The organism is Photobacterium sp. J15, from assembly GCF_963870815.1.
Classification (GTDB): Bacteria; Pseudomonadota; Gammaproteobacteria; order Enterobacterales; family Vibrionaceae; genus Photobacterium; species Photobacterium marinum.
Genome location: NZ_CAWMUI010000001.1, coordinates 574,832 through 632,502, shown reverse-complemented (window position 1 = coordinate 632,502; position 57,671 = coordinate 574,832). Strand labels below are relative to the sequence as shown.

Here is a 57,671-nt window from a genome sequence, read left to right as displayed (position 1 = left end):
ATCCTCACGGACGTTCAGACCTTCTAACTTAGCTACCATACCCTGACCATGGCGTTTCCACGATTCAACGCGAAACTCCTTCCACTCACCCTTAACTTTAATAAGCCAAGGCTGATAGGAAAAAATGCTTTCGGCTTCTTCTGTGTAGGAAAAAACTTTGAGCCACCCCTTGATACCATAGGAGGCACCCAGTTTACCGACAACAATGTAGTCTTGGTTTTGTGTACTCATCGTTTCTCGTCTACCAGACATGCTAATTAAGCCGCTTTAGCAGCGTCTTTGATTAGCTTAGCTGCGCGGTCAGACACAGTTGCGCCTTCACCAACCCAGTGGTTTACACGGTCTAGGTCTAGACGTAGGCGCTCTTCCTGACCCTTAGCTAGCGGGTTGAAGAAACCAACTTTCTCGATGTTACGACCGTCGCGTGCAGCGCGAGAGTCAGCAACAACGATGTGATAAAATGGACGCTTCTTAGCGCCGTGACGTGCCAAACGAATGGTTACCATATCGTCCTCTTTGCATTACTGTAAAATTAAATTGGCCCCGATCTTAGCAAACGGGGCCCGTGCCAAATTAAGCTCGGGAATTTTACTCCTAAAACTGACGAATGCAACCGCTTTAGCTAATTTTTCGCCAGTATTAAGAAATTAACGCCCGAGCTTTAATCATCTTTTTAACGACCTGGGAACATACCGCCGCCAGGCATCATGCCTTTCATGTTACGCATCATATTCTTCATGCCGCCCTTCTGCATTTTCTTCATCATCTTCTGCATCTGGGTAAACTGTTTCAGCAGACGGTTTACGTCCTGTACCTGAGTACCGGAACCCATCGCGATACGTTTCTTGCGCGAGCCTTTGATCAACTCAGGGCGCTCACGTTCTTTCGGCGTCATTGAGTTAATGATAGCTTCCATCTGAACGAACATCTTGTCGTCCACCTGGTCTTTGACGTTGTCTGGCAGCTGGGACATACCCGGTAGCTTGTCCAGCATACCCATCATGCCGCCCATGTTCTTCATCTGCTGAAGCTGACCACGGAAGTCTTCCAGGTCGAAGCCTTTCTTCTCTTTGAATTTCTTCGCCAGTTTCTCGGCTTTTTCTTTGTCGACGTTACGCTCAAGATCTTCGATCAGAGACAGTACGTCACCCATACCAAGAATACGGGAAGCAACACGATCCGGGTGGAACGGTTCTAGTGCGTCAGTCTTTTCACCCACACCCAGGAACTTAATTGGCTTACCGGTAATGTGACGAACAGACAGCGCAGCACCACCACGGGCATCACCGTCAACTTTGGTCAGGATCACACCGGTCAGTGCCAGAGCCTCATCAAAAGCCTTCGCAGTATTCGCCGCATCCTGACCTGTCATGGCATCAACCACGAACAGAGTTTCAACCGGGTTGATCGCGTTATGAACGTCCTTAATCTCGTCCATCATTTCGCTGTCGACGTGTAGTCGACCCGCGGTATCGACAATCACCACGTCATAGAATTTCAGCTTACCGTGATCAACGGCAGCTGTGGCAATGTCGACCGGCTTCTGATCCGGTGTAGACGGGAAGAAATCAATACCGATATCTGAAGCCAAAGTTTCCAGCTGTTTGATCGCCGCCGGACGGTAAACGTCGGCAGACACCACCAGCACCTTCTTCTTATGGCGCTCTTTCAGCAGCTTACCCAGCTTACCCACACTAGTGGTTTTACCGGCACCTTGCAGACCGGCCATCAGAAGAACAGCTGGCGGCTGGCTGGCGAGGTTCAGGTCTTCATTCGACTCACCCATCACCAGTTCAAGCTCAGCCTGAACAATCTTGATAAATTCCTGGCCCGGCGTCAGGCTTTTCGATACTTCAGTACCGACAGCGCGCTCTTTAACACGCTTAACAAAATCGCGGACAACGGGAAGCGCAACATCCGCCTCGAGTAACGCCATACGTACTTCACGCAGCGTATCCTTGATGTTGTCGTCCGTCAGACGACCACGGCCGCTGACATTCTTAAGCGTTCGCGATAAACGCTCCGTTAAATTTTCGAACATGTGCTACTCGCTCGTTACGCAACTAAAACTGTATGATCTGGCTAGTATAACGCATTCCTTACCCAGCTTTCATGCTATCACTGCCACTTTGACGCTCAGTTCTATAATGAACTGAGTAACCGCTTGTATTCTGATAACCATTACATTGGCGGCATCTCATTGAGCAAGGTATAATTGCGAACCCTAACCATCTTAAATAGCTAAGTTTACTATGGATATGTTGATAGCCTTAATGGCTGCTTGCTTATATTTTCTTGCTCTCGGACTGGTCGTGCCAGGTCTGACTAACAGTAATGGGATAAAAACCAAACCTGTTTTCTTCTGTGCACTAGCAGCGATTGCGTTACATATCCTGCTGTTGAAAGATTCAATTCTCATCGGACCGGGCCAGAACCTCAGCATTATGAATGTGGCTTCTCTGATGAGCCTAATCATTGCCTCTCTCACCACCCTGGCTATGCTCAAGATGCGGGTCTGGTTCCTGCTACCGGTCGTATACAGTTTCGCCGCCATTAACTTGTGCGCGGCAACCCTGCTACCCGGCGCTTTCATCACCCACCTGGAATCACATCCTCAAGTGCTGCTGCATATATCCCTGGCGCTGTTCTCTTATTCAACGCTGATGATTGCCACCTTGTATGCCATTCAGCTGGCATGGCTGGATCATAAGCTGAAAAATAAGAAGAGCCTGGCGATTAATCCGAATATCCCTCCTTTAATGATGGTCGAAAGACAACTTTTCAAGATCATTTTGGTGGGTAATTCACTGCTGACTGTTACGCTGATCACCGGTTTCATCTTTATCCAGGACATGCTGGCCCAGGGCAAACTGCACAAAGCAGTACTGTCATTGATGGCATGGTGCGTCTACAGCGTCCTGCTTTGGGGACACTACCAGAAAGGCTGGCGCGGCCGCCGTGTGGTCTGGTTCAGCCTGGTCGGTGCCTTCCTGCTGACCCTGGCTTATTTTGGCAGCCGCTTTGTGAAAGAAATCATTATCGGAGCATAAATTTATGCTGATTTTAGTAGAAAGTTAGCATTGACACCCACCCTCTCTGGGTACACATTACTTGTAACAGAAACGTTAAGGATAGCTTTTTGGACGATATCTCCACGGGAGTCTTATTCTCCATCCTGATATTACTACTTCTCATTTCCGGATATTTTTCCGGTTCTGAAACCGGCATGATGGCCCTCAATCGCTACAAACTGAGGCATCTTGCTAACCAGGGACACCGCGGGGCTAAACGAGTAGAAAAGCTGCTGTCCCGTCCCGATCGCCTGATCGGCCTGATCCTAATCGGCAACAACCTGGTCAACATCTTAGCTTCAGCCATCGCGACTATCTTAGGGATGCGCCTGTACGGCGATCTTGGTGTTGCGATTGCAACCGGTGCCTTGACGCTGGTCGTGCTGGTATTTGCCGAAGTCACCCCGAAAACACTGGCGGCGCTATACCCAGAAAAGGTGTCCTACGCCAGCAGTATCCTGCTTCAGTTACTGATGCGAATCCTGTATCCGCTGGTCTGGCTGGTTAACGGCATTACTAACGGTTTCCTTCGCCTGATGGGCCTTAAAGTCAGCAATATGGATGACTCCAAACTGAGCTCCGACGAACTGCGTACAGTGGTTAATGAGGCCGGCGGCCTGATCCCACGTCGCCACCAGGACATGTTGCTGTCCATTCTTGATCTGGAGAACGTCACGGTTGAAGACGTGATGATCCCGCGTAGTGACATCGCTGCTATCAACATCAACGATGACTGGAAATCAATAGTCAAACAGCTCAGCCATTCGGCACACGGTCGGATTGTCCTATTCCGTGACAATATCGATGAAGTTGTCGGTATGCTGCGGGTGCGTGAAGCCTACCGCCTGATGATGGACAAGAACGACTTCAGTAAAGAAAACCTGCTGCGCGCCGCTGATGAGGTTTACTTCATTCCGGAAGGCACACCACTGAACATCCAGTTGCTGAAATTCCAGCGCAATAAGGAACGCATCGGCCTGATTGTCGATGAGTACGGTGATATCCAGGGCCTGATCACCCTGGAAGATATTCTGGAAGAGATTGTCGGTGAATTTACCACTTCAATGGCACCCACTCTGGCCGAGGAAATTACCCCGCAGGAAGACGGCAGCCTGATGATTGAGGGCAGTGCCAATATCCGCGACCTCAACAAGAGTCTGAACTGGAGTTTGCCGACTGACGGACCTCGTACCCTGAACGGCCTGATCCTGGAGCACCTGGAAGATATTCCGGACAGCCAGCTCAGTATTGAGGTCGGCGGCCATCAGATGGAGATCATCGAAGTCTCTGAGAATATGATTAAGCTGGTTAAAGTGCTGCCCGGTCAACTGCAAAAGACAGGCTGACTTATACCTTTGTCAGAATGAAAGAAGCCGGCAACTTGCCGGCTTCTTATTATTGATTTTGAACGCGCTTATTTAACTTTCAGCTCTTGTAACATGGATTCGGGCAACGCCAGCTCATCGTTCTTATTGACGTCGATCCCCTGATCCAACACCTTGCGGGCAATGTCTTTTGCTTCGTCAAGGGAATGCATACCGAAAGTACCGCACTGGTATTCGTTAAGTTCCGGAATCCTGTCCTGTGATTCCACTCTCAACACATCTTCCATCGCTTCTTTCCACCCCTGCGCCACTTGCTGCTCGCTAGGCGAACCAATCAGGCTCATGTAGAAACCGGTCCGGCAGCCCATCGGGGATATATCGATGATCTCGACATTATCTGAGTTAAGGTGCTGGCGCATAAAGCCGGCATAGAGGTGCTCTAAGGTATGAATCCCGCGCTCGCTGAGAATATCAATATTCGGACGGCAAAAACGCAGATCGAACACTGTAATGGTATCCCCTTTCGGGGTCTGCATGGTTTTCGCTATCCGGACAGCCGGCGCATGCATCCGGGTGTGATCAACGGTAAAACTATCAAGTAATGGCATTGCTTCCTTCTCCTTTGCCTACGTAATCACGACAGATAACCATAGCCTAGATCAAAACGGCCACCAGCTGCGATTATCTTCCAATTCCTGCCGACACTGTTTTAGTTGCCAACCATATGCCTTTGCCTGCTTGTCTACCTTACGTGACACCGCAATCAGCGATGGCTTAGACTTGTAGGTACCACGCTTAAAGCCGCCCCGTCCCTCATGGTAAGCCAGGTACTGATTGTAGGCATCCCACTTGGAAACGCCCAACTGGCGCTGAGTTTCAGAGGTGTACCAACCGACAAACATCAGCGAATCGGCAAAATCAGTACGCGAGCCACCGTTACCAGTCGCCTTCTGGTAGTCGGCCCATGCCGGATCCTGAGCCTGGGCATAACCGTATGCGCTGCTGACCCGTCCCCAGGGAATAAAGCCTAAAATATAGTCTTTCGGTGGCCGGGCATCATGGCGAAAGCTGCTTTCCTGTTTGATAAATGCCATCGCTACCTGTACCGGGGTCCCCCATTCGTCCTGCATATCCACAGCATACTCATACCAATCCGGTTTTTCACGGAAGATATTACAGAGGTTGGACTGATCTTTTGGGGGAGGTGTAGCACAGCCTGACAGGGTAATAACAAGGCCGGAGAAAAGGGCTTGGCGGATAATTGTTCGCATATATTCCCTCAAATTTGGAACCAAACCGAAAGCAGGTGGTCAGATTATATGATTGGCAGTAACACTGCCGTCATCCCTGCGAAATTGTTTTATGGGGCAGCAAGGTAGCTGCCCATTTTTTTGCCTGAATTTTATTCAGCACTCAGGCTATTTCAAATCAGCAAAGTAGTCATCCAGAAATTGTTCGAATGACACCTCGTCACCCAACTCAATCTGCTGCTGCCTTTCTTTTGATGCTTCAGCTTCCTGTTCAAATTCCTGCTGAGAATAAAAAGTCAGCTGTCGCTGTTGGAAAGCATTGGCATGGGCATCAGCCAGAGAGCGTCCCACCTTACCGATACCTTGCTGCTGCTTGATTTCAGCCAGCAAACGTCCGGACAGCGTCAACGCAGGATCTTCAATCCAGTTTTTCAGACGGGAAAGCGTCTGCTGATAATTCTGGTTACCGGCAGCGGCATCCATTACTTCAGCTACCTGATCCAACTCAGCAAAGACACGCAAGCTCCAGTCGCGCACAGACAAACGTTCACCGCCGCAGCCGATCTTCAGTTGCAAATCCGGATTACGACCATCAAGAACCACACGGTTCCAGTTATCTCGCCAGCATTCCAGCTCAGCATCATCCATAGAAGCCGATGGTGACAGAACGGCCCAGGTCAGGAACAGATCCAGGAAGCGAACCTGATCTTCATTAATCCCGATCGGGCTGAACGGGTTGACGTCCAGCGAGCGAACTTCGATGTATTCCACGCCACCACGAGCCAGAGCTTCCGACGGCTTTTCACTGCCTTTAGCGACACGCTTAGGACGGATCGGTGCGTAAAGCTCATTTTCAATTTGCAGCACATTGTCATTCAGCTGACGGTACTGACCATCTACCTTGACGCCAATTTTGGCAAATTCTTCTGATGGAGTACGGATCGCCCTGCGCAGCCCGTCGAGGTACTGCTCCAGGCTGTTAAAGCCGATTTTCAGCGAACTTTGTTCGTGGTTGGTATAACCCAAATCACTCAGGCGTAAAGCCGTTGCATTCGGCAGATAGTAAGTACCGTTACCGACTTCCTCAAAATTCAGGGATGTATTGGTCTTATCAACAAAAGAGCTACATAGCGCCGGTGATGCACCAAACAGGTAAGGGATCAACCAGCCAAAGCGGTAGTAGTTACGGATCAGGGCAAAGTAGGCATCCGACACCGAGTCCTGACGAGCCAGCTCATCCTGCTCACCAAACAACTGATCCCAGAAAGCATCCGGGAATGAGAAATTAAAGTGAACGCCGGAAATCACCTGCATCACACTGCCGTAACGATGTTTAAGACCTTCACGATACAGGGTTTTCATTCGACCGCTGTTAGACGAACCGTATTGAGCCAGGGTAATGTCATCTTCTCTGCCAACAAAACACGGCATCGACATCGGCCAGAGAGTTTCCTGATCCAGTTTGCTGTAAGTGAACTGATGAATATCACTGAGCTGCGACAACAAATGGTCTACGTTTTGAGATACCGGAGTAATAAACTCCAACAGCGACTCGGCAAAGTCGGTGGTTACCCATTTATTGGTCAGTGCCGAACCTAATCCAGCCGGATGAGGCTCTGCAGACAACTCTCCCTGAGGGGTAATACGTAGCGCTTCTCGCTCCAGGCCGCGCCCAATCTGAGTTAGTGCTTCAGGGTTGGCAGAAACCTGCTGCAACCTTTGTGAAAAATCCATCAAGGTGATTCTCAATCATTAACATCTAAGTGGGGTAGAGTAATCATTATTGTTTCTGATTACCATGATTATTACTGCGAAACAGTTTTACAGCCTGTAAACAATCTAGCCCAATTCAGAGGGATACAAGTAACAGACCGCTTCAATAAAACAGCCGGCATATTCGATGCCGGCTGTGACTTCATAATCCAAGCAGTTACTGCTGTAACTGCAGGGTTTTAATCGGAATTCCCAGAGTTTCAAACTGCGGGGTTAAGGACTTGGCATCCCCCACCACAATGATCTGGTAATCTTCCGGATTGAACCACTTCGCCGCCAGCTCATTCAGACGCTGCTTGCTGATTGATGCAACAATGCCGTTACGGGTCTCAACAAAATTTTCCGGCAACGAGTATGTCAGGATCTGTCCCAGCAACTGCGCTTTCTTACCCGGCGTTTCATAGTTAAGGGCATCTTTCTGACCGACAGCCAGGCGCATAAATTCGACTTCTTTATCAGTCACGCCTTCCGTGCTCATTTTCTCAAGCTCGGCCAGGAATTCTTTCACCGATGCTAGGCTGGCATCTGCCCTCACCTGTGCATAAAACACCGACTGACCAACTTCTTTACCACCCATCTGGTAGCCACCAGCACCATAGGTGTAACCTTTGTCTTCACGCAGGTTGAGGTTGATGCGGCTGTTAAAGTTACCGGCCAGGTTAAAGTTCGACAGCTGGGTTTCAAACAGTTCCCCGGTCGCATCATAAGGCAGCCCCTGACGAACCAGACGGATCATTGTCTGCGGAGCCCCCGGCTTATCGACCATCCATAGCGTTTGCTTAGGAAGCTCAGGCAATGATGGGGTGGTGTATTGCGGTTTTGGATCCCCCTGCCATTTCGCCAGGAAGTCCAACTGCTCAGTCAGCTTGTCTGCTGTAATATCACCGACAACCACAATGTCCGCCCCGTTCGGCGTGTAGTAACGCTGGTAGAAAGCCTTCACATCACCAAGAGTAATGTCATTCAGCGAGGCTGTTGTACCTTCCGGTGGCAGGCTGAAAGACGTGCCGCCATACAGCACTTCTCTTGATGCCTGACTGGCTAGCCATCCCGGCCGCTGATGCTCGTAAATCACCCCTTCCAGCGCCTGCTTCTTGATGCGCTCAAAGTCGGCTTCAGTAAACGCCGGCGCAAACAAACGCTCTTCCAAAATAGCCAATGTTTCAGTCAGGTTTTTCTCCAACGTAGTCACAGAGACAACCGTACCGTACAGGCCGGCATTAAAGCCAATCGAGCTACCCAGGTTATCGAGACGGGAAGCAATTTCTTCAGCAGAAGAGTTCTTGGTCGCTTCCATCATCATGGAGGCAGTCAGTTTCGCCAGCCCCATCTTTCCTTCAGGTTCAAAACGACGACCTGCCGGGATCAGCATTTGCAGCTCCACCGTTGGTGTCTCGCGGTACTTGGTACCCAACACCTTAATACCATTGGCCAATTCGAACTGATACAGCTCCGGCATTACCGCTTCTACCGGCTTTGACGGCTCCGGCATCACCGAGCGATCAAAGTTATCAACCGGCTCTCGCAGCAGAAGCTGATCGTCAGCCATTTTCTGGTGCTCAGGAATGATCCGCTCCGGTGGCGTAAAGTTTGGTTTTGCCGCCTGCAAGGAGGTCTTGCCTTTCGGAACCACACTCAGCGTGACACTCGGATTACCGTTGATATAGTGCATGTAAGCTTGTTCCATGCTCTCCGGTGTTACCGAACGCAGGTTTTTCAGCTCGACTCCCAAGTACCCAGGATCATCAAAAAACGTTTCATAAGCAGCCAGCTGTGACACCTTGCCGCTGACGCTTTGCAGGCCAAAGATAGCTCCGGCTTCAACCGTCCCCTTCAGCTCATTAAGCTCCTTGGTGCTTACACCGCGCTGCTCCAGTCCATCCAGAACATTTTTCACTTTGCTGCGTAGTGTCTTCAGGTTGCCTTTATCGCCACTTTGTCCCATCACATACACATACATGGTACAAGCCAGCTCAGCACAGTCATGGAAAGCACCGGCATCTACTACATCACCTGTTTTGACCAGATTCTGATACATCAGGCTGTTCTTACCGCCACCAATCACGCGCGCCAGCATATCCAGCGACGCTTCATCTTCGGCACCGTTGTACGATGTCGGCCAGGCCATCAGCAGCATCGGCAACTGAATCTTATCTTCCAGGGTCAGGTAACGATCGGCATCTAGGGTCACCGGTTTCTTAGCCGGTTTCGCCACTTCCGGACCTCGTGGAATTGAGCCGAAATACTTGTTCACCCAGGCTAAGGTCTGCTCAGCATCAATATCACCGCCGATAGTCAGGGTGGCATTGTTAGGGCCGTACCAACGCAGGAAGAAAGCCTTCAAATCGTTGACATCGACACGATCCAAATCTTCGACATAACCTATGGTCTGCCATGAATACGGGTGAGTCGGCGGGAACAGGGCTTCGCCCATACGCTCATATACCAAACCATACGGACGGTTTTCGTAACGCTGTGCACGCTCGTTCTTCACCGTTGAGCGCTGAATTTCAAATTTGCGCTGCGACACGGCTCCAAGCAGGAAGCCCATTCGGTCCGACTCCAGCCACAGCATCTTTTCCAACTGATTGGCTGGTACCGTCTCAAAGTAGTTAGTACGGTCGCGGTTAGTGGTTCCGTTCAGGGTACCGCCCGCTTCAGTGATCAGGCGGAAATGCTCCTGATCACCGACATTCTCCGAGCCCTGGAACATCATATGTTCAAAGAAGTGAGCAAAGCCGGATTTACCCAGCTCTTCACGGGCGGAGCCAACATGATAGGTCACATCGACATGCACCAGAGGATCCGAATTATCCTCATGCAACACCACCGTCAGTCCATTTGACAAGGTATATTTTGAATACGGAATGACAGGGACATCCGAATTTTGTTTTGTCACCTGTTCAACAAATGTTACCCCTTCAGGTAACTTAGGCGCATTGGTCTCTTTCGTATCCGAAACAAGGCTGCCACACCCTGCCAACGAAAAGAGTGCCACCCCTAGAATCCACTTTTGCACGTAAGCATTCCTTATAAAAAACCTTGTACGATCAATGCCAGCACACTGTAGCGTGCGGCCTTACCCGCCATGATGATGAAAAAACTCAGCCAGTGATGCATACGCAACCACCCAGCCGCCAGACACAAAGGATCACCGATAACGGGTAACCAGCTGAAAAACAATGAAACAAAACCGTATTTTTTCAGCCATTGCAAAGCTTTATGACCATGCTTTTCATCAGAAGTTTTATCGGGCAACAATCTTCCAAGCCAGTAATTGGTCATCCCGCCTAATGTATTGCCCAACGTCGCGACTAACACCACCATCCAAACCAGGTTGTCACCCAACTTGAGGGTCGCAATTAAATTTGCCTCTGAGCCCCCGGGCAGGAGGGTGGCACTCAGAAAACCAGTGGTAAACAACATCCATAATGCTGATTCACCGTTAAATAACTCTAGCATTCAAACAACTTGTCATTATTAAGAAACCGTAGCACCCATCAGGTATACAGCATCAAATATCAACAGCCAGTACCACTTTACCGCGGGTATGTCCGGACTCGATCTGTCGATGAGCCTCAGCCCCGTCGCTAAGCCCATATTGAGCCGCGATATAAAGCTGCAGCGTACCGGCTTCCAGCATCGCCATCATGGCATCATTTTGCTCAACCGATGGAGTCACCAGCATCCCTTCCGCTTCCAGACCTAGTTCACGGGCCCGCTCACAAACTGCCTCTGCGGTGATAGTTGGAACAGTAATTACCCGGCCGCCCTCACGGACACAATCAAGGGCTGCGATACCTATCTCTCCGCCCATCAAATCGATCAGCACATCCACTTTCCCGGTTTGCTCAGCAAGTGGTGCTAAGCGATAATCCAGAGCAATCGCACCGAGCTGTGACACAAAATCGACATTATCCGCCGAGCAACTGGCCAGCACACTGGCACCACGGGCAACAGCAAGTTGAATCGCGACATGACCAACACCACCAGCTCCGGCCAGAATTAAGACCTGATCACCGTCAGAAACTTTCGCTTTATCCAGTGCCTGCCACGCAGTCTGCCCCGCCAGCGGCAGGGCAGCCGCTTCAATAAGAGAGACATTATCAGGCTCGACACGACTTAAGGCTCCGGCATCCACCAGAATGAATTCACTGTAACCACCTCCTTGTAAAGGGAAACCGACAAAACCGGAGACCAAATCTCCCGGGCTGACTGAAGTTACTTCCGGCCCCCGTGCCACCACCTCACCGGAAATATCATAACCCGGCACCCAAGGCAGCTTATCCTGGTTTTGCTGAGCAGCCCAGCCTAACCCGGCTCGGGTCTTGGCATCGATAGGATTAACGCCGGCATAGGCAACTTTGACCAACACTTGGTTGGCTGACGGCAGTGGGATTTCAACAGTTTGCATCGCCAATACTGACGGCTCACCAAACTGGGTTATAGCCAGTTGCTTACACTCGTTCATGTCCTGTTCCTTAATCTGTCTCAACTTGCCGACCATACTACCTGATACTCAGAAGCAGAGTAACCGCTCCGCATTAACCGTCACAATTGGTGGCACTGATCTCTAAAAAGTCTCTTAAACAATTTCAAAAAGTGTCATGCGACGACAAAAAAGACGGGCAGCCAATGGCTACCCGTCCCGCTGTTAACTCATAACCTTAGCCGACCAGTGCCAGCAGGATACCCGCCGCCACGGCTGAACCAAGTACTCCGGCCACATTCGGCCCCATCGCATGCATCAAAAGGAAGTTATGCGGGTTAGCTTCAAGGCCAACCTTATTAACCACCCTCGCCGCCATGGGTACAGCCGAAACACCGGCTGCACCGATCAACGGATTAATATCCTCTTTACTGAAACGGTTGAGCATCTTCGCCATGAGTACGCCACCTCCGGTCCCGACACTAAATGCCACGGCCCCCAGAACCAGAATCCCCAGTGTCTCAAACTGCAGGAACTTATCAGCTTCCAGCTTAGAACCCACCCCAAGGCCGAGCATGATGGTCACAATATTGATCAGCTCATTCTGAACTGTATTGGAAAGGCGATCCACCACACCGGACTCTCGCATCAAATTACCAAGGCAGAACATCCCGACCAGCGGTGTCGCCGATGGCAGAAACAGAATCGTCATCAACAGCACCGCCAACGGAAACAGGACCTTTTCTGCCTTGCTGACATGGCGCAACTGCTGCATCTGAATCGTCCGTTCCTCGGCTGTCGTCAGTGCTTTCATGATCGGCGGCTGGATAATCGGTACCAGAGCCATATAGCTATAAGCGGCAACCGCAATTGCACCCAGCAAATCCGGTGACAGGCGACTTGCCAAGAAAATCGCGGTCGGACCGTCAGCGCCACCGATGATAGCAATAGACGATGCATCTGCCAGAGTAAAGTCGATGCCCGGCACCAGGTTCAGCAAGATTGCCCCGAACAAAGTGAAGAAGATCCCGAACTGAGCCGCGGCCCCCAACAGTAATGTCTTGGGGTTAGCAATCAGAGCACCGAAATCGGTCATCGCCCCGACTCCCATAAAGATCAGCAGCGGAAAGACCCCGGTTTCAATACCAACATGGTAAATATAAAAGAGCAGCCCGCCCGGCTCAGTAAATCCGGCATTGGGAATATTAGCCAGAATGGCGCCGAACCCCATCGGCAACAGCAGTAAAGGCTCAAATCCCTTATGGATCGCCAGAAATAACAGACCGGCACCCACCAGGATCATAACCAACTGACCGAACTCAAAGTTCGCGATCCCGGTATCCAGCCAGAGTTTTAATAAACCGTCCATGGAACTTCTTCCTTATGCCAGGCTCAGGATCGGCGATCCCACAACCACTGTATCACCTTCCTTGACATGCAATTCCTGCACGACACCACCGCGAGACGCTCTGACTTCGGTCTCCATCTTCATCGCTTCAAGCACAACCAGTACTTCCCCTTCCGCAACCACATTGCCAGGCTGAACATTAACCCTGAAGATATTTCCGGCCAGCGGCGAAGAAATCCGTTCCACTTCTCCGGACGATTCAGGCTCCGGCGCTGCAGCCGGAGAGCTGGCTTTAGGCGTTGCCGGTGTAACCGAAGACAACTCACCGGCCGGGCCAACTTCCACGTCATAAACCTGACCGTTCACTTTCACGCTATAAGCTTCAACGCCACCGACTGCTGTAGCCGCCGTCACAGCGGGGGCTGTTTCAGGCTCTGAACCGGGAACTGGCTCAAAGGCATCTGGGTTGTTACGATTTTTAAGGAAATTCAGGCCAACCTGAGGAAAAAGCGCATATGTCAGCACATCATCAACCCGCTCATCAGCCAGAGTAATGCCATCTGCTTTGGCCTTTTCCTCCAGATCTGTTGTCAGTTTGCCGAGTTCAGCCTCAAGCAAATCAGCCGGACGACAAGTCACAGGCTCGGCACCGTCGAGTACCCGGGCTTGTAATTCGGCATTGACCGGCGCCGGAGCCTGACCATACTCCCCTTTCAACACCCCGGCCGTTTCCTTACTGATACTTTTATAACGCTCTCCGGTCAGCACATTTAATACCGCCTGAGTGCCAACAATCTGAGAAGTCGGAGTAACCAACGGAATAAAACCGAGATCTTCACGTACCCGAGGGATCTCCTCCAGTACTTCATCAAAACGATCCGCCGCGCCCTGCTCTTTCAGCTGACTTTCCATATTCGTCAGCATCCCGCCAGGCACCTGGGCCAGCAAAATGCGGGCATCCACCCCTTTGAGGCTGCCTTCAAATTTGGCGTATTTCTTCCGGACATCACGGAAATAAGCGGCGATCGGTTCCAGTTGCTGCAGGTTCAGCCCGGTATCACGCTCCGTGCCCTCCAACATAGCAACCACGGTTTCAGTCGGGGTATGACCGTAAGTCTGGCTCATTGATGAAATGGCGGTATCGAGAATATCCAGTCCGGCTTCAACAGCTTTAACCGCAGTTGCGGTAGACAGGCCGGTAGTCGCATGGCAGTGCAGTGCCAAGGGTACATCACAGGATGCCTTGATCCGTTTCACCAGCTCTTCTGCTTCATAGGGCTTGAGCAGACCAGACATATCTTTAATACAAATAGAATGACAGCCGAGATCTTCAAGCCGCTTGGCTAAGTCGGTCCAGGTATCGAGGGTATGCACAGGACTGGTGGTATAAGAGATTGTGCCCTGAGCGTGGGCGCCGACATCAATGGTTGCCTTCACGGCCTTCTCAAAGTTCCGGACATCGTTCATCGCATCAAAGATGCGGAACACATCCATTCCGTTGGCGTGAGCACGCTCGACAAATTTTTCGACCACATCATCGGCGTAATGACGATAGCCCAAAAGGTTCTGCCCCCGCAGCAACATCTGCATCGGCGTTTTCGGCATCGCTTTTTTCAGCTCCCGGAGACGCTCCCACGGATCTTCGCCCAGATAGCGGATACAAGCATCAAAAGTAGCGCCGCCCCAGGTCTCAAGTGACCAATAACCAATATTATCCAGCTGCTCGGCGATCGGCAGCATATCTTCAATGCGTAAACGGGTCGCAAAGAGAGACTGATGGGCATCGCGTAATACAACATCAGTAATAGCTAGAGACTTGGACATACTCACAAACTCCTTTTAGTTAATGTCCTGAAAACAACAAATCGTCAGGCTTTACGCTGGCGGTACTGCTGTACTGCCGCACTGATTGCCGCAATGACTTCAGGCTGCACCCCACTATGATCAGGGGGAACTGTTGAAGATGGCCGGGGATGAAAATCCGGCTCAGGATCTTTCGGTGAAACCTTAGCTAACAGTTGGACTAAAAAGATCAGGGTGCTGAGAAACACAAAGACCACGACCATACCGGTAACCATGATTGTCGCTGCTTCCCACAGCAAACTGCCTAAATCAGCCATGATTGATTCCTTTCATTACTATTGTGACTGGCGAGTTAACAGTTAACACAGCAAATAAAACCGCATTACATTTGTTAACCTTTCGTCAAAATACCAGCTAACACGCCTAACTTTTCACCAATTCCGAGTAAAAATGTGAACTGGAGCCGGAAAATTTCACAACTAACTGATCCGGCATTAATGCAACCGGGTTAATTGCAATGCGAAATATTCACCATCACAACCTGGCAGCAATCACTGTAGATCGACGAGATCAGCAACATCAGCCATGAGAAAGGATAAGTTTAGTCTGGGGAAAGTGGCTTCTCAGCAACAAGACAAGATTGAAATAAACAAGATAAATAGCAGGCAGGATATAAACGGCAGAAACAAAAAAAGCCCAGCCGAAGCTGAGCTTTTAAATAATGGCGCGTCCGGGAGGATTCGAACCTCCGACCGCCTGGTTCGTAGCCAGGTACTCTATCCAGCTGAGCTACGGACGCGCAGGCTGTATTTCAATAAACCAGTAATATCCTGAATTATCAAAACACTTAAAGAATGGCGCGCTCGGGAGGATTCGAACCTCCGACCGCCTGGTTCGTAGCCAGGTACTCTATCCAGCTGAGCTACGAGCGCGCAGAAATCTTTTTGTGTGACACCGTATTGTATCCAATACCATGTCTTAAATAATGGCGCGTCCGGGAGGATTCGAACCTCCGACCGCCTGGTTCGTAGCCAGGTACTCTATCCAGCTGAGCTACGGACGCGCAGGCTATATTTCAATAAACCAGTAATATCCTGAATTATCAAAACACTTAAAGAATGGCGCGCTCGGGAGGATTCGAACCTCCGACCGCCTGGTTCGTAGCCAGGTACTCTATCCAGCTGAGCTACGAGCGCGCAGAAATCTCTTTGTGTGACACCGTATTGTATCCAATACCATGTCTTAAATAATGGCGCGTCCGGGAGGATTCGAACCTCCGACCGCCTGGTTCGTAGCCAGGTACTCTATCCAGCTGAGCTACGGACGCGCAGGCTGTATTTCAATAAACCAGTAATATTCTGAATTATCAAAACACTTAAAGAATGGCGCGCTCGGGAGGATTCGAACCTCCGACCGCCTGGTTCGTAGCCAGGTACTCTATCCAGCTGAGCTACGAGCGCGCAGAAATCTTTTTGTGTGACACCGTATTGTATCCAATACCATGTCTTAAATAATGGCGCGTCCGGGAGGATTCGAACCTCCGACCGCCTGGTTCGTAGCCAGGTACTCTATCCAGCTGAGCTACGGACGCGCAGGCTTTCTGATTCAAAGAATTAAGATGACTTAGTTCAGAGAAGAGAAATAAATGGCGGTGAAGGAGGGATTCGAACCCTCGATACGGCTACAAACCGTATACTCCCTTAGCAGGGGAGCGCCTTCAGCCTCTCGGCCACCTCACCACGCAAATTAATGGCGCGCTCGGGAGGATTCGAACCTCCGACCGCCTGGTTCGTAGCCAGGTACTCTATCCAGCTGAGCTACGAGCGCACACTTAATTCGGTTGTATTACACCGTATCTATTCAGATACCACGTATTTAAATAATGGCGCGTCCGGGAGGATTCGAACCTCCGACCGCCTGGTTCGTAGCCAGGTACTCTATCCAGCTGAGCTACGGACGCGCAGGCTTTCTTGCTGCATTCCTGAATTTCAGGAACGAGAAAGAATGGCGGTGAAGGAGGGATTCGAACCCTCGATACGGCTACAAACCGTATACTCCCTTAGCAGGGGAGCGCCTTCAGCCTCTCGGCCACCTCACCACACAAATTAATGGCGCGCTCGGGAGGATTCGAACCTCCGACCGCCTGGTTCGTAGCCAGGTACTCTATCCAGCTGAGCTACGAGCGCACACTAATATTTTTTAGCAACACCGCCGATAAAAGGCCATGTTGTGAAATGATGGCGCGTCCGGGAGGATTCGAACCTCCGACCGCCTGGTTCGTAGCCAGGTACTCTATCCAGCTGAGCTACGGACGCGCTGATATCATTGCAAGAAATGGCGGTGAAGGAGGGATTCGAACCCTCGATACGGCTACAAACCGTATACTCCCTTAGCAGGGGAGCGCCTTCAGCCTCTCGGCCACCTCACCGTCTTGCGGGGGCTCATATTACTGCCAGCCAAAAATAAGTCAAACACTTTATCATGAAAAAACGACATTCGCCGCGCGTATGCGCACTTAATAGCCAACAAGGTAATTAATCCGACGCAACAGTCGTTCTATCTTACTTATTTTTAAGAAAATGACGTAAAAGAGCATTATTCCAAACTGGATAAGAATCTAATCTATCAGCAAGAAATATTCAGTTTGGTATTGTTTGTGCCACAGAATTTCAGGGCACAAAAAAGGCCAGCAAAAACGGCCGACCTTCTTCGAATTAGTAGTTACCAGAACCTTGAGTACCGGTTTCTTTTTCCGCTTGAATGCGCATGTAAATTTCTTCACGGTGTACAGATACTTCTTTTGGCGCGTTCACACCAATGCGAACCTGGTTACCTTTAACGCCCAGAACAGTCACGGTTACTTCATCACCGATCATTAGCGTTTCACCTACGCGACGTGTCAAAATTAGCATTTGGGTGCTCCTTGAGTAATCTCAGCTTTATAAGAGTTTAACGTTCATTATCCAAAAAGATTTACGCTACCCATAATAAATAACGTAAACGGTCACTGCTCAAGAAACAGCGAGAAGTGGTCGATTATCCAGACTTTCCGGCTCAACCACAAACCTTTTGTGGACGATATTGACAGCTAATTGATGATCTTCTTCATTAATCAATAAAGTCAGACAACGAGAAGACCGTTTATTTTGACGAACCAGAACACCGGCCTCAGCCAGTTCAGCACAAATTACATCGGCCTTACCCGACATATCATCCCCGACAACAGACAGGGTTGAAACGGCGGCTACCTGGTGCATCTTTTTATCCAGCACGAGTTTAAGTCGCGCCAAATCGTCATTTGCTGTAACAAACTGCGTTGAACCTGCATTCACTACCGAACACCAGCCAGTTATCCCGAACAGGTTTAACTGAGCCTGTAAATCCGATAATGGCATGTCAGTTTCAAGCAGGGTTTGCTGATTCTTAATTGCTATCCCTACGATATCTGATACAGCAGAGCTGTCGAAACTGACCAGAGTCCCCTCTCCTTCTTCAAATGAAGAAAGAACCCTCAAAGGGACACGATGTTGCTGTGCATATTCAACTGACTGTAATTGTAGCACTTTCGCACCGTTTCGTGCCATCGACGTCATATCATCAAAATGAACAACATCAAGACGACGCGCTTCCGGTACTAAGCGCGGATCAGTGGTATAGACACCATCAACATCAGTAAAGATCTGGCATTCGTCAGCATCCAGTGCGCCGGCGATAGCAACAGCCGTGGTGTCAGAGCCACCACGGCCAAGGGTCGTAATATTATTTTCACTATCACGACCCTGGAACCCGGCCACGACAACAATGTTGCCCTGGTCGAGTAGTGTTGTCAGATTTTCTGTTTCTACCTGAATGATGCTGGCATTATTAAATGCATTATCCGTTCGGATAGTAACTTGATCTGCCGTTAAGGAAGTCGCATTAAACCCACGTTTATTCAATGCCATAGCAAGCAACGCGATAGTTACCTGCTCCCCCGTTGATAAAAGTACATCCAGCTCACGCCGGGTCGGCACTTCATCAACCTGTTTAGCCAAACCAAGCAAGCGATTCGTTTCACCAGCCATGGCAGAAACGACCACTACTATTTGATGACCTTGCTGACGCGCCTTTATCACACGTTCAGCGACTGCTTCAATGCGCTCGATACTACCTACCGAAGTACCACCAAATTTCTGCACTAATAGTGCCACTTCACCTCTCCAGTATCTTACAGTTTATCTGCCAACCAAGGGGTAACGGACTCAAGTGCCGCAGGCAGAGCTGCTGCATCTGTACCACCCGCTTGAGCCATGTCCGGACGACCGCCGCCTTTACCGCCAACCTGCTGAGCAACCATGTTAACCAGTTCACCGGCTTTCACTTTGCCAATCAGATCTTTAGTTACACCGGCAATCAGACCAACTTTGTCACCGCTGACATTGCCCAGCACAACGATACCGCTACCCAATTGATTTTTCAGTTCATCAACCATTCCACGCAGTGCTTTGTTGTCTGCACCGTCAAGTTTAGAGATCAGCACTTTCACGCCATTGATCTCTTGCGCCTGATTGATAAGGCCAGCACTTTCCTGCGCAGCCAGCTTGTCTTTCAGTTGCTGGATTTCTTTTTCCAGTTGCTTGCTATGAGCAACCAGAGCGCTAACTTTCGTTGCAACAGAAGCAGCATCCGATTTAACCAGGCTTGCAGTTTCTGCCAGCAGGGCTTCTTGGGCGTGCAGCGCTTCAATAGCTGCCGAACCGGTTACCGCTTCGATACGACGGATACCTGCTGCGATACCACCTTCAGATACGATCTTGAACAGGCCGATATCACCAGTATTCTTGGCATGAATACCACCACAAAGCTCGGTAGAGAATTCACCCATGCTCAATACGCGAACTTCATCATCATATTTCTCACCGAACAGTGCCATAGCACCTTTCGCTTTCGCTGATTCGATATCCATGATGTTAGTTTCGATTGAGTGGTTCAGGCGGATCTGGTCGTTCACCACACGCTCAACTTCGCGAATTTCTTCAGGTTTCACCGCTTCAAGGTGAGAGAAGTCAAAACGCAGAGAGTCAGGCTTAACCAAGGAACCTTTCTGAGCTACGTGCTCACCCAGCAGGTTACGCAGTGCAGCGTGCAGTAGGTGAGTCGCCGAGTGGTTCAAGCTAACAGACGCGCGACGCTCAGCATCAACAGTTGCCGTCAGCTTATCGCCCACTTTCAGGGTACCTTCAACCAGCGAACCTTTGTGGCCAATAGCCGCACCAAATTTCTGAGTATCAGCTACATCGAATTTCACGCCTGCTGCAGTCATTACACCAGTGTCACCGCACTGACCGCCAGACTCAGCGTAGAAAGGAGTGTTGTTCAGAACGACCAGCGCTTCTTCGCCGGCGTTAATGCTGTCAACTGCCTCACCGTCACGGAACAGAGCAACAACGTCGCCTTCGCCTTCTGTTGCTGAGTAGCCGCAGAAATCAGTGTCCGCTTCAACTTTGATTGCTTCGTTGTAGTCAACACCGAACTGACCCGCTTCACGAGCACGCTGGCGCTGAGCTTCCATTGCATCGTTGAAGCCTTCTTCATCGATAGAGAAACCGCGCTCACGAGCAACGTCGTTAGTCAGATCAGCAGGGAAACCGTAAGTATCGTAAAGTTTAAATACGGTTTCACCGTCAAGCACTTTTCCGTCAAGGTTATCAAGCGCTTCGTTCAGAATTGTCATACCGCGGTCAAGCGTACGGCCGAAGTTGTCTTCTTCGATCTTCAGCACTTTCTCAACCATTTCCTGCTGCTTCTTCAGTTCAACACCGGCAGTACCCATGATCTCAGCCAGAGGGCCTACTAGTTTGTAGAAGAAAGCACCTTTCGCACCCAGCTTGTTACCGTGGCGAACTGCACGACGGATGATACGGCGCAGTACATAACCACGGCCTTCGTTTGATGGCATCACACCATCAACAATCAGGTATGCACATGAACGGATGTGGTCAGCAACAACGCGTAGAGACTGGTTAGACAGATCGTCGTAACCGATAACCGCAGCAGCTTCTTTAATCAGAGTCTGGAAGATATCAATCTCATAGTTTGAGTGAACGCCCTGCATGATCGCAGCAATACGTTCGATACCCATACCAGTATCCACAGAAGGCTTAGGTAGCGGTTCCATAGTACCGTCAGCCTGACGGTTGAATTGCATAAATACGTTGTTCCAGATCTCGATGAAGCGGTCACCGTCTTCTTCCGGAGTACCAGGGCGGCCACCCCAGATATGCTCACCGTGATCAAAGAAAATTTCAGTACATGGACCACAAGGGCCAGTGTCACCCATTTGCCAGAAGTTATCTGACTCATAAGGTTTACCGCCTTTCTTGTCGCCGATACGTACGATACGGTCAGCAGGAATACCTACTTCTTTGTTCCAGATATCGAATGCTTCGTCATCTGTCTCATACACGGTTACTAGCAGGCGGTCCTGAGGAAGCTTCAGTACGTCTGTTAGGAATTCCCATGCGTAGTTGATAGCATCGTGTTTGAAGTAGTCACCGAAACTGAAGTTACCCAGCATCTCAAAGAATGTGTGGTGACGGGCTGTGAAGCCTACGTTTTCAAGGTCATTGTGCTTACCACCCGCACGTACACAGCGCTGAGCCGTTGTCGCTCGAGTGTAGCTGCGCTTTTCCAGACCTAAAAATGTATCTTTAAATTGGTTCATACCTGCGTTGGTAAACAACAGTGTTGGGTCGTTAGCAGGTACAAGAGAAGAGCTTTCTACGATCTGGTGACCTTTGCTCTCAAAAAACGCAAGATACGCACGGCGAATCTCATCAGTGCTCATGTACATTGGCAAATCCTGAATAATTGCTTTTTATAAAACCAAAAATATCGCCCTGAGGCGATAAGATGCCCTATTCCCTTAGGAGCTTAGCGTCTTTGCCGGCTCGTATGGCAATAGGTTTAAACGAACAAAATAAAGTCTTTGGGGACTATTGTAAAACAACGGCGGGGGATACGGGAAATGTTATGTTAAAAATTAACGCAATTTGTATTTTCGTTCAGTGCGTAAGCAGGCTGATGACAGCTCTGTGGTCAGAAAACCAGCACATCACTGTCGTATAAAAACTCAGTTTTTCAATATTCGTCTTCCGCATTCAACGCATACTTGATTTGTTCAAAGTCAAAACCACGGTACTGCATGAAACGAAAACGGCGGGCTTTTTCTTTCGGTGTGTCCATCTCGCTGTTGCCAAATTTTCGTAAAGCAACAGCACGGGCTTGCTCAAACCAGTCGATTTCTGTCTCTTCCATTGTTTGGCTGACAACTGTGTCATGGATCCCTTTCATCTTCATTTCCTGTCGGATCCTGAGTGCTCCCCAACCTTTGGCAACCCCGTTTCGCATCAACATAGCGGCAAATCGGGCATCATCCAGCCAGTTATAATCCTGACAGAAAGCAATGGCTTCTGATACATCCTGCTCACTGTAGCCTCGCGCTTTCAGCTTCTTGAACAGCTCTTTTTCTGCATGATCTCGCCGTGACAGGTAACCAATCGCCGCCTCTTTGGCGCTTTGCTTCGGCGCTTGCTTTCTCATAAGTTGTACCTCGATATACAAAACGGGCCTGGTACACTCTGGTACCGGGCCCGTTCAGCTGCCTTGCCCGAAAGCAAGGCAGTATTATTCTTCAGTTCAGGAAGTCCGGAAGCGAATTAAAACGCCTGATCTTCTTCTGCATCCGCAGCTTCGACAGCCTCTTCAGCAGCAGGAGCTGTCGTTGGTGACAAAAGCAGCTCACGCAGTTTCTTCTCCAGCTCTTCAGCTATTTCAGAGTGCTCGCCCAGGTACTTACAAGCATTCGCTTTACCCTGGCCGATCTTATCGCCCTGGTAGCTGTACCATGCACCGGCTTTTTCTACCATCTTGTGCTTCACACCCAGATCAACCAGCTCACCTAGACGGTTAAAGCCCTGACCGTAAAGGATTTGAGTTTCAGCCTGTTTGAACGGTGCTGCAACCTTATTCTTCACAACCTTAATACGGGTTTCGTTACCCACCACTTCATCGCCATCTTTGATTGCACCTGTACGGCGGATATCAAGACGAACAGAAGCGTAGAACTTAAGTGCGTTACCACCAGTAGTGGTTTCTGGGTTACCGAACATCACACCAATCTTCATACGGATCTGGTTGATGAAGATACACATACAGTTCGATGCTTTCAGGTTACCGGTGATCTTACGCATCGCCTGTGAAAGCATACGCGCCTGCAGACCCATGTGGCTGTCACCCATTTCACCTTCAATTTCCGCTTTCGGCGTCAGGGCGGCAACGGAGTCAACCACCATAATGTCGACAGCACCAGAACGAGCCAGCGCATCGGCAATTTCCAGCGCCTGCTCACCTGTATCCGGCTGAGATACCAGTAGGTTGTCGATATCAACGCCCAGCTTCTGAGCATAGATTGGGTCAAGAGCGTGCTCGGCATCAATAAATGCACATGTCTTACCCTGCTTCTGAGCGGCCGCGATAACTTCAAGCGTCAGTGTCGTTTTACCTGATGATTCCGGACCATAGATTTCAACGATACGACCCATTGGTAAACCACCGGCGCCAAGTGCGATATCAAGCGACAGGGAGCCCGTAGATACGGTTTCAATATCCATAGTACGGTTATCGCCCAACTTCATGATGGAACCTTTACCGAACTGCTTTTCAATCTGGCCTAACGCTGCGGCAAGAGCCTTCTGTTTGTTGTCGTCCATTCGACTCTCCAACGGATGCTTAAAATTAATAACGAAGGTTATCTGTGTATGAAGCTTAGTATACTGTCTATTCATACAGTGTCTAGCACTGTATGAAAATTTTTTTGTTCCTTTTATACCTCAGCAACGGGCAATCTTTGCTCAGCCCAATTGCCGCAGGCGCTGCAACATACCAGAGAGTGATTTTTCAATGGCCTGTTGTCTTACCGCATTGCGATCACCATCAAAAAAACAGGTCTCGACCTGCATCCAACCTTGCTTATCTGCCCAGGCAAAGCAGACCATACCGACCGGCTTAGCTTCAGTTCCACCACCCGGTCCGGCAATGCCGCTAATCGCGACACTAATGTCAGCCAGCGAATGCTTCAGCGCTCCGGCGGCCATTTCCCTGACAACCTCTTCGCTGACTGCACCATGCTGTTCGAGCGTGAGCGCAGAAACTCCCAGCATCTGCTGTTTGGCTTCATTGCTGTAAGTAATAAACGCCCGGTCAAACCAGCCGGAACTACCCGCGATATCGGTGATGGCCGCTGAAACCCCGCCACCAGTACAAGATTCAGCAGTAGTCGCAACCCATCCCTGAAGGGAAAGCGCTTCCCCCAACACCTGTGCTAATTGCATCAACTTAACGTCCTTCATGCCGTTTATTTTTGCTGTTGCTACCTTACTCCGACCTCCAGAGTTCGGCAACTCAATACCAACACCAACCGATGGTAAAAAACACAATTGCCCCTTTGCCGACCTGCTCGATTCACGTATCCTAAGCCTCCGGAAATTTAACCGGTTTTATACCAATCGGAACAAGCAAGCAGGCGATATCGTGACAGTGAAAGGTTTAGAAAAGCACACCCCCATGATGCAACAGTATTTGAAGATCAAGGCTGAAAATCCTGATGTTCTTCTGTTCTACCGGATGGGCGACTTCTACGAGCTATTTTATGATGATGCAAAAAATGCCTCTCAGTTACTGGATATCTCCCTGACTAAACGCGGCTCTTCCAACGGTCAGCCAATCCCGATGGCCGGGGTACCGTACCATGCTGTTGAGGGTTACCTGGCCAAGTTAGTTCAACAGGGGGTTTCAGTCGCCATCTGTGAACAGGTTGGCGATCCGGCCACCAGCAAAGGTCCGGTTGAGCGAAAAGTAGTGCGTATTGTCACGCCTGGTACTGTCAGTGATGAGGCGCTGCTTAATGAGCGTCATGACAACCTGATCGCTGCCATTTACCAGAACAACAACGGCTTTGGTTACGCTACTCTGGATATCACCTCAGGCCGCTTTATGCTGACTGAGCCGGAAACCGAAGAAGCGATGCAGGCTGAGCTACAGCGTACCAGCCCGGCGGAACTACTGTATCCGGAAGATTTTGCCCTACCGGGTCTGGTTCAACCGTTTAACGGCACCCGTCGCCGCCCGGTATGGGAATTTGATCTAGAGACTGCTCGTCAGCAGCTGACCATGCAGTTCGGCACCCGTGATCTGGTCGGTTTCGGCGTTGAAAATGCCGAGCGTGGCCTGTGTGCCGCCGGCTGCTTGCTGCAATACGTAAAAGATACCCAGCGCACTGCCCTGCCGCATATTCGCGCAATCACCAAAGACAGCAAAGATGATGCAGTGATCCTGGATGCGGCAACCCGTCGTAACCTGGAACTGACCCAGAACCTTGCCGGCGGCTTTGATAACACGCTGGCATCTGTGCTGGACTACACGGCAACACCAATGGGCAGTCGCCTGCTCAAACGCTGGCTACATCAACCAATCCGTGACGCCAAACAACTGAACAACCGCCTTGATGCCATTGCAGCATTCAAAGATACCGGTATGTTTGTCGATGTGGCCGGTGTACTGCGTAACATGGGAGACCTGGAACGTATCCTGGCCCGCCTGGCTTTGCGCTCAGCCCGTCCACGTGACTTGGCCCGAATGCGTACCGCCCTGCAACACCTGCCTGAAATGGCGGAACTACTGACTGAATTCAACCAGCCACGCATTCATGAGCTGGGACAGTTTGCAGCTCCGATGGACGATATCTGCGAGCTACTGGAGCGCGCAATTATCGAAAACCCGCCGGTAGTTATCAGAGACGGCGGTGTTCTGGCTCCGGGTTACAATGCCGAGCTGGATGAGTGGCGCGATCTAGCCGATGGTGCGACCCGCTACTTGGAAGAGCTGGAAGAGCGCGAGCGTGAACGCCATGATATCGACACCCTGAAAGTCGGCTTTAATCAGGTTCACGGTTTCTATATCCAGGTCAGTCGCGGTCAGAGCCATCTTGTTCCGAGCCACTACGTTCGCCGCCAGACCCTGAAAAACGCCGAGCGTTACATTATCCCTGAGCTGAAAGAGCACGAAGACAAAGTGCTGAACTCCAAATCTAAAGCTCTGGCTCTGGAGAAAAAGCTTTGGGATGAGCTGTTCGACCAACTGCTACCGCACCTTGAGCAGCTACAGAATGTCGCGGCAGCACTGTCAGAACTTGATGTACTAGCGAACCTGGCCGAGCGCGCTGATACCCTGAACTACTGCCGCCCTGAGCTGACGCCTGAAGCTGGTATCGAAATCAGTGCCGGCCGTCACCCGGTTGTTGAGCAGGTACTAAGCGAGCCGTTCATCGCCAACCCGATCTCCCTACACAAAGATCGTCGTATGTTGGTGATCACCGGCCCGAACATGGGTGGTAAATCGACCTATATGCGTCAAACCGCACTGATTGCCCTAATGGCCCATGTCGGCTCTTTTGTCCCGGCAGACTCTGTGAAGCTCGGCCCATTGGATCGCATCTTTACCCGTATCGGTGCTTCAGATGATCTGGCTTCCGGGCGTTCAACCTTCATGGTGGAAATGACCGAAACAGCGAACATCCTGCACAACGCTACAGAAAACAGCCTGGTGCTGATGGATGAGATCGGACGCGGTACGAGTACCTATGACGGCCTGTCTCTGGCCTGGGCAAGTGCTGAATGGCTGGCAGAGAAAATTGCAGCCATGACCCTGTTTGCCACTCACTATTTCGAGCTGACTGAACTGCCGTCATTAATCGATGGCCTGGCTAACGTTCACCTGGATGCTGTAGAGCACGGTGATGAAATTGCCTTTATGCACGCCGTTCAGGAAGGTGCAGCCAGCAAGTCTTACGGCCTGGCGGTAGCCAGCCTGGCTGGTGTACCAAAGTCAGTGATCAAGCGCGCTAAGATCAAGCTTCAACAGCTAGAGGCCAGCGGCCACCAGCAGGCAACAACACCTGCCAGCGTAGTACCGAAAACCGAACAACAGCTGAGTCTGATCCCTGAGCCAAGTGAAGTGGAAGAGGCATTAGCGAATATCAACCCTGACGATATGACTCCACGTCAGGCTCTGGAAGAGCTATACCGCCTGAAAGCACTCCTGTAATAGGAGTAAAACACCGGAACGAGAAAAGGACGCATGACGCGTCCTTTTTTATTCTGTCGTTCTGTAAGCCGGAAACAGGTGTGTTTCTCAACAGTTATCAGCTTACAGGTTTTGTCTACATATCCTGATTAAACAGAGACTCTATATTCAGCCCCTGATGGGTCAGCATATCGCGCAAACGGCGTAGCCCTTCCACCTGGATCTGACGTACACGTTCACGGGTCAGGCCAATTTCACGTCCGACATCTTCCAGTGTCGAAGCTTCATAGCCCAATAAGCCAAAACGGCGCGCCAGTACTTCACGCTGTTTCGGATTGAGTTCCTGAAGCCAGGTGACAATTGATGTCTTGATGTCATCATCCTGAGTTGAGGTTTCCGGCCCTCCACTCTTTTCATCCGGAATAATATCCAGCAACGCCTTTTCCGAATCGCCCCCAATCGGGTTATCCACTGAGCCGACACGCTCATTCAAGCGCAGCATACGGTTAACGTCTTCAACGGATTTATCGAGTTTCAGGGCAATATCTTCAGCAGTTGGTTCATGATCCAACTTCTGCGCCAGTTCACGTGCAGTCCTCAGATAGACATTCAACTCTTTAACGACATGGATTGGCAGGCGGATTGTGCGGGTTTGGTTCATGATGGCACGTTCAATAGTCTGACGGATCCACCAAGTTGCGTAAGTAGAAAAACGAAAGCCGCGTTCAGGGTCAAACTTTTCGACGGCGCGGATCAGACCAAGATTACCTTCTTCAACCAGATCCAACAGAGCCAGTCCACGATTACTGTAACGACGGGAAATTTTTACTACCAGACGCAGGTTACTTTCGATCATACGCTTACGGGCAACTTCGTCACCACGCAAAGCACGGCGGGCATACAGGACTTCCTCTTCCGCTGTAAGGAGTGGAGAAAAACCAATCTCCCCGAGGTAAAGCTGTGTCGCATCCAGAGCTTTCTGTGTTGCTCCGTATTGCGACATATCGACATCATCATTACTACTGGTTTCTTCAGAAGAAGCGGCATTGTTCTCGATCTCTGCCGAGTCAACTTCCATATCTTCATCAAAATCAAAGTTTTCTATGTCTGTAGCAGTATTGCTTCTACTCATAGCGCCTCCCAGATGGCGAGTTAGCAAGACATTACAACTTCACTATGCCATGTTGTCTATTTCGGCAAATACCGTAATGGATTCACAGACTTGCCTTTGTAACGGATCTCAAAATGCAGACGTACACTACTGGTGCCGGAGCTTCCCATTGACGCAATTTTCTGCCCCGCTTTCACCGTCTGCTGTTCTTTTACCAATACTTTTTCGTTGTGAGCATAAGCGCTGAGATAATCTTCGCTATGCTTAATGATCACAAGGTTCCCATAACCACGTAACGCATTTCCTGCATAGACGACCACCCCTCCCGCAGATGCATTTACGGTTTGTCCTCTTCGACCGGCAATATCGATCCCTTTGTTACCGTTTTCTGCACTGGAGAATTTAGCGATGATCCGTCCCTTTGTTGGCCATGTCCAGCCGGAGACCTTGTTGTTAGCACCATACATCTTTTTTGTAACAGGCTTGTTACTTTTTGTGTTTTGAGCGTACTCTTTTGTGCGTTTTGGATCAACACTTTTCTTGGCTGTTTTTTGCACAGGCTTAGCCGGTTTCGGCTTGGCTTTGGGTTTGGCTTTCGGGGCCGGTTTCGGAACTGCTTTTGGCGGGTTTGCCTTAACAACTGTTTTTACTGGGGGTTTAACAATCGGCACCGTTCCGGCTTTACCATAGGCAGGCGCAATATACTTCGGCTTCCACAACTGAAGCTTTTGTCCCGGAAAGATCGTGTAAGGGTGAGAAAGTTTGTTAGCCGCGACGATATCTTTGATATCGCGACCCGTTACATATGAAATAAAGTACAGGGTGTCGCCTTTCTGTACCTCATAGTAGCTACCGCGATAACTGCCCCGCTTGATGCTGTCATAGTCCTTACCGACACTGGTTACCGGTGCCGGAGTGTGGCTGGAACAAGCCGACAGCAACAGACATACCGCTACTGCTGTCATTCGTCTTAACGCTTTTCTCACCACCACACTCATCGGGATTTACGCCAGCTCTCCTGCCACCAGAGGGACAAAACGCACAGCTTCAATATCCTGGGATAAATACTGATCACCATTACGCACAATGCATTTCAGCACCTGATACTCCTCTCCGACAGGAATAATCAAACGACCACCGTCAGCCAGCTGAGCAAGCAGTTCAGAAGGAATTTCTCCTGCTGCTGCTGTCACGATAATGGCATCAAACGGCGCTTTGCTTGCCCATCCCTGCCAACCGTCACCATGCTTGGTGGAGATATTATGCAAATCAAGTTGCTTGAGGCGGCGCTTAGCCTGCCACTGCAATGTTTTAATCCGCTCCACTGAGAAAACATGATCGACAATATGAGCCAGGACCGCTGTCTGGTAACCAGAACCAGTACCAACTTCCAGCACTCGTGATTCAGGGCGCAGCTCAAGCAGCTCCGTCATTTTAGCCACGATATAAGGCTGCGAGATCGTCTGCCCGCTGCCAATCGGCAAAGCATTATTTTCATATGCCTTATGAGATAAGGCCTCATCAATAAACAGTTCTCGGGGTACCGCTAACATCGCTTGTAATACTTTTTCGTCGCGAATACCCAACTGATGTAAGAAAGTTACTAAGCGATGCCGTTCTTCCGCATAACGCATCCTTATTCTGTCTCCATTTGTTTAACCCACTGCTCAACACCACCCATGGCATCATGTGCGGTCAGATCAACCTGCAATGGGGTTATTGAAACATGGTTATGCTCTATTGCATAAAAATCTGTTCCCGGCCCAGCATCCTGACATGCGCCAGGAGGACCCAACCAGTATATCGTTTTACCCCGGGGATCTGTCGCCTTCTCCATTTTCTCAGCCCGGTGGCGGGCACCAAGGCGGGTAACCTGCCACTGCTGCAGCTCAGAGTAAGGTAAATCCGGAACATTGATATTCAATAACTTGTTGGTTGGAAGCGGGTTGTCTGCCAGTTGCTCAACCACCTCCCGGATAACCTGCGCTGCCGTATCAAAATGCTTTGATCCTACCAATGATACCGCAATCGCCGGTACGCCGAGAAAATGTCCTTCTGTCGCCGCCGCTACTGTACCAGAATACAACACATCATCACCAAGGTTAGCACCATGGTTGATACCAGCAATAACAATGTCCGGACGGTAATCCAGCCATTCATTCAGGGCAAAATGGACACAATCCGTTGGCGTACCTTCCACTGAAATCCGATGATTCCCTTCCTCACGAATACGCAACGGATAGTCCAGTGTCAGAGAGTTCGAAGCACCGGAGCGATTACGGTCCGGTGCAACAACTGTAACTTCGGCAATCTCTGCCAATGCCACAGCCAGCGTGTTTATCCCTTCGGCAAAAATACCGTCGTCATTACTGATCAGAATTCGCATGGTCGCCATCCTCTAGCTCACGCTCAATCATTAATTCACGTACAACCGCCGTTGCAAAGCAACCTGCCGGCAAGGCAAAAGATACCACAACATCATCACCTTCCTGCAACCATTCCATCTGCTGTGGTTTTAGCAGTAAAGAACGGCGCTCATGACGCATCCGGTTATCGCGAATCAGTTTCAGCAGCAGAGGTTCCTGCTCAACAACTGCCATTTCCATTGCTTCGGCATCAGCTGTTGTCGGCAGTGCGTTATCACCCATCATCGGAGCAGTAATAGCCAGCTCACCACAGGTTACTTTCGCTTCAAGCTCCGGCGTCACCGACTCGGCAACACAATGCTCATTCTCACCTAACAACCAGTCACCTGCCATCACAGTATTTACCAGCCCCTGTTCGATACGGGATGACAACACCATGTTAAACAACCAGGAACGTGCAGCAGACAGATAGAAACTACGCTTGCTCTTGTCTCTAACCCGAAACTCATCATTACCCCAGGCACGGGCTTTCACGACATTGTTTCCATGGTGGCCAAAACGCTGCTCACCGAAATAGTTAGGCACACCCTGCAGCTTGATTTGCTCCAAGCGGTCAATAACATCTTGCGGCTTATCCAGTTCACTCAGGCGCAGCTGGAACCAGTTGCCGATAAGATCACCCGGACGCAATTTCTTGTCGTGGCGCGCAGTTTCCAGCACTTCGACACCGGGATGTTCCGCAACAAACTGAGTCAGATCCGGATCCGGTTTACCCGGCAGGTGTACGCTCAGCCACTGCTCGGTCACCGCATGGCGGTCTTTAAGGCCAGCCCAGCTCACATCGCGGGATTTCACCCCACACGCTTTAGCCAGCTCATTAACGACATATTTGGTGTTTTCACCCGTTTTACGGATTTTCACCATAAAATGCTCGCCAGTACCGGCAAAATCAAAACCCAAATTTTCGTTAACGACAAAATGTTCAGGCTGGACTTTGATTCGCCCCTGGCACTCTGGTTTACCGTATAACCAGTTAAAGTTGTCCATTACATCAGACATAGATACACCGTATGTTGGCAGCAATATAAACTGCAAAACCCAGTACCGCAGATCATAGTTCGCGATACCGGGAAAAATTCATTATTGTTTATTGATAAGGACCACTGCCTCACAGGCAATGCCTTCTTTACGACCGGTAAAGCCCAGTCGTTCCGAGGTAGTCGCTTTGACATTGATGTTTTCAATATCGGTTTCCAAATCCTCGGCAATAGCCTGGCACATCGCATCAATATGAGGTGCCATTTTCGGAGCCTGAGCAATGATGGTGACATCCAAGTTACCCAGACGATAGCCTTTAGCCTTCACTTTACTATAGACATCACGCAACAAGAAACGGCTGTCGGCACCTTCCCACTCGGCGTCGGTATCCGGGAAGTGGCGACCGATATCACCAGCACCAATAGCACCGAGCAGGGCATCACAAACAGCATGCAGCGCCACATCACCGTCGGAGTGAGCAATCAGTCCTTGCTCATATGGAATGGCCACACCACCAATAATTACCGGGCCTTCACCACCGAATTTGTGTACATCAAAACCGTGTCCGATTCGCATCATGGCTGTTCCTTTGTTAATTGTTGTAGATAAAACTCGGCCAGAGCCAGATCTTCCGGCTGGGTTACTTTAAGGTTATCGGCACGGCCTTTTACCAGCAGCGGCACATAACCGCAGAATTCAAGCGCTGAAGCCTCATCCGTTACCACCGCCCCCTGTTCCAACGCCTGGTGCAGAGAGTCACGCAACTGCTTCACCTTGAACATCTGAGGCGTCAAGGCATGCCAGAGATCATTACGTTCAACGGTTTCAGCAATGCCGTTTTGGCCATTACCGCGCTTCATAGTGTCGCGTACCGGTGCCGCAAGGATCGCACCACAATCACTTTGCTGCGCTTGCGAAATCAGTTTTTCCAAATCGGTTATACGCAGACAAGGGCGGGCTGCATCATGAACCAGCACCCAGCTATCTTCATTTTCAATCGCCGCCAGACCGGCAAAGACTGAGTCAGCACGCTCTGCTCCACCGTCAACCACGGTAATACGCGGATCATTTGCCAGCGGCAACGCGGAAAAATACGGGTCGGTTTTGCTAATAGCAATGATCACCCGCTCAACAGCCGGATGACTGAAAAGCCGATCGATCGTATGTTCTAAAATAGTTTTACCTACTATTTGCAGGTATTGCTTGGGACGGTCTGCCGCCATTCGGCTACCGACACCGGCTGCCGGTACCACTGCGGTGATCTTATCTGTCATTGGTAAGGTATTCATTCAACGTTTATAGCAGTAGCCATCGATTTTCACTTGCCAGTTAATAACAGCAAAGGAAAAACAGGCTCAGTCACCGACAATGCGAAAGAAGGTTTCTCCCGGCTTTATCATGCCGAGTTCATTACGGGCACGCTCCTCAACGGCTTCCTGGCCTCGGTGCAGGTCGTGGATTTCTGCGTACATTTGCTGGTTTCGCTGTAACAACTCAGCATTAGCCTGCTGCTGTATTGCCACATTCTCTTTGACTGCCATGTAATCCATCATGCCATTCTTACCAAACCAGAAGTCATACTGGAGCCAGCTTAATACAACCAGCAGTGCGAGTGTTAACAAACGCATGCAAATCCCCGTTCTTTCACACAATTATTTCTGTTTTCAAGCAATTCTGTTCCCGAAGGGAACACGGTAAGCACAACCTGCTGAACGCAAGGTTCATGCACTCCCTATATCAATTGCAAGACGATAATAATCCCATAAAGCGATAAATGTGACTAGCTCCGATTACCAGACAGGGCAAGTTTTCCCCTTAAATTTAGATGTACGGCGCACGCAAAAAAAAACCGCCTCCAAAAGAGGCGGTTCATATTCTGAAGCTGACAAGTCAGCCAGAAGTCAGGTCAGCGATTAAGCTTGGCCTTTAACTTCTTTCAGACCGTTGAAAGGAGCACGCTCACCTAGTGCTTCTTCGATACGGATCAGCTGGTTGTACTTAGCAACACGGTCAGAACGGCTCATAGAACCAGTCTTGATCTGGCCAGCAGCAGTACCAACAGCCAGGTCAGCGATAGTTGCATCTTCAGTTTCACCTGAACGGTGAGAGATAACTGCAGTGTAACCAGCGTCTTTAGCCATCTTGATTGCAGCCAGAGTTTCAGTCAGAGAACCGATCTGGTTGAACTTGATAAGGATTGAGTTAGCTACGCCTTTCTCGATACCTTCAGCTAGGATCTTAGTGTTAGTTACGAACAGATCGTCACCAACTAGCTGAATCTTATCGCCAAGAAGTTTAGTCTGGTGTGCGAAACCATCCCAGTCAGACTCGTCCAGGCCGTCTTCGATAGATACGATTGGGTACTGAGCAACTAGGCCTTCTAGGTAGTGGTTGAATTCTTCAGAAGTGAATTTCTTACCTTCACCTTTAAGGTCGTAGATGCCTTCTTCTTTGTTGTAGAACTCAGAAGCAGCACAGTCCATAGCAAGAGTTACGTCTTTGCCCAGCTCGTAACCAGCAAGCTCAACAGCTTCCTTGATTGCAGCTAGAGCAGCAGCGTTAGATTCTAGGTTAGGAGCGAAACCACCTTCATCACCTACAGCAGTGTTCAGGCCTTTGCCTTTAAGAACTTTAGCTAGGTTGTGGAATACTTCAGCACCGATGCGTAGCGCTTCTTTCAGAGTTGCTGCACCGATTGGCTGGATCATGAATTCCTGGATGTCAACGTTGTTGTCAGCGTGCTCACCACCGTTGATGATGTTCATCATTGGTAGAGGCATAGAGAACTGACCAGCAGTACCGTTTAGCTCAGCGATGTGCTCGTATAGAGGCATACCTTTAGCAGCTGCAGCAGCTTTAGCGTTCGCTAGAGATACAGCTAGGATTGCGTTTGCACCGAAGTTAGACTTGTTCTCAGTGCCGTCTAGGTCGATCATGATCTGATCGATGTCAGCTTGAGCTTTAGCGTCTTTACCTACTAGAGCTTCAGCGATTGGGCCGTTCACAGCTTCAACAGCTTTAAGAACACCTTTACCTAGGAAACGAGACTTGTCACCGTCGCGTAGCTCAAGAGCTTCACGAGAACCTGTAGATGCACCAGATGGCGCAGCTGCCATACCTACGAAACCGCCTTCTAGGTGAACTTCCGCTTCAACAGTTGGGTTACCACGAGAATCGATAATTTCACGACCTAGAACTTTAACGATCTTAGACATTGTGTTTCCTCTTGCTTTATCTTCAAATTAAAAGCTAAAAAAATAGCTGCAGCCATAACCGCTACAGCTATCCGTAATCCTTACTTAGTTAGCTCACCGCGCTGGTTGTCTCCAGCCGCTTTCACGAAGCCTTCAAATAGAGGATGGCCATCGCGAGGCGTTGAGGTGAACTCAGGGTGGAACTGAGCAGCCACAAACCATGGGTGGTTAGGGATCTCGATGATTTCCACCAGTTTCTTGTCTGCAGACAGACCAGAAATCTTCAGACCCGCTTTCTCCAGTTTAGGAAGCAGGTTGTTGTTTACTTCATAGCGGTGACGGTGACGCTCATGAATAGTTGGGTTACCGTATAGTTCACGCGCTTTTGAACCTTCTGCAAGGTGACACAGCTGAGAACCAAGACGCATTGTACCGCCAAGGTCAGATGTTTCATTACGCTCTTCAACGTTACCTTCACTATCAACCCATTCTGTGATCAGGCCAACAACAGGGTTTTTAGTCTCAGGGTCGAACTCAGTTGAGTGCGCACCTTCAAGACCAGCAACGTTACGTGCGTATTCGATCAGTGCTACCTGCATACCCAGGCAGATGCCCAGATAAGGAATCTTGTTTTCACGTGCATAATTCGCAGTCAGGATCTTACCTTCAACACCACGGTTACCGAAACCACCTGGTACCAGGATTGCGTCAAGGCCTTCCAGTACTTCAGTACCTTTAGACTCAACATCCTGTGAATCAACATACTTGATTTTCACAGACAGACGGTTCTTAAGACCTGCGTGCTTCAGTGCTTCGTTCACTGACTTATATGCATCTGGCAGTTCGATGTACTTACCAACCATACCGATAGTTACTTCGGCTGTCGGGTTCGCTTCTTCGTAGATTACCTGTTCCCACTCAGACAGATCAGCTTCTGGCGCTGTAATACCAAAACGCTTACATACCAGGTCATCAAGACCCTGCGCTTTGATAAGCTGTGGAATCTTGTAGATAGAATCTACGTCTTTCATCGAGATAACAGCTTTCTCTGGAACGTTACAGAACAGAGCAATTTTCGCACGCTCGTTCGCAGGGATCATACGATCGCTACGACAGATCAGAACGTCTGGCTGAATACCGATAGAAAGTAGTTCTTTAACTGAGTGCTGGGTTGGCTTGGTTTTCACTTCGCCCGCCGCTGCCAGGTAAGGAACCAGAGTCAGGTGAGTGAACATTGCACGATCACGACCCAGTTCTACCGCTAGCTGACGGATAGCTTCCATAAATGGCAGAGATTCGATATCACCAACAGTACCACCAACTTCAACAATCGCGACGTCGTGGCCTTCAGCACCAGCAATAACGCGCTCTTTGATCGCGTTAGTAATATGTGGGATAACCTGAATAGTTGCACCAAGGTAGTCACCACGACGCTCTTTACGCAGCACGTCTTCATAAACACGGCCAGCAGTAAAGTTGTTGCGTTTAGTCATCTTAGTACGGATGAAACGCTCGTAGTGACCCAGGTCAAGGTCGGTCTCTGCACCGTCTTCCGTAACGAATACTTCACCGTGTTGAATCGGGCTCATTGTGCCTGGATCAACGTTAATGTAAGGGTCTAGTTTCATCATGGTCACTTTAAGACCACGTGCTTCTAGAATAGCTGCCAGAGATGCTGCAGCAATACCTTTACCTAGGGAGGAAACAACACCGCCCGTAACAAAAATGTAATTCGTTGTCATGTTTAACCTGGAAGATTGGTGTAGAGGATTAAAATGTATCTGGACGGGAAATTAGTATACCAGACACACTTTATCGCCACAACGTGAAAACTATCACAGCATTAGCTGTTTTTTTTTGTCTCAAATCAAATATACCGAACAGCATGACTATTGAGTCATATGATATAAAGCAACGCCCCTCCGTGAACTATCCATTTGTTCGGCCTAACCTTCCTGTTTTTTGACCTTCTCCCACTCCTGATCGAGCATTTCCAGCGAACAGTCATCAAGACGCTTTCCTTGTTCTAGCACACTTTTTTCAACTTCGCGAAAACGACGCTCAAATTTCCTGTTGGCGCGCTGCAGGGCAAGCTCTGGTTTCACCTTCAGATGCCGGCTTAAGTTCACCGCAGCAAACAATAAATCCCCGACTTCTTCTTCGATCTTATGCTGTTCAGGTGACACCTGGATGACTTCATCCATCACTTCGTCAATTTCTTCCCTGACCTTATCAACCACCGGGCCAATGCTATCCCAGTCAAAACCGTGCTTGGCACAACGCTTCTGAATTTTATCGGCACGAGTCAATGCCGGCATTGCTTTCGGTATATTGGCCAGAATACTGATGTCTTCGCCCTTCGCCTCGCGCTCCTTAGCCTTCTCCGCTTCCCAGTTCGCATTGATGGCGGCTTCATCGGCAAACTCTGCCTCACCGAACACATGTGGATGGCGACGGGTCAACTTTTCATTGATGCCGCTGACTACATCATCAAAATCAAACAGTCCCTGCTCTTTGCCTAATTGACTGTAGAAAATCACCTGAAACAACAAGTCTCCCAACTCTTCGCGAACGTCATCCCAGTTTTGCTGCTCAATCGCATCCGCCACTTCATACGCTTCTTCAAGGGTATGCGGCACTATCGTGGCAAAGCTCTGCTTCAGATCCCAAGGGCACCCATTTTCCGGATCCCTCAGGGTTGCCATAATTTCAACCAGGTGTTCAATAGGTGCTTGCTGCTTGTTGCTCATACGGAAATATCTTTTATCTGTTAAAAAAAAGCGGGCAGCACTGGCTCCCCGCTTATTGTTTTTATCTTGCGCTAGTGCAAAAGACTAGTACAGTCGCTTGGCTTCAGCGACATCTTTTACATGCTCAATCCGCTTCAATACCCGACCCAGCACTTCCAAATCTGTCAGTTCAAGTTCGAAGTCAAGAATCGACATCTGCTTCTTAAAGTCGACACGGCTCTTCATGCCTGACACTTTGACTTTCTCATTAGCGAAAGTATTGGTCAGATCTTTGAGCAAGCCGTTACGCTCCGAAGCGGTTACCCGCACCGTGATGTTGTAGTTGCCGACAAAACCACTGCCCCAGACGGTATCGATGATACGCTCAGGTGCCACATGGCGCAGCTCATCCAACTGCTCACAATCGCTACGGTGAACGGAAATACCACGGCCCTGGGTGACAAAACCTTGTATATCATCGCCCGGAATCGGCTGACAGCAGCGTGCCAGGTGAGTCATCAGGTTATCAACCCCTTCCACTACCACCGCATCACGGTGTGGTTTCTTGGCTGCACCTTTAGCTCCGGCTTCGGTCAGTTTTTCCAGCAATTGCTGGTCTTCTTCCTCAGCAGTCGGCTTGTTCACCAGTGCATTGATGTGGTTAATAACCTGGTTGATACGCAGATCACCGCTACCGATACCGGCATACAGTTCAACAGGCGAATTTACATTGAATCGCTTAAGCGCATAAGCTTCAGCATCTTTCAATGTTGCACCGATTTTTGCCAATTCTATTTCCAGAATTTCTCGACCAGCTGCAATATTCTTGTCGCGATCCTGCTTGCGGAACCAGGCATGTACCTTGGCTCGGGCGCGGCTTGAGGTAACAAAACCCAAATTCGGGTTCAGCCAGTCGCGGGACGGATTCGGCTCTTTCTGAGTGATAATTTCCACCTGATCGCCCATCTGTAGACGATAGGTGAATGGGACAATGCGTCCTTCCACCTTGGCACCGATACAACGGTGCCCGACTTCAGAGTGAATGTGGTAGGCAAAGTCCAGTGGCGTTGCGTTTAACGGCAGGTCAACCACATCACCTTTCGGCGTGAAAGCATAGACGCGATCATCAAACACCTGGCTACGCAGCTCTTCAAGCATCTCACCGGAGTCTGACATCTCTTCCTGCCAGGCTAGTAGCTTACGCAACCAATTAATTTTCTCGTCGTAGGAAGAGCGTGCACCGCCCGAAGATGAACCGCTTTCCTTGTACTTCCAGTGCGCAGCCACACCCAGCTCCGATTCCTCGTGCATCTGCTTGGTTCGGATCTGGATTTCGATGGTTTTACCTTCCGGCCCCAGCACTACTGTGTGGATCGACTGATAACCGTTAGGTTTCGGGTTGGCGACATAGTCATCAAACTCTTTCGGCAAATGACGGTACTTGGTATGAACCACCCCCAACGCGGCGTAACAATCCTGCAGCTCCTCGGCGATGATACGAACTGCACGCACATCGAACAATTCGTCAAACGCCAGGCTCTTCTTCTGCATCTTGCGCCAGATACTGTAGATATGCTTCGGGCGACCATGTACCTCGGCCCGGATCTGAGACGCTTTCATCGATTCCGCTAAGTCATTTACAAAGCGTTCAATGTACTGCTCACGGTCAATCCGGCGCTCGGAAAGCTGTTTAGCAATTTGTTTGTAGGTAACCGGGTGGTTATAACGGAAGGCGTAATCTTCAATTTCCCACTTCAGCTGGCCGATACCCAAGCGGTTCGCCAGCGGGGCATAGATATTGGCACACTCTTTCGCTGCAGCGCGGCGCACCTCATCCGGCTCATCCTTCACTTCACGCAGGTTACAAATGCGTTCAGCAAGTTTGATAACCACGCAGCGGAAATCATCTACCATCGACAGCAGCATACGGCGGATATTATCAACCTGTGCCGATTGTGCCGCCCCTTCAGTGGTGGCGTTGAGCTGACCGATTGCAGCCATCTGGCTGACACCGGTAACCATTTGCAAAATAGTGTTGTTGTAATCTTCGTTGAGCTGCTCAGGTTCATACAGCCCAGCTTCAACCACAGGGAATAACAGGGCTGCGACCAGAGTATCTTTGTCCATGCTCAGAGTAACAAGGATCTCCACCATTTCGCGGCCACGCCACAACAATAGCGGCGCTGACTTATCCCCTGTCGTTAATTCGATACACCGCTGGTAAGCCTTCAACACATGTTTGGCAACCTTTGGCTCCTGCTTCAGGCTTTCAACCCAAGCAGCGGGCTCGAATGTATGATTTTCCTTCAAATGCGCACCGCGAACTGCGACCATTTCTCTTTCCTGTCTTTCTCTAAACGTGATTAAACACTAATCCCCGGGCGCTGTTTAAATTCTGGTAAACAACGCCATAGATTCTAGATGCCCGGTATGCGGGAACATATCCAGCATACCCAACCGCTCCAACTGATATCCCTGCTTCAGCAGCACCTGGCTGTCCCGAGCCAGCGTTGCCGGGTTGCACGACACATAGACAACCCTTTCCGGGTTCAGGTTAATAACATGCTGCATTACACCGGCAGCACCGGCGCGGGCAGGGTCAAGCAAAATCTTATTAAATGGCTCTTTGGCCCATGCCATCTCTGTGACATCCTGCTCCAGGTTTGCCTGATAAAATGAAGCATTTCCCTGGTTATTAATCAATGCATTATCACTGGCACGATGCACCATTTCATCAACACCTTCAACACCGACCAGCGATTTTGCCCGTTTTGCCAGCGGCAGGCTGAAATTCCCCAGGCCACAGAACAGATCCAGAACACGATCTTCCGGCTCAACGGTCAGCCAGTCCATTGCCTGTTGTACCATTTGCCTGTTCACATCCCGGTTGACCTGGATAAAGTCTTTCGGGGAGAAATACAACTTCATCCCGTCCAGTTCATAATACGGAGCCTGACCAGAAATTCTATCAATTGAATCAGATGTTGGCGCTAAATACAGAATAACATCGTGCTGCTCAGCAAACTGACGAAGCAAGGTCATATCTTTGTCAGAGAACGGTTGCAGATGGCGGATCAGTACCACCCGGCCATTATCGGCTTCCACCAGCTCGACATGACCCAGGTGCTTCTGGCCTTTCAGTTGTCCTAGCAGGCTGCGCAGCGACGGCAGCAATTCATTAAGCGATTCAGCTAGCACCGGACAGTGCTCAACATCGACAATTTCTTTGCTCTGCTTACGGCGGAAACCAAACTGTAGTTTGCCGCCTCCCGGTTTAACCGCAAAGCGGGTGCAACGGCGGTAGTGACGCTCGCTGCCGGTAATCGGCGCTTCAAGAGCAAACTCTTGCTGCTTATCCGTTGCAGCGAACTTACTCATCAACTCTTTCAGTGCCTGTTGCTTTGCTTCTACCTGGCCCTGGTGCGATAAATGCTGCAGGTTACAACCGCCGCACTGGTCATAGATTGGACAATGAGGTTTAATACGCGCTTCGCTGTCGCTCAGACGCTTAATAACTTTGGCACGAGCAAACTGTTTCTTGTCTTCCGTAAACTGCACCAGGGCTTTTTCGCCAGGCAGCAAACCGTCGACGAAAACCGGTTTCTTGTTGAGATGACCAATACCCGCGCCGAGATGATCCAGGCGGCTGATCTCGATTTCTTTATGCTTGGTATCGGTTACTTTTCGTTTTTGGGGCTTAAAAAAGCGTGCCATAGTGTTTTGACTCACGGAACAGGTAGACCAAACTGAGTGACCTTGTCAGCAGTTTGGTATTAGTTGATTGTCGAACAGCCTTAGTTTCATTAAGCTAACGGCCACAAATGGATGACAATTCTCCCACAGAATCGCACTCTTGTAATTAAGATAACCATGACCAAATATGGACTCCGTGCCAGGGTCTTCACCCTGACATTAGCACCGACGCTGATTATTGGCCTGCTGTTGAGCGCATTTTTCACAATGAGCCGATACCGAGATCTTGAACATCAGCTTATATCAACCGGTGCCAGCATCATCGAACCTCTTGCGATTTCAACCGAATACGGTATGACAGATCACAACCGTGAGGCCGTTCGCAGGTTAATCAGCTATGCTCACCGCAAGCATTCGCAAATCGTACGGAGTATTGCCGTCTTTGATGCCAAGAACGAACTGTTCGTTACCTCGAATTTCCACCGGAATTTCGAAGCTCTGATGTATCCGGATGATCAGCAGGTCCCTTTATTACTGGAAACCCAGCTCAATGAAAACTCACTGATCCTGCGCGCGCCAATTCTGAAAGAAGGCCAGTTCAACAGTGCGTCTTATCCCGGCTACCGGGCTGAAACACTAGGTTATATCGCCCTTGAGCTGGATCTGAGTGCCCTGCGCCTGCAGCAATACCAGGAAGTCTTCACGGCTCTGATGGTGCTTCTGCTAGGCCTGACACTGTCATCCCTATTTGCCTACCGCCTGATGAAAGACGTCACCCGCCCAATCTCCCACATGGTCAGTGTGGTAGACCGGATCCGTCGCGGACACCTTGATGTCCGGATTGAAGGGCAGCTGCTGGGTGAGCTGGATACGCTGAAAAACGGTATCAACGCCATGGCTGTTTCGCTGTCCGAATACCATATCGAAATGCAGCAGAGTATCGACCAGGCGACCTCAGATCTGCGTGAAACCCTTGAGCAGTTGGAAATCCAGAACGTTGAACTCGACATAGCCAAGAAACGCGCCCAGGAAGCAGCTCGGGTGAAATCCGAGTTCCTGGCGAACATGTCGCACGAATTGCGTACCCCGCTGAATGGCGTTATAGGCTTTACCCGCCAGATGCTGAAAACCCGCCTCAGCTCAAGCCAGCAGGATTACCTGCAAACGATCGAGAAATCCGCCAATAACCTGTTAACCATCATCAATGACATCCTCGATTTCTCGAAACTGGAAGCCGGTAAACTATTGCTGGAAAACATTCCGTTCGACTTCACCGAATCGCTGGATGAAGTGATGAAACTGCTGGCACCAAGTGCCCATGAAAAAGGCCTGGAACTGACGCTGAAAATTGATGACCGCATTCCGGCCGGACTCATTGGCGACCCACTCCGCATCCAACAGGTGCTGACCAACCTGATCGGCAACGCAGTGAAGTTTACCGAGCGCGGTAACATTGATGTATCCGTCGAGCTGAAGACCGACAAAGATGCCAACATCGATCTGCAGTTTATGGTTCGTGATACAGGTATCGGTATTTCTGAACGCCAACAGGCCCAACTGTTCCAGGCATTCAGCCAGGCTGATGCCAGCATTTCTCGCCGCTATGGCGGTACCGGTCTGGGGCTGGTGATCACCCAGAAACTGGTGACCCAGATGGGTGGCGAAATCAGCCTGACCAGTCGTCTGCACCAGGGTTCGACCTTCTGGTTTACCCTGCGCCTGACCAAAACCGATCTGCCTGTATCTCAGCCAATTGATACCTCATCACTGACCGACAAGAAACTGCTGTTGATTGAACCAAATATGCAGGCCGCATCCGTGATCCAGCAACGCCTGATCAGAGCCGGTCTTCATGTCACTTACCGTTCAACAATGCCAGACGATGCCGAGCACCACCACTTTGCCCTGCTCAATCTGGCACCGGGCGAACAGCCACCTATTGCCACTCTGCTCGATATGGTCTTCAAGGCCGAGCAGTTGGCTGACAAGGTAATGGTCAGCCTGCCGACTACCGAACTGGCCCTATCCGAGCGTTTAGTTAACGCTGGCGTAACCGCCTGCCTGCCAAAACCTCTGGCTCACCGCAAACTGCTTGAGTCCCTGATCAGTGAACCGGATATGCTGGTTGAACCAGAGCCACAACTACCGGAACCGGTTAGTACGATCCAGCCACTGACCGTTATGGCGGTAGACGACAACCCGGCCAACCTGAAACTGATTTCCGCACTGCTTAGCGAGCGGGTAGAAACAGTGATCACGGCTACCGGCGGACGCAGAGCTGTTGAGTATGCCAGCCAGAAAGCATTTGACCTGATCTTTATGGATATCCAGATGCCGGAAATGGACGGGGTGACGGCCAGTCAGGAGATCCACAAAACTGAGTTGAACCAACACACTCCAGTGATTGCGGTAACAGCCCATGCGATGGTAGGCGAGCGAGAACGACTGCTAGATGCAGGTATGGATGACTATCTGACCAAACCGATTGAAGAACACATTCTGCAACAGATTCTGGCCAAATGGACGCACCCGAATGACGCAGAAGCGGCTCAGCAGGCGGTAAATGAAACTGTAACAGACTCCGCTGTGCCAATGGTTGATAATAACGTCAGCTGGGACTGGGATCTGGCTTTGAAACAAGCGGCCGGAAAAGAAGAACTGGCCAGAGATATGCTGCAAATGCTGCTTGATTTCATGCCCGAAGTAGAGATGCTGGTCAACGAGGCGCTGGACGGCAAAGACATAGAGCTGTGGCCGCCTATTCACAAACTGCACGGCAGCTGTGCCTACAGTGGTGTTCCGCGCCTGAAAAACTTGTGTAACACCATTGAAACCGAGCTCAAGGCGAATGCCAGCGTCGAAGATATCGAGCCGGAGCTATTTGAATTGATCGACGAGATGAACAATGTGGTGAAGGCATCTAAGGCATACCGGCCTTAATGTCCCCGCCTCTAAAAAAGGTCTCCGAAAATAAAAAGGCGAGCATAAAAGCTCGCCTTTTTCATTCAGGGTTCAATCACTAACTTTCTAAAATAACGGTCGCAACCGCGTATTTCTTCTCATCAGCAATTGTCAGATGAACATGCTGAATACCCATGCTTTCTGCCAATTCAGCCGCCTTACCGGATAACGTCAAAATGGGCTTACCCAGCTCATTGTTACTAACGGTAAAATCCTGAAAACTGACACCACAGGCAATACCAGTACCGATAGCCTTAGATGCAGCTTCTTTTACGGCAAAACGCTTGGCCAGGTAACGACCTTTCTGTTTCAAGCCGTTGAAGATATCCAGCTCGGATGGTGACAGCACCCGCTCAGCAAAGGCTTCACCAGAACGAGCATAGACTTTCTCTACCCGTTCAATATCGGCAATATCTGTACCCAGCCCGACAATCGCCATTAACGACGGGCTTCCAGCATAATTGCTTTCATGTCAGCAACAGCTTGCTGCAAGCCGTCAAATGCCGCACGACCGATAATCGAGTGGCCGATGTTCAGCTCATACACTTCCGGCAGTGCCGCAATCGGCTTCACGTTGTGATAAGTCAGGCCATGACCGGCATTCACTTTGATACCCTGATCATTGGCGTAACTTGCTGCTGCCGCAATTTTTTTCAGCTCATCCTGCTGAGCTTCTTCAGTTTCGGCATCAGCATAATGGCCGGTGTGCAGTTCGATATACGGTGCACCACAAGCAACCGCTGCATCAATCTGCTCACGGTCAGCATCGATAAACAGAGATACTTTAATACCCGCAGCACTCAGTTTTTCTGTCGCTGCTTTCACTTTTTCCAGCTGACCAGCCACATCCAAGCCACCTTCTGTTGTCAGCTCTTCACGCTTTTCCGGTACCAGGCACACGAAATCCGGCTTGGTTTCCAGGGCAATCTTGACCATCTCATCAGTCACAGCCATTTCCAGGTTCATTCGGGTCTGGATGGTTTCGCGCAAAATACGGACATCACGGTCTTTGATATGACGGCGGTCTTCACGCAGGTGAACGGTAATACCGTCAGCGCCTGCACGCTCTGCCACCTCTGCCGCATGAACCGGATCAGGGTAACGAGTACCTCGGGCGTTACGCAATGTTGCAATATGATCGATATTCACGCCGAGTAAGATGTTGTTCATTTTCCGGTACTCCTTCCTCTAGGGATAAACAATTCCCTGCTTTTTAATGGTTTGCCGCCAAGATACGGCTTCAAGGCTATGCGTGTAAAGCGTTTTGCGGCACGAAGTTGTTCCGGAGTTTCAAAACGCCGGGCAGCAATAGCTTTCAGTTCATTGCCGGTAAACGACAACTGACCGACGACCATGGATGCAATGAAACCTTTTTGATCGCGGTAGTTGTAGGTCATACAGTCTTCGACCGGTAAGCCACTGCCTGCACAATGAAGAAAATCAATACCATAGCCAAGGTGCTGTAACAGTGCCAGCTCAAAACGACGCAATGCCGGTTCCGGGTTCTCAGCCTGCGCCAGCTCACGCAATACATTGAGGTAGTCCAGAAACAGCATTGGATAGGGAGTGTCATTCTCCAATACCCGCGCCAGCAGTTCGTTGACATACATCGCGGAATACAAAATATAGCTGCGCATCGGCAGGCTGATACTGATAGGTTCGGCATGGGTCAGCACAGGCATTGATCCTCGGCCTGACCATTTCATAAAAAGCGGGGTGAAGGGCTGGAGCGCCCCTTTGAGGTTGGAGCGCTTACGGCGCGCTCCTTTCGATAAAAGCGTAATACGGCCTGAGTCCTCACTGAAAACATCAAGGATCAGGCTCGTCTCGCTATAGGGGCGAGAATGAAGGACAAAACAGCGTTGAAGCCCCTCCATGGTGCCCCTTACAGGTCGTCGATATAACCCAGGCTACGCAGTGCACGTTCGTCATCAGCCCAGCCAGATTTCACCTTAACCCACAGCTCAAGGTAAACCTTGCGCTCGAACAGCTCTTCCATATCAAGACGGGCTTCACGGCCGATGGTCTTGATCTTGTCACCACCCTTACCGATCACCATCTTCTTCTGGCCTTTACGTTCAACCAGGATCAAGCCGTTGATATCAAAGCCATCGGTATCCGGGTTGTAGTCAAAGCGCTCAATTTCAACAGTAATTGAGTAAGGCAGTTCATCACCGGTGAAGCGCATCAGCTTCTCACGGATGATTTCTGAGGCCATAAAGCGCTGAGAACGGTCCGTCACATACTCTTCAGGGAAGTAGTATTCACCTTCAGGCAAGTGGTCGCGAACAATCTTTTCAACCGTATCAATGTTGGTGCCGTGCTTCGCAGAAACCGGAACCACATCGACAAATTCCATCTTGCTTGATAGCTCTTGCAAGTGCGGGAACAGCTCGTGCTTATCCTTAACGTTGTCGACCTTGTTAACCAAAAGGACAGTCGGCAGCTGAGCTTTAGCCAGCTTGTTCAGTACCATCTCGTCGTCTTTGGTCCACATGGTGCCATCGACCAAAAAAAGTACCAGCTCGACATCGGTCAGCGAGCTGCTCGCAGCTCTGTTCATCAGGCGGTTAATGGTACGTTTTTCTTCAATGTGCAGCCCCGGGGTATCCACATAAACAGCCTGGTAACCGTCACGGGTATCTACACCCATGATGCGGTGACGGGTTGTCTGTGGCTTACGGGAAGTAATAGACAGCTTCTGTCCAACCAAACGGTTCAGGAGCGTCGATTTACCTACATTCGGTCGACCTACGATGGCAATAAAGCCGCAATGTGTCTTATCTGTCATGATTCCAACTGCTTAAGCGCAACTTCTGCTGCTGCCTGCTCTGCCTTGCGCCGACTGCCGCCTTTACCGATAACAGGCTTATCCAGGCCTGCCACTTCACACTGCACGGTAAACTCCTGATTGTGAGCTTCACCCTGCACTTTAGTTACAGTATATGCCGGAAGCGGCAAGCGACGTCCCTGCAGGCACTCCTGCAGACGTGTCTTCGGATCTTTCTGGTTAATACCAGGCTTGATCGTTTCCAGGCGAGTCTGATACCAGCCCAGTACGATCTTACGTACTGTCTCGATATCGCTATCAAGGTAAATCGCACCAATGATCGCTTCAACACAGTCAGCCAGGATCGAGTCACGACGGAAACCGCCGCTCTTCAGCTCGCCCGGACCAAGCAGCAGGTGATCACCCAGGTCGAATTCACGGCCCAGCTCAGCCAGAGTCTTACCGCGAACCAGTGTTGCACGCATACGGCTCATGTCACCTTCGTCTACCGCCGGGAAGCGATGGTAGAGATCATCGGCGATCACGAAGCTCAGAATAGAGTCACCCAGAAATTCCAGACGCTCGTTATGCGTACCATTGGCACTACGGTGAGTCAGTGCCAATGTCATTAAATCAATATTGTTAAATTGGTAGCCCAGCTTACGCTGAAGCCTGTTTGCAGGAGATGTCATTTTATCCCGATCAGTTTATGCCACCGATGCGACTGAAACGCACACCGGTAGGAATCCAAGATGGAAGAACGCTATCAGCACCCCGTTCAAACTCAAAGCTGATCCAGATCCCGACCGCCTTACCAACCAAGTTGGCTTCAGGCACAAAGCCCCAGTAACGGCTGTCTGCACTGTTATCCCGGTTATCACCCATAACGAAATACTGGCCTTCAGGAACTACCCACTCACTCACGCCCGGACGCGGCTGATAAGCCAGAGTACGGTCACGCTTAAGCGGATGAACAAGGATTTGGTGCTCCTGCTCGCCCAGTTTTTCAGTAAACTGCACCAGGCGTGTCATGCCCTGGCTGAAATCACTGTCGGTCATCTCCGTCAGTGGTACCGGTGTACAATCAGCAGAGCCTTTCTGTGCAATACAGATTTGCTTGTGGGCCGTGTAACGAACAGTGTCGCCCGGCATACCCACAACACGCTTGATGTAGTCAATCTGCGGCTGAGGCGGGAACTTAAAGACCACGATATCACCACGCTCCGGCTCACCAGTTTCAACCAGCTTGTGGCGGAAAACAGGATCACGCAGACCGTAAGCGTATTTCTCAACCAGGATGAAGTCTCCCACGAGTAACGTCGGCATCATAGAGCCGGATGGGATCTGGAACGGCTCATAAATAAATGAGCGAAATACCATTATTAACGCAATCACCGGAAACATTGAACTGGCTGATTCCACCCAGCTCGGTTGCGGTGCTACGGCTTGTAGGGTTTTGGCATCGACTTGATCGCCGGCATTTGCAGCCGCTGCTTCAATTTTCAATTGACGTTTCGGCGCCCAGAGAAACTTATCCAGAGCCCAAATGATCCCGGTGACCAGCGTTGCCAGTACCAGAATTAGCGAAAAAGTATTTGCCATTTTAATCCCTAATAAATGTAACAGTGCAGCAAGTTACCTTGCTGCACTGCTCATTATCAATTGCTTCAGCCTGCCGGAACCGACTCCGGCAACAGATATACATACTGAGGCAACGACAATGAGTTAAGTAGTTACTTACTTGTCTTTGCCGACATGCAGAATAGCCAGGAACGCTTCCTGAGGCAGCTCGACGTTACCGATCTGCTTCATACGTTTCTTACCTTCTTTCTGCTTCTGCAGCAGTTTCTTCTTACGGCTTACGTCACCACCGTAACATTTTGCGATTACGTTTTTACGCAGCTGCTTCACCGTAGAACGCGCAATGATGTGGTTACCGATTGCCGCCTGAATAGCGATATCGAACATCTGGCGAGGAATGAATTCCTTCATTTTCTCTACCAGCTCACGGCCGCGGTACTGAGCATTATCTTTGTGAGTGATAATAGCCAGCGCATCAACACGGTCACCGTTAAGCAGAATGTCGACACGTACCATGTCAGACTCTTCATAACGCTGGAAGTTATAATCCAGAGACGCGTAGCCACGGGATGTTGACTTCAGACGGTCGAAGAAATCCAGAACCACTTCCGACATCGGAATGTCGTAAGTCAGCGCAACCTGGTTACCGTGGTAGACCATGTCAACCTGAACACCGCGCTTTTCGATACACAGGGTAATAACGTTACCCAGGTATTCACTCGGCACCAGGATATTACAGCGTGCGATTGGCTCACCAATCACATCAATATCATTTACCGCTGGCAGCTTGGCCGGGCTGTCGACATAAATCTGTTCACCGCTGGTCTTTTTCACCTCGTACACTACTGTCGGTGCCGTGGTGATCAGATCAAGGTTGTATTCACGCTCCAGACGCTCCTGAATGATTTCCATGTGCAACATGCCAAGGAAACCACAGCGGAAACCAAAGCCCAGCGCGGCTGAGTTTTCTGGCTCGTAGAACAGTGATGCATCGTTAAGGCTAAGTTTGCCCAGTGCGTCACGGAAGTTCTCATAATCGTCAGACGATACAGGGAACAAACCCGCGTATACCTGAGGTTTCACTTTCTGGAAACCAGGAAGTGCTTCTTCACTGCCATTTTTAGCGTGAGTCAGGGTATCACCTACCGGTGCACCAAGGATGTCCTTGATACCACAAACAACCCAGCCTACTTCACCAGTACGCAGGATATCAGTGTCAACTTGCTTCGGCGTAAAGATACCAATGCGATCCACACCCCATACCTGGCCGGTGCTCATCACTTTGATCTTGTCGTTTTTCTTCAGCTCGCCGTTCTTGATACGAACCAGAGAAACAACACCAAGGTAGTTGTCGAACCAAGAATCGATGATCAGTGCCTGCAACGGCGCTTCCGGATCACCTTCCGGTGCCGGGATTGCGGTTACGATGTTTTCCAGAACATCTTCAACACCCAAACCGGTTTTCGCTGAACAACGCGTAGCTTCCAACGCGTCGATACCAACGATTTCTTCAATTTCTTCAGATACACGCTCAGGATCGGCCGCCGGCAGGTCGATTTTGTTCAAAATCGGCACCACTTCCAGATCCATTTCAATAGCTGTGTAACAGTTTGCCAGTGTCTGCGCTTCTACGCCCTGGCCTGCATCGACAACCAGCAGGGCACCTTCACAGGCAGCCAACGAGCGGGATACTTCGTATGAGAAGTCAACGTGTCCCGGGGTGTCGATAAAGTTAAGTTGATAAGTTTCACCATCTTTCGCCTTGTAATCGAGCGTCACGCTCTGGGCTTTGATGGTGATACCGCGTTCGCGTTCAAGATCCATGGAATCCAGAACCTGCGCTTCCATTTCACGATCGGAAAGGCCGCCGCAAACTTGGATCAGACGGTCAGATAAGGTCGACTTACCATGGTCGATATGTGCAATAATCGAAAAGTTACGAATGTGCTTCATGAATTGGCGTGACTAACTCGTGATTAAAAAAGAATAAGATCTACAGATCAAGTTGGCAGATTCTACCGAATTTCACCGCTAGTCGCTATCTTTCGATGCGGCATTTATCACCCTATCTTCATGAACAGGGTTGCCCAGTACCCGAATCAGGTCCGGTTTGTAAGCTGACAGCCCTTCAACACGTTTAGCCAGACGACGGGCCAGCAACATACCTACAGCGGTACTGACAGCGGCAACCAGGATAACTCCCAATTCCCCGCTACCAGCCAAATCGACAAAAAACCACTGACCAAATGCAGCTCCAAGTATCAAGAATAGCAGAGGCAGCATATATACCAGCAAAGCGGAATGCAGCATGCTCTTTTCAGGCAACCCGATTTCCACCAACTGGCCTTCAGAGACTTTTTCCCGAGTAGGAATTTTGACTAAATGACTGCGGCCCGGTACGGCTTTACTGACAATACCGGTTCCGCAACTGTCACGGGATGCACAGTGGCCGCAGCTTGTTTGCTGCTGACAGCTGACCGTAATAGCGCCCGGTTCCACTGCCACCACTGTTGCAAGTGAACGCATCATGGTGTGTTTTCTCCTGCCGGACTGACTGCGCCGGCGGTAAACGCAACAGATTCAGCAACCCGTCGCGCTGTAGCCGGTGGAATATCTCCGACCACTGTAACTTCTTTACCTTTCAACAGATGGCTGTGCAATGTTCTGCGCCCCTGACGAACCAGCTGTTCACGAACAGTGAAGCTGTCCGCGGCCGAGACATAGATTGAAAAACTGAATAGACCATCTGTAAACATTTTACTCTCAACCGGGCGTTCAGTCAGTATCAGTCGATGGCGGTTGTGAGAAACAGACTCGAAGCCCTGAGGCAACCAGTTAACCTTCCACCCCAGCTCCGCCTGAGGTTGCGGAGGTAGCTGAACCACTGCCGGCAGCTCAATGCCTTCAAGACTTTGCAGCACTTCAGCGACCTTAGGGTTAACAACATAAGACACCGCACGGTATTGCTCCAACGGTTCACCGTCACGGTCAAGCAAATCAGCACGCATCACCAACTTGCTGCGGGTATCAATCCAGAGCAGATAGGAATAACGCGCACCGTCTTTCGGAGCAATCCGCACCACATCACAGGCAACCCCGACTTCACGGGCACGTCCCATCGGGATAAAATCATAATACCCGGCCAGCGCATCAATGTCCGACCGCATAATCGGTGGCAAAGGTGCCACCATCTTATTGCTATTAATAGTAAAAGGGTCAAGCCCAGGCTCGAAGTAACTGACCTCATCACCCCGCTGAATCACCTCACGCGGCGGTCCGCTGAGATAAATCAGGTGAGCATAGACTTCGCCATCCTGAACGGCATGACGATAACGTAGGGGTTCAATACTGTTTTTCTTTATGAGGATGTAGGACAGCTCATAGCTGAGCTCCCGGCTAGCCTTGTCCATTTGATGCAACAAAGCCTCGGCCGAAGAAACCGCTTCTTCAGCAGAGGCTTGCAATGGCACCATCAGGCTGACCAGTGTCATCACACCGACCAGAATTTTTCTCATTTATCCGCCAGATCAGTTTGTTTCAAGCAATGATTTATCAATACTGCCATCATCAGCATTCAATCTCAGTTGCAATTCATAATCCTGAAGCATCGCGTTAATACGTCGGCGCTGCTCCATCACCTGAGCCTCACTTGGTGCATTATGGTTATTGGTACGAACAGAATCCCGGGTCAGACTAACAGGCTCGGCAGTGCCGGAAAAAGGAATGGTCTGAAGAACCGGAAGCTGAGAATCAGCCGGTGAATCCACCACGCTGTCATCACCACCGTTATATTGTTGCACACCAACAATCACCGCCAATGACACGCAGGCGGCCATCGCTACCTGACCGAACTGGGTCAGCCAGATTGGCATTGTGCGTTTGGCCTGTTGCGGTGTCGGCTGTGATTCAACCGTTTCACGTACCGTTTGTAACTGAACGACAGGCGCAGGTTCTGCTTCTGTCTCCATCATGCCTGTATGCGCAGGTTCATTTTCCAGCGCCATGGCAACACTTGCTGCAATATCCCAATCTTTATGCTGCGGGGCTTCACCTCGCATTACATCACCGATCAGATTGAAGTTCTGCCATGATTGCTGACTGTCATCATCAACAGCCAATGCATTGATAATGCTCTGATCCAGCTCTTCGCCATCTAATAATGCCGAGATTTTTTCTTTATCAGCCATTTTTGTTCACCGTTTGGCTAAACACTTAACGCTGCATAAGAGGACGGATTCGTTTTTCAACCGCCTCCCGAGCACGGAAAATTCGTGATCTTACTGTACCCACCGGGCATTCCATGACGTCTGCAATTTCCTCGTAGCTCAAACCATCCAGCTCTCGCAAAGTAATTGCCGTCTTAAGATCATCCGGTAATGCTTCGATAGTACTGAAGACAACCCGCTTCAATTCATCTGACAACATTTGGTTCTCAGGGTTCGATATTTCTTTCAAGGCATTGCCACTTTCGTAGTATTCAGCCTCTTCAGCATCAACATCCTTAGCTGGCGGACGCCGCCCCTGAGCTACCAGATAGTTTTTTGCCGTATTAACGGCAATTCGGTACAGCCATGTATAAAACGCACTCTCCCCACGAAATGTAGGCAAAGCACGATATGCTTTAATAAACGCTTCCTGAGCGACATCCGGCACATCACCGGAATTACCGACATAACGCGCCACCAGGTTACATACCTTATTCTGGTACTTCACCACCAGCAGGTTAAATGCCTGTTTGTCACCTCGCTGTACCCGTTCTATTAATACCTGATCAGTTTGCTGCTCGCTCATTCGAGCGTGTACTCCTATGTCTGTCTTGCACTCGTGATTTCGCCTCAGCCATATCGGCCTCACCAGGCCCGAACACTCTGGTGTCTCTGTTATGTAAAGCTTAACCAAAACAGAGAGGTACGAAATTTATGAGCATGAGCACTATCTAAGACTCGGGCAGAGATGCAAAGTTCCCGTCCATTAAAGAAATAATTTCTCATTAATAGTGCGCGCTTTTTTTCCCGCAATATCGCAGTATATCATCCCGATTCATTGGACATTATACCGTGTCATGCCGGTAAGTTGTTAATCAACAGTCAAAAATGAACAATTGAGACGTAATTTGATAACATAGTTCGATTACCACAGGGATATGAAATCGATATGAACGAGAATCGTGAACATACATGCGATGTATTAGTCGTCGGTAGTGGCGCTGCCGGTTTGTCTCTAGCCTTGCACCTTGCACCATTGGGAAAAGTGATGGTACTTAGCAAAGGGCCACGCAGCGAAGGGGCTACCTACTATGCCCAGGGCGGTATCGCAGCCGTATTTGATGAGTCGGACAGTGTTGACTCCCATGTCCAGGATACTCTGATCGCGGGAGCCCACTTATGCGATGAAGATGTCGTGCGCTTTATTGCTGAAAATGCCAAGCATTGTGTCCAATGGCTGATTGACGGCGGCGTACCATTTGACCGCGAAGAAGGCGACCAGGACGACAGTGACAAACCTCGCTACCATCTAACCCGCGAAGGCGGCCACAGCCATCGCCGCATTCTTCATGCTGCCGATGCAACCGGCATGGCCGTTCAGACATCGCTCCAGGATAATGTTCACAACCATCCGAATATTGAAGTACTTGAGCGCCATAACGCGCTGGATTTGATCACCAACCAGAAACTAGGTCAGACCGACCAGCCAAACCGTGTTTTAGGTGCCTACATCTGGAACCGTGACGAAGAACACGTCGAAACCGTCCGCGCTAAATTCGTGGTACTGGCTACCGGCGGCGCTTCTAAAGTTTACCAGTACACTTCGAACCCGGACGTATCATCCGGCGACGGTATCGCCATGGCCTGGCGTGCCGGCTGTCGAGTCGCGAACCTGGAGTTCAACCAGTTCCACCCGACCTGCCTGTTCCATCCTGAGGCTCGCAACTTCCTGCTGACTGAAGCCCTGCGGGGTGAAGGCGCTTACCTGCGTCGTCCTGACGGCAGCCGTTTTATGCCGGACTTTGATGAACGTGCCGAGCTGGCTCCGCGTGATGTCGTTGCCCGTGCAATCGACTTTGAAATGAAGCGTCTGGGTGCCGACTGCATGTATCTGGATATCAGCCACAAACCGGCTGATTTCGTTCAAAAGCATTTCCCGACGATTTATGAAAAGCTGCTGGGTTATGGTATCGACATCACCAAAGAGCCGATCCCGATTGTACCGGCCGCTCACTATACCTGTGGCGGCGTGCTGGTTGATCAACAGGGACGTACCGATCTGAATGGCTTGTATGCCATCGGCGAAGTCAGCTATACCGGCCTGCACGGCGCGAACCGTATGGCTTCTAACTCGCTGCTGGAATGTGTGGTTTATGCCTGGTCGGCAGCCGAAGACATCTTAGGGAAGCTGAATCAGGTCGATATCCCAGCCAGCCTGCCGGCATGGGATGAAAGCCAGGTAACCTGCTCTGACGAAGAAGTCGTGATCCAGCACAACTGGCATGAGCTGCGCCTGTTTATGTGGGACTATGTGGGCATAGTACGCACCACCAAACGTCTTGAGCGTGCGATGCGCCGGATCCGACTACTCAAAGATGAAATCAACGAGTACTACAGCAACTTTAGGGTATCAAACAACCTGCTTGAGCTTCGTAACCTACTGGAAGTTGCCGAACTGATGGTTCGTTGTGCCATGGAGCGTAAAGAGAGCCGCGGCCTCCATTACACCCTGGATTACCCAGAGCAACAGGAAGGTTCCCTGCCAACAATTCTGACGCCGGATCAGCCATGCTGATTTAAAGCATCTGCATTTCAGCTCTAATACAAACAGAGAAGACAAAAAAGCGAGAGGTTTACACCTCTCGCTTTTTACTATGGTTACTTTTATCAGGTTCAGGCATCAACGCTACGCGATACTTACACTGTTACCTTATACCCGGAGCTCTGGCTCATACCCGGTACTCGGCGATCGCCTGATCCAACGAGCTTGCCTGATTGGCAACAGCATTGGCTGCCTGGGCATTTTCGTGTGCAACGGTTGAGTTCAGGTTGGTAATATCACGAATAGAAGTGACATTCTGACCAATCTCTTCAGACACCAGGCTCTGCTGCTCAACCGCAGCCGCAATCTGAGTACTGGTGTCCATGATAGTCTGCATATCTGCCATGATCTGGTTGATTTTCTCTTCCGCACTGTCAGCCTGAGAAACACTCATCTCACCCTGCTCTCGGCAACGACTGATATGAACAACAACCTGATCTGTCTGCTCCTGCAGTGAAGCGATAATAGTTGTAATTTCTTCCGTTGACTGGCGGGTACGCATCGCCAAAGAACGCACTTCATCAGCAACCACGGCAAAGCCTCGTCCCTGCTCACCGGCGCGTGCAGCTTCAATCGCTGCGTTCAGAGCCAACAGGTTGGTCTGCTCAGCAATATCCTTAATCACATCCAGTACAGAACCAATATTACCGGACAGGGTCGACAGGCTCGCCACCTCTTCGCTGGTTTCCGACAGTTCATCAGACAAAGAACGGATACGCTCTTTCGTTGCCGTCACTTCACCCAGTCCTTCCTGCGCACCGTTGTGGCTACGGTCAGCATTAGCGGCGGCATTTTCGGTATTAGATGCGATCTCACGGATAGTCACACCCATCTCGGTGATTGCGGTTGCGACAGAATCTGTTTCTGCCTGCTGTTTGCCCATGGCTTCTTCTGACTCATGACTGCGTCGCTGCAATTGCTCAGAAGCCGCGCCAAGCTCAGTCACCGCTTCCTGGACATTGCCAACCAGACCGCGCAGGCTTGAAAGCAAGCCATTAAAATTACGAGCCATATCAGCCAGTTCATCATTACCCTGCTCATCTGCCCGCTGAGTCAGGTCATTATTGCGAGCAATCGTCGCCATCAGGCGGCTCAAGCCTTCAACACGGCGCTGGATTGACTGGCTAATCAGCCATGACAAGGCAATCAGCATGGTCATAACCACGACAATAGCAAACACGATCGCCTTGACTGTCGTACTACGCTCAGCTTCAACTTTTGCTTCAAGCTGTTCAACCACTTCAGAGAACACTTTTTCCACTGAGTGCGACTGACTACGGATATCACCGCGAAGTCCCTGTTTATGGTTCAGGCCTACTGTCTGGTACTGGCGGATAATCTGTTCGGCAATGCTGCTGAAATTGGTATAAATCAAGCCAAAGTCCTGTTGCAACGTCGGTCCATAATATTCAGCTGTATTACGGAACCCTTTCAGGAAGTCTTCGTTACCGGTCACCATAAACAGCTTGGCCGCCTGGATCAGGCTTGATGCAGCCAAGATATCCAAACGCTGTTCACTGGCAGATTCCGCCAACGCTTCAGCTCGGGTAATGAATTCACGCTTCAGCCCCTGCTCTGGCGTCAGGCCTAAAGTCTGATAGCCTTGAATTAACGCCATCATTCCTTTGTGGTAGTTGTGCATTGCACCCGGCAGGGCATCCAGGCTTGGAATCGCAATCGACAACGAATCCAGCTCTGATTTCAGCGTACTTAACTGTGACTGGAAACTATCGTAGTTTTTCTGGAATTTCCCCTGATACTTCAAATCCATCCGCATCAAGAAATCTTTCTCATTACGACGCAAGTTAAGTAAAGTCACTTCCAAATGACTGACTGCGGCAGAAGCATTTTCAATTCTGATGGCCCGCTCATTAGCAAACCAGCTCATACCGAGAACAACCAACAGGGCTGACACCGCCAAGGCGGTCAGTCCCATAAGTTTATGTTTAATTTTCATTACTACTATTATCCTGCCCAACAACAACCCAAAGCGAGGGTCAAAAAGCTGTACCACAGTGGTACCGTGTATCGCTGATCTCTTATATCGACCTTCAAGACTATTGCTTTAAGTCCGACCAGCGAGGTTTAACTAAAGGGCGCGCGATAATATCAGAATAATGTATTGAGAATACATATATTTGAGTCACTTTTGACTCGCGATAAAATTTTATATTTTTATTCTTTCGACGGAAGAAAAGTCACAGAATTGAAACATAACAGTGATAAAGCCCGATACGTTGCCTCATCACAACTGTCTCTACCTATCAGTAGCCAACGACTGTCAGCCAGGTTGGATATTCGC

The 57,671-nt window shown here is 50.1% G+C and carries 49 protein-coding genes and 14 tRNA genes (2 of these 63 running past the window's edge); 5 read left to right on the top strand and 58 right to left on the bottom strand.

Annotated elements, in window-relative coordinates:
- The 3 genes from rimM to ffh form a co-directional block, all read right to left on the bottom strand.
- Nucleotides 1-258, bottom strand: partial view of a ribosome maturation factor RimM gene (gene rimM / locus AACQ93_RS03150; protein ID WP_198160142.1) — the beginning only. The gene continues 303 nt to the left of window position 1, outside the view; the window shows 258 of its 561 coding nt (coding positions 1-258); the start codon lies at nt 256-258; its stop codon lies beyond the left edge, outside the window.
- A complete protein-coding gene (gene rpsP, locus AACQ93_RS03145; protein WP_064602116.1) occupies nt 258-506 on the bottom strand; it encodes a 30S ribosomal protein S16 in 249 nt (82 codons plus the stop codon). The genes rimM and rpsP overlap by 1 nt, the downstream gene beginning before the upstream one ends.
- 167 nt (nt 507-673) lie before the next feature.
- Complete coding sequence (ffh, locus tag AACQ93_RS03140; protein WP_007466415.1) at nt 674-2,041, bottom strand: signal recognition particle protein; 1,368 nt, start codon at nt 2,039-2,041, stop codon at nt 674-676.
- Between the two features lie 211 nt (nt 2,042-2,252).
- Between ffh and AACQ93_RS03135 the strand changes: the two genes are divergently transcribed.
- Together AACQ93_RS03135 and AACQ93_RS03130 are read left to right on the top strand one after the other, a co-directional pair.
- Entirely contained in the window at nt 2,253-3,050 is a 798-nt protein-coding gene (locus tag AACQ93_RS03135) for a cytochrome C assembly family protein (RefSeq protein ID WP_064602114.1), read from the top strand.
- A gap of 89 nt (nt 3,051-3,139) precedes the next feature.
- On the top strand, nt 3,140-4,417 hold the full coding sequence (locus AACQ93_RS03130) for an HlyC/CorC family transporter (protein ID WP_007466413.1): 1,278 nt from the start codon (nt 3,140-3,142) through the stop codon (nt 4,415-4,417).
- 68 nt (nt 4,418-4,485) lie between these two features.
- On the opposite strand, the gene luxS is transcribed toward AACQ93_RS03130, so the two are convergent.
- The 29 genes from luxS to pncC form a co-directional block, all read right to left on the bottom strand.
- The gene (gene luxS, locus AACQ93_RS03125) at nt 4,486-5,004 is read right to left on the bottom strand and encodes an S-ribosylhomocysteine lyase (protein WP_064602111.1); all 519 of its coding nucleotides are present in this window, start codon (nt 5,002-5,004) and stop codon (nt 4,486-4,488) included.
- Nucleotides 5,005-5,055: 51 nt separating this feature from the next.
- Nucleotides 5,056-5,667, bottom strand: a complete 612-nt coding sequence (locus AACQ93_RS03120; RefSeq protein WP_007466411.1) for a transglycosylase SLT domain-containing protein — start codon at nt 5,665-5,667, stop codon at nt 5,056-5,058.
- A 147-nt stretch (nt 5,668-5,814) separates the two neighbouring features.
- On the bottom strand, nt 5,815-7,383 hold the full coding sequence (gshA, locus tag AACQ93_RS03115; RefSeq protein ID WP_198160090.1) for a glutamate--cysteine ligase: 1,569 nt from the start codon (nt 7,381-7,383) through the stop codon (nt 5,815-5,817).
- A 193-nt stretch (nt 7,384-7,576) separates the two neighbouring features.
- Nucleotides 7,577-10,438, bottom strand: a complete 2,862-nt coding sequence (locus AACQ93_RS03110) for a M16 family metallopeptidase (protein WP_064602106.1) — start codon at nt 10,436-10,438, stop codon at nt 7,577-7,579.
- 11 nt (nt 10,439-10,449) lie between these two features.
- Entirely contained in the window at nt 10,450-10,881 is a 432-nt protein-coding gene (locus tag AACQ93_RS03105; protein WP_007466408.1) for a YqaA family protein, read from the bottom strand.
- 52 nt (nt 10,882-10,933) lie between these two features.
- The gene (locus AACQ93_RS03100; protein ID WP_064602102.1) at nt 10,934-11,890 is read right to left on the bottom strand and encodes an NADP-dependent oxidoreductase; all 957 of its coding nucleotides are present in this window, start codon (nt 11,888-11,890) and stop codon (nt 10,934-10,936) included.
- Between the two features lie 196 nt (nt 11,891-12,086).
- Nucleotides 12,087-13,217 carry a sodium ion-translocating decarboxylase subunit beta gene (locus tag AACQ93_RS03095; RefSeq protein WP_007466406.1) on the bottom strand — a complete coding sequence of 377 codons (1,131 nt, stop codon included), beginning with the start codon at nt 13,215-13,217 and terminating at the stop codon, nt 12,087-12,089.
- A 12-nt stretch (nt 13,218-13,229) separates the two neighbouring features.
- Nucleotides 13,230-15,020, bottom strand: coding sequence for a sodium-extruding oxaloacetate decarboxylase subunit alpha (gene oadA, locus AACQ93_RS03090; RefSeq protein WP_064602099.1), 1,791 nt, complete (start codon nt 15,018-15,020; stop codon nt 13,230-13,232).
- 44 nt (nt 15,021-15,064) lie between these two features.
- A complete protein-coding gene (locus AACQ93_RS03085) occupies nt 15,065-15,316 on the bottom strand; it encodes an oxaloacetate decarboxylase subunit gamma (protein WP_064602096.1) in 252 nt (83 codons plus the stop codon).
- Between the two features lie 405 nt (nt 15,317-15,721).
- A tRNA-Arg gene (locus tag AACQ93_RS03080) sits at nt 15,722-15,798 on the bottom strand.
- A 56-nt stretch (nt 15,799-15,854) separates the two neighbouring features.
- Nucleotides 15,855-15,931, bottom strand: a tRNA-Arg gene (locus AACQ93_RS03075).
- Nucleotides 15,932-15,985: 54 nt separating this feature from the next.
- Nucleotides 15,986-16,062, bottom strand: a tRNA-Arg gene (locus AACQ93_RS03070).
- Between the two features lie 56 nt (nt 16,063-16,118).
- Nucleotides 16,119-16,195: transfer RNA gene (locus AACQ93_RS03065), tRNA-Arg, on the bottom strand.
- 54 nt (nt 16,196-16,249) lie between these two features.
- Nucleotides 16,250-16,326: transfer RNA gene (locus AACQ93_RS03060), tRNA-Arg, on the bottom strand.
- 56 nt (nt 16,327-16,382) lie between these two features.
- Nucleotides 16,383-16,459, bottom strand: a tRNA-Arg gene (locus AACQ93_RS03055).
- Nucleotides 16,460-16,513: 54 nt separating this feature from the next.
- Nucleotides 16,514-16,590 (bottom strand) — tRNA-Arg (locus AACQ93_RS03050).
- Between the two features lie 55 nt (nt 16,591-16,645).
- Nucleotides 16,646-16,738: transfer RNA gene (locus tag AACQ93_RS03045), tRNA-Ser, on the bottom strand.
- A gap of 11 nt (nt 16,739-16,749) precedes the next feature.
- Nucleotides 16,750-16,826, bottom strand: a tRNA-Arg gene (locus AACQ93_RS03040).
- Nucleotides 16,827-16,882: 56 nt separating this feature from the next.
- A tRNA-Arg gene (locus AACQ93_RS03035) sits at nt 16,883-16,959 on the bottom strand.
- A gap of 45 nt (nt 16,960-17,004) precedes the next feature.
- A tRNA-Ser gene (locus AACQ93_RS03030) sits at nt 17,005-17,097 on the bottom strand.
- Between the two features lie 11 nt (nt 17,098-17,108).
- Nucleotides 17,109-17,185 (bottom strand) — tRNA-Arg (locus AACQ93_RS03025).
- A gap of 52 nt (nt 17,186-17,237) precedes the next feature.
- Nucleotides 17,238-17,314, bottom strand: a tRNA-Arg gene (locus AACQ93_RS03020).
- Nucleotides 17,315-17,334: 20 nt separating this feature from the next.
- Nucleotides 17,335-17,427: transfer RNA gene (locus AACQ93_RS03015), tRNA-Ser, on the bottom strand.
- A 286-nt stretch (nt 17,428-17,713) separates the two neighbouring features.
- A complete protein-coding gene (csrA, locus tag AACQ93_RS03010) occupies nt 17,714-17,911 on the bottom strand; it encodes a carbon storage regulator CsrA (protein WP_036800069.1) in 198 nt (65 codons plus the stop codon).
- Between the two features lie 99 nt (nt 17,912-18,010).
- On the bottom strand, nt 18,011-19,189 hold the full coding sequence (locus tag AACQ93_RS03005) for an aspartate kinase (RefSeq protein ID WP_007466402.1): 1,179 nt from the start codon (nt 19,187-19,189) through the stop codon (nt 18,011-18,013).
- Nucleotides 19,190-19,206: 17 nt separating this feature from the next.
- Nucleotides 19,207-21,831 (bottom strand): alanine--tRNA ligase, encoded by a 2,625-nt coding sequence (alaS, locus tag AACQ93_RS03000; RefSeq protein ID WP_007466401.1) that lies wholly within the window; start codon nt 21,829-21,831, stop codon nt 19,207-19,209.
- Nucleotides 21,832-22,118: 287 nt separating this feature from the next.
- Nucleotides 22,119-22,580 carry a recombination regulator RecX gene (gene recX / locus AACQ93_RS02995; RefSeq protein WP_007466400.1) on the bottom strand — a complete coding sequence of 154 codons (462 nt, stop codon included), beginning with the start codon at nt 22,578-22,580 and terminating at the stop codon, nt 22,119-22,121.
- Between the two features lie 116 nt (nt 22,581-22,696).
- Nucleotides 22,697-23,749, bottom strand: coding sequence for a recombinase RecA (gene recA / locus AACQ93_RS02990; RefSeq protein WP_007466399.1), 1,053 nt, complete (start codon nt 23,747-23,749; stop codon nt 22,697-22,699).
- A gap of 141 nt (nt 23,750-23,890) precedes the next feature.
- Nucleotides 23,891-24,388, bottom strand: a complete 498-nt coding sequence (gene pncC, locus AACQ93_RS02985; RefSeq protein WP_064602093.1) for a nicotinamide-nucleotide amidase — start codon at nt 24,386-24,388, stop codon at nt 23,891-23,893.
- 214 nt (nt 24,389-24,602) lie between these two features.
- Between pncC and mutS the strand changes: the two genes are divergently transcribed.
- Complete coding sequence (gene mutS / locus AACQ93_RS02980) at nt 24,603-27,140, top strand: DNA mismatch repair protein MutS (RefSeq protein WP_369808732.1); 2,538 nt, start codon at nt 24,603-24,605, stop codon at nt 27,138-27,140.
- Between the two features lie 115 nt (nt 27,141-27,255).
- On the opposite strand, the gene rpoS is transcribed toward mutS, so the two are convergent.
- The 13 genes from rpoS to rlmD form a co-directional block, all read right to left on the bottom strand.
- Nucleotides 27,256-28,251 carry an RNA polymerase sigma factor RpoS gene (gene rpoS, locus AACQ93_RS02975; RefSeq protein WP_007466396.1) on the bottom strand — a complete coding sequence of 332 codons (996 nt, stop codon included), beginning with the start codon at nt 28,249-28,251 and terminating at the stop codon, nt 27,256-27,258.
- A 56-nt stretch (nt 28,252-28,307) separates the two neighbouring features.
- Nucleotides 28,308-29,228: a peptidoglycan DD-metalloendopeptidase family protein gene (locus AACQ93_RS02970; protein WP_064602082.1), complete on the bottom strand. Its 921-nt coding sequence runs from the start codon at nt 29,226-29,228 to the stop codon at nt 28,308-28,310.
- A 6-nt stretch (nt 29,229-29,234) separates the two neighbouring features.
- Complete coding sequence (locus AACQ93_RS02965) at nt 29,235-29,864, bottom strand: protein-L-isoaspartate(D-aspartate) O-methyltransferase (protein ID WP_007466394.1); 630 nt, start codon at nt 29,862-29,864, stop codon at nt 29,235-29,237.
- A 2-nt stretch (nt 29,865-29,866) separates the two neighbouring features.
- Nucleotides 29,867-30,616 carry a 5'/3'-nucleotidase SurE gene (gene surE, locus AACQ93_RS02960; protein WP_064602079.1) on the bottom strand — a complete coding sequence of 250 codons (750 nt, stop codon included), beginning with the start codon at nt 30,614-30,616 and terminating at the stop codon, nt 29,867-29,869.
- Nucleotides 30,597-31,655, bottom strand: a complete 1,059-nt coding sequence (gene truD / locus AACQ93_RS02955) for a tRNA pseudouridine(13) synthase TruD (protein ID WP_064602076.1) — start codon at nt 31,653-31,655, stop codon at nt 30,597-30,599. The genes surE and truD overlap by 20 nt, the downstream gene beginning before the upstream one ends.
- 81 nt (nt 31,656-31,736) lie before the next feature.
- Entirely contained in the window at nt 31,737-32,210 is a 474-nt protein-coding gene (ispF, locus tag AACQ93_RS02950) for a 2-C-methyl-D-erythritol 2,4-cyclodiphosphate synthase (RefSeq protein ID WP_007466391.1), read from the bottom strand.
- On the bottom strand, nt 32,210-32,908 hold the full coding sequence (gene ispD, locus AACQ93_RS02945; protein ID WP_064602073.1) for a 2-C-methyl-D-erythritol 4-phosphate cytidylyltransferase: 699 nt from the start codon (nt 32,906-32,908) through the stop codon (nt 32,210-32,212). The genes ispF and ispD overlap by 1 nt, the downstream gene beginning before the upstream one ends.
- A gap of 81 nt (nt 32,909-32,989) precedes the next feature.
- Nucleotides 32,990-33,262: a cell division protein FtsB gene (gene ftsB, locus AACQ93_RS02940; protein ID WP_064602070.1), complete on the bottom strand. Its 273-nt coding sequence runs from the start codon at nt 33,260-33,262 to the stop codon at nt 32,990-32,992.
- Nucleotides 33,263-33,547: 285 nt separating this feature from the next.
- On the bottom strand, nt 33,548-34,849 hold the full coding sequence (gene eno / locus AACQ93_RS02935) for a phosphopyruvate hydratase (protein WP_007466388.1): 1,302 nt from the start codon (nt 34,847-34,849) through the stop codon (nt 33,548-33,550).
- Nucleotides 34,850-34,929: 80 nt separating this feature from the next.
- Complete coding sequence (locus AACQ93_RS02930; protein ID WP_064602067.1) at nt 34,930-36,570, bottom strand: CTP synthase; 1,641 nt, start codon at nt 36,568-36,570, stop codon at nt 34,930-34,932.
- A 204-nt stretch (nt 36,571-36,774) separates the two neighbouring features.
- The gene (mazG, locus tag AACQ93_RS02925) at nt 36,775-37,578 is read right to left on the bottom strand and encodes a nucleoside triphosphate pyrophosphohydrolase (protein WP_064602065.1); all 804 of its coding nucleotides are present in this window, start codon (nt 37,576-37,578) and stop codon (nt 36,775-36,777) included.
- Between the two features lie 84 nt (nt 37,579-37,662).
- Complete coding sequence (gene relA, locus AACQ93_RS02920) at nt 37,663-39,891, bottom strand: GTP diphosphokinase (protein WP_064602062.1); 2,229 nt, start codon at nt 39,889-39,891, stop codon at nt 37,663-37,665.
- A 54-nt stretch (nt 39,892-39,945) separates the two neighbouring features.
- Nucleotides 39,946-41,271: a 23S rRNA (uracil(1939)-C(5))-methyltransferase RlmD gene (gene rlmD / locus AACQ93_RS02915; RefSeq protein ID WP_007466384.1), complete on the bottom strand. Its 1,326-nt coding sequence runs from the start codon at nt 41,269-41,271 to the stop codon at nt 39,946-39,948.
- A 156-nt stretch (nt 41,272-41,427) separates the two neighbouring features.
- Between rlmD and barA the strand changes: the two genes are divergently transcribed.
- Complete coding sequence (gene barA, locus AACQ93_RS02910) at nt 41,428-44,190, top strand: two-component sensor histidine kinase BarA (RefSeq protein ID WP_064602059.1); 2,763 nt, start codon at nt 41,428-41,430, stop codon at nt 44,188-44,190.
- A gap of 79 nt (nt 44,191-44,269) precedes the next feature.
- On the opposite strand, the gene acpS is transcribed toward barA, so the two are convergent.
- The 11 genes from acpS to rpoE all read right to left on the bottom strand — a co-directional run bounded on the left by acpS (nt 44,270) and on the right by rpoE (nt 53,353).
- Nucleotides 44,270-44,650: a holo-ACP synthase gene (acpS, locus tag AACQ93_RS02905; protein ID WP_064602056.1), complete on the bottom strand. Its 381-nt coding sequence runs from the start codon at nt 44,648-44,650 to the stop codon at nt 44,270-44,272.
- Nucleotides 44,650-45,381, bottom strand: a complete 732-nt coding sequence (gene pdxJ, locus AACQ93_RS02900) for a pyridoxine 5'-phosphate synthase (RefSeq protein WP_007466381.1) — start codon at nt 45,379-45,381, stop codon at nt 44,650-44,652. The genes acpS and pdxJ overlap by 1 nt, the downstream gene beginning before the upstream one ends.
- Complete coding sequence (gene recO, locus AACQ93_RS02895) at nt 45,378-46,088, bottom strand: DNA repair protein RecO (RefSeq protein ID WP_064602053.1); 711 nt, start codon at nt 46,086-46,088, stop codon at nt 45,378-45,380. The genes pdxJ and recO overlap by 4 nt, the downstream gene beginning before the upstream one ends.
- An 8-nt stretch (nt 46,089-46,096) precedes the next feature.
- Complete coding sequence (gene era / locus AACQ93_RS02890) at nt 46,097-47,002, bottom strand: GTPase Era (RefSeq protein ID WP_064602050.1); 906 nt, start codon at nt 47,000-47,002, stop codon at nt 46,097-46,099.
- Nucleotides 46,999-47,673, bottom strand: coding sequence for a ribonuclease III (gene rnc / locus AACQ93_RS02885; RefSeq protein ID WP_007466378.1), 675 nt, complete (start codon nt 47,671-47,673; stop codon nt 46,999-47,001). Before rnc ends, era begins: the two co-directional genes overlap by 4 nt.
- Nucleotides 47,674-47,683: 10 nt before the next feature.
- On the bottom strand, nt 47,684-48,583 hold the full coding sequence (gene lepB, locus AACQ93_RS02880) for a signal peptidase I (protein ID WP_064602047.1): 900 nt from the start codon (nt 48,581-48,583) through the stop codon (nt 47,684-47,686).
- Nucleotides 48,584-48,718: 135 nt separating this feature from the next.
- Nucleotides 48,719-50,515 (bottom strand): translation elongation factor 4, encoded by a 1,797-nt coding sequence (gene lepA, locus AACQ93_RS02875; protein ID WP_064602042.1) that lies wholly within the window; start codon nt 50,513-50,515, stop codon nt 48,719-48,721.
- A gap of 78 nt (nt 50,516-50,593) precedes the next feature.
- On the bottom strand, nt 50,594-51,091 hold the full coding sequence (locus AACQ93_RS02870; protein ID WP_064602040.1) for a SoxR reducing system RseC family protein: 498 nt from the start codon (nt 51,089-51,091) through the stop codon (nt 50,594-50,596).
- Nucleotides 51,088-52,077: a sigma-E factor regulatory protein RseB gene (gene rseB, locus AACQ93_RS02865; protein WP_064602036.1), complete on the bottom strand. Its 990-nt coding sequence runs from the start codon at nt 52,075-52,077 to the stop codon at nt 51,088-51,090. Before rseB ends, AACQ93_RS02870 begins: the two co-directional genes overlap by 4 nt.
- A gap of 12 nt (nt 52,078-52,089) precedes the next feature.
- Nucleotides 52,090-52,749: an RseA family anti-sigma factor gene (locus AACQ93_RS02860; protein ID WP_064602033.1), complete on the bottom strand. Its 660-nt coding sequence runs from the start codon at nt 52,747-52,749 to the stop codon at nt 52,090-52,092.
- A gap of 25 nt (nt 52,750-52,774) precedes the next feature.
- Nucleotides 52,775-53,353: an RNA polymerase sigma factor RpoE gene (gene rpoE / locus AACQ93_RS02855; RefSeq protein ID WP_064602030.1), complete on the bottom strand. Its 579-nt coding sequence runs from the start codon at nt 53,351-53,353 to the stop codon at nt 52,775-52,777.
- 363 nt (nt 53,354-53,716) lie between these two features.
- Between rpoE and nadB the strand changes: the two genes are divergently transcribed.
- Nucleotides 53,717-55,342, top strand: coding sequence for an L-aspartate oxidase (gene nadB, locus AACQ93_RS02850; RefSeq protein ID WP_064602028.1), 1,626 nt, complete (start codon nt 53,717-53,719; stop codon nt 55,340-55,342).
- Between the two features lie 154 nt (nt 55,343-55,496).
- Here nadB and AACQ93_RS02845 read toward each other — a convergent pair whose 3' ends face one another.
- Complete coding sequence (locus AACQ93_RS02845) at nt 55,497-57,326, bottom strand: methyl-accepting chemotaxis protein (RefSeq protein WP_064602014.1); 1,830 nt, start codon at nt 57,324-57,326, stop codon at nt 55,497-55,499.
- Between the two features lie 218 nt (nt 57,327-57,544).
- Nucleotides 57,545-57,671: the end of a protein YgfX gene (locus AACQ93_RS02840; protein ID WP_064602012.1), read on the bottom strand. The gene runs 308 nt beyond the window's last position; the window shows 127 of its 435 coding nt (coding positions 309-435); its start codon lies off the right edge, out of view — the gene reads right to left on this strand; the stop codon is at nt 57,545-57,547.

Bases quoted from the DNA above. Each gene is read 5' to 3' on its own strand.
- oadA (WP_064602099.1), bottom strand. From the start codon at position 15,020: ATGTCCAAGTCTCTAGCTATTACTGATGTTGTATTACGCGATGCCCAT.
- truD (WP_064602076.1), bottom strand. From the start codon at position 31,655: ATGTCTGATGTAATGGACAACTTTAACTGGTTATACGGTAAACCAGAG.
- rpoE (WP_064602030.1), bottom strand. From the start codon at position 53,353: ATGAGCGAGCAGCAAACTGATCAGGTATTAATAGAACGGGTACAGCGA.
- surE (WP_064602079.1), bottom strand. From the start codon at position 30,616: ATGCGAATTCTGATCAGTAATGACGACGGTATTTTTGCCGAAGGGATA.
- nadB (WP_064602028.1), top strand. From the start codon at position 53,717: ATGAACGAGAATCGTGAACATACATGCGATGTATTAGTCGTCGGTAGT.
- luxS (WP_064602111.1), bottom strand. From the start codon at position 5,004: ATGCCATTACTTGATAGTTTTACCGTTGATCACACCCGGATGCATGCG.
- pncC (WP_064602093.1), bottom strand. From the start codon at position 24,388: ATGAAGGACGTTAAGTTGATGCAATTAGCACAGGTGTTGGGGGAAGCG.
- recO (WP_064602053.1), bottom strand. From the start codon at position 46,088: ATGGAGGGGCTTCAACGCTGTTTTGTCCTTCATTCTCGCCCCTATAGC.
- csrA (WP_036800069.1), bottom strand. From the start codon at position 17,911: ATGCTAATTTTGACACGTCGCGTAGGTGAAACGCTAATGATCGGTGAT.
- eno (WP_007466388.1), bottom strand. From the start codon at position 34,849: ATGTCTAAGATCGTTAAAGTTCTAGGTCGTGAAATTATCGATTCTCGT.
- lepB (WP_064602047.1), bottom strand. From the start codon at position 48,583: ATGGCAAATACTTTTTCGCTAATTCTGGTACTGGCAACGCTGGTCACC.
- rpoS (WP_007466396.1), bottom strand. From the start codon at position 28,251: ATGAGTAGAAGCAATACTGCTACAGACATAGAAAACTTTGATTTTGAT.
- acpS (WP_064602056.1), bottom strand. From the start codon at position 44,650: ATGGCGATTGTCGGGCTGGGTACAGATATTGCCGATATTGAACGGGTA.
- pdxJ (WP_007466381.1), bottom strand. From the start codon at position 45,381: ATGAACAACATCTTACTCGGCGTGAATATCGATCATATTGCAACATTG.
- barA (WP_064602059.1), top strand. From the start codon at position 41,428: ATGACCAAATATGGACTCCGTGCCAGGGTCTTCACCCTGACATTAGCA.
- AACQ93_RS03100 (WP_064602102.1), bottom strand. From the start codon at position 11,890: ATGAACGAGTGTAAGCAACTGGCTATAACCCAGTTTGGTGAGCCGTCA.
- recX (WP_007466400.1), bottom strand. From the start codon at position 22,580: ATGAGAAAGCAAGCGCCGAAGCAAAGCGCCAAAGAGGCGGCGATTGGT.
- mutS (WP_369808732.1), top strand. From the start codon at position 24,603: ATGATGCAACAGTATTTGAAGATCAAGGCTGAAAATCCTGATGTTCTT.
- AACQ93_RS03085 (WP_064602096.1), bottom strand. From the start codon at position 15,316: ATGGCTGATTTAGGCAGTTTGCTGTGGGAAGCAGCGACAATCATGGTT.
- AACQ93_RS03120 (WP_007466411.1), bottom strand. From the start codon at position 5,667: ATGCGAACAATTATCCGCCAAGCCCTTTTCTCCGGCCTTGTTATTACC.
- rpsP (WP_064602116.1), bottom strand. From the start codon at position 506: ATGGTAACCATTCGTTTGGCACGTCACGGCGCTAAGAAGCGTCCATTT.
- ispF (WP_007466391.1), bottom strand. From the start codon at position 32,210: ATGCGAATCGGACACGGTTTTGATGTACACAAATTCGGTGGTGAAGGC.
- AACQ93_RS02930 (WP_064602067.1), bottom strand. From the start codon at position 36,570: ATGACAACGAATTACATTTTTGTTACGGGCGGTGTTGTTTCCTCCCTA.
- AACQ93_RS02970 (WP_064602082.1), bottom strand. From the start codon at position 29,228: ATGAGTGTGGTGGTGAGAAAAGCGTTAAGACGAATGACAGCAGTAGCG.
- AACQ93_RS03095 (WP_007466406.1), bottom strand. From the start codon at position 13,217: ATGGACGGTTTATTAAAACTCTGGCTGGATACCGGGATCGCGAACTTT.
- alaS (WP_007466401.1), bottom strand. From the start codon at position 21,831: ATGTACATGAGCACTGATGAGATTCGCCGTGCGTATCTTGCGTTTTTT.
- AACQ93_RS02860 (WP_064602033.1), bottom strand. From the start codon at position 52,749: ATGGCTGATAAAGAAAAAATCTCGGCATTATTAGATGGCGAAGAGCTG.
- AACQ93_RS03135 (WP_064602114.1), top strand. From the start codon at position 2,253: ATGGATATGTTGATAGCCTTAATGGCTGCTTGCTTATATTTTCTTGCT.
- era (WP_064602050.1), bottom strand. From the start codon at position 47,002: ATGACAGATAAGACACATTGCGGCTTTATTGCCATCGTAGGTCGACCG.
- recA (WP_007466399.1), bottom strand. From the start codon at position 23,749: ATGGACGACAACAAACAGAAGGCTCTTGCCGCAGCGTTAGGCCAGATT.
- rlmD (WP_007466384.1), bottom strand. From the start codon at position 41,271: ATGGCACGCTTTTTTAAGCCCCAAAAACGAAAAGTAACCGATACCAAG.
- rnc (WP_007466378.1), bottom strand. From the start codon at position 47,673: ATGACATCTCCTGCAAACAGGCTTCAGCGTAAGCTGGGCTACCAATTT.
- AACQ93_RS02845 (WP_064602014.1), bottom strand. From the start codon at position 57,326: ATGAAAATTAAACATAAACTTATGGGACTGACCGCCTTGGCGGTGTCA.
- relA (WP_064602062.1), bottom strand. From the start codon at position 39,891: ATGGTCGCAGTTCGCGGTGCGCATTTGAAGGAAAATCATACATTCGAG.
- ispD (WP_064602073.1), bottom strand. From the start codon at position 32,908: ATGACAGATAAGATCACCGCAGTGGTACCGGCAGCCGGTGTCGGTAGC.
- lepA (WP_064602042.1), bottom strand. From the start codon at position 50,515: ATGAAGCACATTCGTAACTTTTCGATTATTGCACATATCGACCATGGT.
- ffh (WP_007466415.1), bottom strand. From the start codon at position 2,041: ATGTTCGAAAATTTAACGGAGCGTTTATCGCGAACGCTTAAGAATGTC.
- AACQ93_RS02965 (WP_007466394.1), bottom strand. From the start codon at position 29,864: ATGCGTTATGCGGAAGAACGGCATCGCTTAGTAACTTTCTTACATCAG.
- AACQ93_RS03105 (WP_007466408.1), bottom strand. From the start codon at position 10,881: ATGCTAGAGTTATTTAACGGTGAATCAGCATTATGGATGTTGTTTACC.
- AACQ93_RS02870 (WP_064602040.1), bottom strand. From the start codon at position 51,091: ATGATGCGTTCACTTGCAACAGTGGTGGCAGTGGAACCGGGCGCTATT.
- mazG (WP_064602065.1), bottom strand. From the start codon at position 37,578: ATGAGCAACAAGCAGCAAGCACCTATTGAACACCTGGTTGAAATTATG.
- ftsB (WP_064602070.1), bottom strand. From the start codon at position 33,262: ATGCGTTTGTTAACACTCGCACTGCTGGTTGTATTAAGCTGGCTCCAG.
- rseB (WP_064602036.1), bottom strand. From the start codon at position 52,077: ATGAGAAAAATTCTGGTCGGTGTGATGACACTGGTCAGCCTGATGGTG.